The following is a 56178-nucleotide window of genomic DNA, read 5'->3' as shown; positions in this document are numbered from 1 at the left end:
CGATCGATTGCGCCGCTCAAATCGTTTCCTGCCGGATGATTAAAAAGCCCCATGCCGCCCTCATTATTTCTTGTCCGGCAGCCCTGACTAGCTGCCGCGTCCCAGTTTAAAACCGGGTTTATGGTATTCCACGTGCCCGAGATCCATCATTTTCCATCGGCCTCCCCAGGTCAGGCCGACCTGTTCGGCAACCTGTCCGTACAACTGGTAGCCGCGCATCGCCCAGGGATCTTTCTCGGAAATGACCAGCTTGCCGTCGCGCAGAAACGCGTTGTCGCTCGCGAGCCCGAATTGGTGATAACTCTGGAAGGCCGCCGCATTGGTCACGTTGGTGCCCATTTGCGCGAGCCGGTTCTGTCGTTCCGGGCTCCGATAACCTTCCAGCAGCGCCATCTCGTAACCATATTGTTCGTGCATGATCTTGTAGACCAGCAGCAAACGCGTACGGAAATCGGGATCCAGCAGGTTCCAGTCGCGGCTCGCGTCCTTCAGTGCCGGCCGCACCTGTTCGACTTCCTTCGTGGCAAAGACTTCCGGCGGCAACGGCGGGGGCGGCACGAGCTGTTCGCCCTGCAGCAGCGCGGCGATCTTCTCGTCCGGCACGCGCGCCGTGTCGTCGTACTGAAACAATTGCCGACCGCGTAACGCAATGGCCACCAATGGCGGCGTCGCAAGAATACCTGCCGACACCATAATCATCAAGCGCCGCCGAATCAGTAAATTTTGCACATCGCTTAATGCGCCGCGCGTAACGGTTGCCGATTTAACAATCTGACTTCGCGTGCGTGCGGCGCGAGCGTTCGCACGGCGCGTCAGACGGCCGTGAAACTGGGCGACGGATTCGAAAACCGCCGTGCGGATACCCGGTAAAAGCAACAGTGCCGCGACCGCGACGGCAAGGGCGAAATAGGCGACGAGTGCGACGGCAATCAACGAAATCCCCGGAAATTGGAATTGATTGTGTTTTGCAATGCTTGCTCTTAGAATCAGGCTGCTTTGAGAGGCCGGGCTATATTATCGCGGTGAATTAAACCAGGATTCAATGAGACGCTGAATGAGTGCGCCGGAAAATTCAAATTCGAAAACCCCGCCGAGCCTGCTGTCCGATACCAAACCGGCAGGTGAGGGTGGACCGCAGCAGTCGCGCATTCTCGCGAATCTGGAAGGACGTGTCACGCCGCCGGCCGAAGCGCCGCGCCGCTCGCTGAAGGGGCCGATCGCGGCCGTCGTCGCGCTCGTGGTCGCCGTCGGCGGCTGGGGGGCATGGCGCTGGCAGCAGCAATCCGGCGAGCAGGCCGTCGTGGCCGCCGCGCCCGCGCAGGCAGCGGCGAAGGCCGAGGCGGCCAGCGGCGGCGCCGTGGAGGTCGCGCAGAATGCCGCGTCGGCCGCTCCTGCCGCGCAACCGGCCACGATCGTCAATGACGATGCGGCGTCCCAGACCGTTGCGTCCGCATCGGGCGCGTCGGGCGCGGACAACAGCCGCTTGTCGCGCGCGCTCGCGAACGGTGCCGACGATGCATCGGGCGCGGCCACGGCTGGCGCCGTCGCCGCGACGGCCGCCGCCGCGGCTGCGACAGCGAAAACCGCGAAGGCCGACGCCGCGCAGAGCGGCAAGGTCGCCGCACGCAGCAAGGCCGATGCGAAGGCCGACGCGAAGGCGGAGGCCCGCAAGCACCACAAGGAACAGCAGGCGGAGCTCGCGCAGGCGAAGAAGCGTCGCGACGCGACGACCCGTACCGCGAGCGCAAAGGCCGCCGGGAAGGACGACCCGGATGCGGACCTGCTCGCCGCGCTCGTCGCACGCACGAAGCCGGCGGACAAGAAGGTCGCCGCGCAGAAGGGGCAGGTCGTGCCGACCAAGACGGCCGCCACGACGGGCGGTTCGCTCGCAGCGCGCGTGAAGGAGTGCTCGGAGCGCGGCTTCTTCGAGGATCAGCTGTGCCGGTGGCGCGTCTGCGACGGCCATTGGGGCAAGGATCCCGCCTGCCCGACCGCCGCGCAGTCGGAGACGCGGCAGTAGCGAGGCGTCACGCCGGCCTGCTCATCGCACATGCGCCGCCCAATGGGCGGCGCATTGCTTTTGGGGGCTGTCCGACGCCGGACGTCCGTGTGTGACCCCGTCACGAAAATGTCGCATACGTCGGGCATACGTTTCCTTTCATTTCCCGGCGTAGCGCCGCAATGCGCGATGCGCGGCGCGGCCGCGCCGCATGACCTTCGACACGATGGATCTGATCGTACAGACTTACGGCGCCGATACGTCCGGCATGGTGTGCGGATTCCACTTCGTCCCGGGCGGATCGGGTGCGATGCTCGATGCCGACGCGGCCGCCGCATGGCTGCGCACGTGCCGCGCGCGCGAGGCAGCTGCCTCGGACGATTTCGTCTGGCTGCACTTCAATCTCGCGCACGGCGCGAGCGAGCGCTGGATGCGCACGCACCTCGGATTGCCCGACAGCTTCTTCGAATTCCTTCACGAAGGATCGCGCTCGACGCGCATCGAGCAGGAGGACGGCGCGTTGCGCGCGATCGTGAACGACGTGATGTTCAACCTCGAACTGACGCCGTCGGAAATCGCGACGCTGTTCGTCCACGTCGAGCGGCGCATCATGGTCACCGCGCGGCTCAAGCCGCTGCGCTCGGTCGACACGCTGCGCGCCTGCGTGCGCGACGGCGAACAGTTCCGGTCGCCGGCCGAACTGCTCGTGCACCTGCTGCGCGACCAGGCCGACCTGCTGATCCAGATCATGCGGCGCACGAGCATCGACGTCGACCGCATCGAGGATCGCTTCCTGTCGCAACGCCTCACGTCGAATCGCGTCGAACTCGGCGCGATGCGCCGTACGCTGACGCGGCTGCAGCGCATGCTCGCGCCCGAGCCGGGGTCGATCTTCCGGCTGCTCGCGAAGCCGCCCGCGTGGCTGCACGCCGAAGACGTGCAGGAACTGCGCGAGTCGACCGAGGAATTCTCGCTGGTGCTCGCCGACCTGTCGGGGCTCAACGAGCGGATCAAGCTGTTGCAGGAAGAGATCGGTTCGCGGCTCGACGAGCAGAACAACCGGACGCTGTTCACGCTGACGCTGGTGACCGTGATCGCACTGCCGATCAACATCGTCGCGGGCTTCTTCGGGATGAACGTCGGCGGCGTGCCGTTCTCGGAGAACAAGCACGGGTTCTGGCTGATGGTGCTGCTGGTCGCGGGCTTTACCGCGCTCGCCGCGTGGTGGGCGTTTCGCCGGCGCGATGATCGCTAGCGGCGGCCGCAAAAAAACAGGCCCCGCATCCGGAGCCTGCCGAAGGACGTGAAAGATTGAACGCCGGCCGGCGCCGCAAACTCCGCGGCACCGGCCGGCCGGACCACGACGTTACTGAACCAGCGTCTTGCGCGGCTTGAACATGCCCTGGTAGCGCAGCGACGGACGTTCCTTCACCGTCGGCGCGATGCCGCCGAAGCTCGGCGTCTGGCGCAGCTTCATCGCGGCCGGCGAGGCGACCGAGCCGATCGACGTCGAACGCGAAGCCGGCGCGAGGTTGTTCGCGACGAGCAGCGCGGCCTCGCTCTTCAGGTTCGCGAGCAGCACCGGATCGGTCGAGCCGTTGACCTGCGTGAGCAGGCCGCTCCACGCGGCGTCGCTGTAGTTCACGACGTAGTAGTCGAGACCACTCGGATCCGCGACCACGCCCGTGCATCCGTCGATCCGCGTCTGCGTCTGCGTATCCTTCAGCGCGAGCGTCGTGTGTTTCGCGAGCCCCTGGCCGTACGCGAGCGTGATCGGCACCGTCCACTGCAGGCCCGGATACGCGTTCTTGTTCGGGAACGGCTGCTGTTTCAGCGTGACGACCGTCTGGTTCTTCGTCATGTCGCACTGCGTGTCGAGCGAGATCAGCGGCACGCCCGTCTGGCGCACGTAGCTGTCGCCGATCGGGCCGACCGGCTGGCCGCTCGCCTTCGACAGCGCGTCCCACAGGCGCTTCGGTGTGCCGTTGCCGAACGAGTAATCGACCAGGTATTGCTGCAAGCCCTTGCGCAAGGTTTGCTCGCCGAGATAGTTCTCGAGCGTCTTCAGCACGTGGCCGCCCTTGTCGTAGGTGAACGCGCTCGCGCTCAGCACGAAGTCGTTCGACGCCCAGTCATTGAAGTTCGGCGCGACCGGGAATGCGTTCGGGCCGATGTCGCGATTGATCACGCGATACTTGTTCTTCACCTGATCGAGCCAACTGAACTCGTCGGGGAAGAACTGGATCGTCGTCTTCGTCTCGAAGAACGTCGCGAACGATTCATTGAGCCAGACGTTGTCCCACCAGTCGGTCGTGACGAGGTCGCCGAACCACTGGTGCGCGACTTCGTGCGTCAGCACCTCGTTACCGTAGTGCGACATCGGCTGGCCCGGTTGCGGCAGGATGTCGTCGGCGAACTCGAGGATCGACCCCCAGTTCTCCATCCCGCCGAAGTTCAGGTCCTTCTGCTCCTTGAACGCATCGTTCGCGGCGACCGTGTCGAACTTCGTCAGCGGCAGCGGGATGCCCGTGTAGCGGTAGTAGAAGTCGAGCGCCTGCTTGGTGCGGTCCATCGCCGGCTTCGCCCAGTCGCTCATGCCCGGCGGCGTGAACACGCGCAGGTGCAGGCCGCCCTTGCCGCCCGGCAGGGGGCTCGAGAAATCGTCCTCGTAGGTGTCGAACATGCCGCCGCCGAAGAACAGCAGGTACGACGGCATCGGCGGCGTCTTCTCGAACTGCACGAGCTTGTAGCCGCCGCCGACGTTGGTCGACGGTTTCTCGGCCGCGTTCGACACGACGCGCCAGTTCTGCGGCACTTCGGCCGTCACTTCATAAGTCGGCCGGAATGCCGGCTCGTCCCAACCCGGGAACCACTGGCGCGACAGGTTGGTTTCGCCCTGCGTGAGGATCGCGCCGCTCGTCGTGCCGTCGGTGCTCTTCAGGTCGACGCGGAACACGCCTTCCGCGGCCGAGCAGCCCGGATACGGATCGTCGCCGCAACTGCCGCCCGTCTGCGTGGCCGGATCGTCGTACGACTTGAAGTTGATGATGCCCGACCACTCCATGTGGAGCGAATAGTTGCCCGGCGAGATCGTACCGGCGACGGGACGCAGCTGGTAGAAGTCGCCCTTGTCCTGCGGCGTCGCGATCAGCTGGATGTTGCCCGGCTGCAGCGTGATGCGGCCGTTCGTGAACTTGATCCGGTGACCGGCGATCACGATGTTGTTGACCGGCTTGAGCACCTTGATCTCGACGTCGGCGCGCCCGTCGAACGCGTTCAGCGCATCGTTCGGTCGGAACCACAACCGGTAGTTGACGGGTACCACGGTGTCCGGCAGTTCGACAGGCGACACGCTCTTGTCGACATTGGACGCGCTCGGCGGCGTGTTGGCGGCGGGCGACGAGCTCGAGTGCGGCGCGCCGGCAGAGCTGAGCGCGGAAGCCGAGCCGACACCGCTGTCATCGCCGCCGCACCCGGCGAGCGCGAGTGCGGCGACCAGCGGCAGGTAACGCATCTTGTGAATGTTGATCGACATGACTGAAACCTCGATTGTTGAAAGAATCGTTCAGTGCTGCGAAAACGCCGGCAAAGGAAGTCCCTCGCCGTTAATCAACAGCGACGAGAAATGCCAATGACGGATTATTCGAAAAGACGGCCGGCCGACTACGTGAAGGTAATCATGGTTTACTGCCCCCTCTGTGTTTCCGGATGTCGGTTAACTTGCCGGTTCAAAATGGCCGGGCGCGTGTTGTACTGAATTGATTTCGCGCGCACGACACGGGGCCGCTCGCCCTGCGCGGGCGTGCATTCCCTTTGAACCGACGACCCACGGGGCTGGCCGTGCAAGGCAGCAGGACGGAAGGACGGCGTGTCGCCGTTCCGTAAAATCGCCGTCATGCGGCTTGAAGGTTTGTCGGCCTGCTCGAAGGATGCGTAAATATACTTGATGGTTTTGGGTAAAGGAAACGAAAAAATTAGAAAGTGATTCGATTGAATCTTTTGCGCACCATTGAATGCTGGAAGGCATTAATTCGCTTTCCATTCGACTACTTGTTTTCGTAGTTTTAATCTATTAACGATCTCGGCGGTGCGCGGAAACTACGAATCAGGGTGGAGCGTGGCGCGCTCGGTACAATGCAGCGACGATCCGTCAAATCGATTGCCGCAAGGAGGCCAGCCCATGCCACGAGCCCTGTTCCATATCGCGCCGCTGCGCGCCATGCTGCTGCTGTTCGCCGCCGTCTTCGTGCTCGGCGGTTGCGCGGGTCTGACGCGCGAGCCGGTGAGCGTGACCGTCGCCGGGCTCGATCCGCTCGTCGGCCAGGGCCTCGAGATGCGCTTCAGCCTGAAACTGCGCGTGCAGAACCCGAATGACACGCCGATCGAATACGACGGCATTTCGGTCGCACTCGAACTGAACGGCACGCCGTTCGCGAGCGGCGTGAGCGATCGCGCGGGTGTCGTGCCGCGCTTCGGCGAGGCCGTGATCGACGTGCCCGTTTCGGTGTCGGCGTTCGCCGCCGCGCGGCAGGCGTGGAACCTGCCCGGCGCGGCGGCCAACGGCGAGTTGCCGTACGCGCTGCGCGGCCGGCTCGCGGGCGGCGTGCTCGGCAGCGTGCATTTCCGCGATGCGGGCACGTTGCGCATGCCGGCGATGCCGGGGTGGGGCGGATAAGTGATGGTAACGTCCGCCAAATGTCACGAAAAGTTGACGAATTAACAGTCATCAACAGTTTGCCTGGCGGAAGTTCGATTTTGGTGGTTACCGCGCCTACACTGGTCAACGTCCGAGGGTCGGACGTTCTTTTAGGAGAGTAACCACATGGCTGCAAAGTTCGAGATCAAAAAGGCAACGAACGGTCAGTACTTCTTCCATCTGAAGTCGGCGAATGGCGAGATCATTCTCGCGAGCGAGCGGTATGAGGAGAAGGGAGGTGCGCGCACCGGCATCGCTTCCGTACGCGAGAATGCGCCGCTGGACGAACGCTATGAGCGAAAGACCGCGCACAACGGCGAGTACATGTTCAACCTGAAGGCCGCAAACCAACGGGTGATCGGTACGAGTGAAACGTACAAGAGCGCACAAGGCCGCGACAATGGTATTGCTGCCGTCAAGCGCGACGCGCCCGCCGCAGAGACTGTCGATCTCACCTGATAGACGATCGTGCCGCGGCAAACGCCTTCGGGCGGGCGCCGCGGCCCCCGTTTTTGCGAGGCCGGACAAAGCGCGGTATGGTGTCGTCCGCGCGGTGAATTCTCGCCGCCTGTCTGAAGCCAACCGTAGCCGAGCTCGCGTGACCGATTTCCCCGTTTTCCACTGGACCGACGCCGACGGCGCCGAACATGCCGTGCGCTGGCGCTCCGAAGCCGGCGTGCAGCCGCCCAGGCGCGCCGTGCCCGCCGACGACCGCCTCACCGCCGACGCCGCGTACCGCCTCGCGTGCGAGGGCACCGCGCTCGTCTGGCAGGGCGACTTCCAGAACGCGCGCCAGCTCGTGCAGGCGATGGCGCGCCGCGTCGAACGCAAGCCGAAGAAGGCGAAGGCCGCGGTGGGCGTCGACGCATTCAACCTGCATCGCCTCGCGCAATCGCAGCGTGCCCGCACGCTCGGGATGCTGCTGATCCCGCTCGACGCCGACTACACGATCCCGCTGCGCCGCGCGCCCGACGTGCGTGCAGCGTGCGAGGAAGCATACGGCCCGGGCGGCGCGCCGTCGGTCGTGTCGCTGCGCGAGCTGCTCGGCCTCGTCGGCGCGCACGAATGGCGCAAGAAGGGCGTGCCGATTCCGGCGCTCGGCGGCGCGCCGATCCATCCGCATTACGGTGTGTTTTCGCCGGTGCGCGGCGAATACGTCGAACTCGTCGCGCGCACGCCGCTGCCCGCGACGTCGCTCGCGTTCGACATCGGCACGGGCACCGGCGTGCTCGCGGCCGTGCTCGCGTCGCGCGGTGTCGAGCGCATCGTCGCGACCGATCAGGATCCGCGCGCGCTCGCGTGCGCTCGCGAGAACGTCGCGCGGCTCGGTCATGCCGAGCGCGTCGAGGTCGTCGAAGCCGACCTGTTTCCGGCCGGCCGCGCGCCGCTCGTCGTCTGCAACCCGCCGTGGGTGCCGGCCCGTCCGAGCGCGCCGATCGAATACGCGGTCTACGATCCCGACAGCCGCATGCTGCGCGGTTTCCTCGCGGGGCTCGCCGACCATCTCGAACCGGGCGGCGAAGGCTGGCTGATCCTGTCCGATTTCGCCGAACATCTCGGCCTGCGGCCGCGCGATACGCTGCTGCAATGGATCGACGAAGCCGGGCTCGTCGTGCTCGGCCGCGAAGACATCCGCCCCGCGCACCCCAAGTCGGCCGACGCGGACGACCCGCTGCACGCGGCACGCCGCGCCGAGGTCACGTCGCTCTGGCGGCTCGGCGCGCGAGCCTGATCGCGTATTTTCGGTAAACTGTCGCCATTCCTCACGAATTCCCGCCGCCGGGCCGTGGTCGACCGACCGTGGCCCGGCGACGCTTCACGATGTCGAACAAGACCTACGAAATCCGTCCGGAGCAGTCCATCGAGCTGCTGAAGGAGCTGCACATCCTCACCCGCGACGGCAAGCTGAACCAGGACAGCCGCCGCAAGCTGAAGCAGGTCTATCACCTGTTCCAGTTCATCGAGCCGCTACTCGCGAGCGTTCAGGCCGACAAGGGTAGCGTGACGCTCGTCGATCACGGCGCCGGCAAGTCGTATCTCGGCTTCATCCTGTACGACCTGTTCTTCAAGCAGCAGCCGGGGCACGGCACACCGGCGTTCGCATCGCACGTGTACGGGATCGAGACGCGCGAGGAGCTCGTCGCGCGTTCCACCGAACTCGCCGCGAGACTCGGATTCGGCGGCATGTCGTTCCTGAACCTGTCGGTCGCCGATTCGATCACGTCGCCGAAGCTGCCCGAAACGGTCGATGTCGTCACCGCGCTGCATGCATGCGACACGGCGACCGACGATGCGATCCGCTTCGCGCTCGCGAAGCGCGCGCAGCACATCGTGCTGGTGCCGTGCTGCCAGGCGGAAGTCGCGGGCGTGCTGCGCAGGAACAAGGGCAAGTCGCTCGCGAACGCGCTGACTGAAGTGTGGCGGCATCCGCTGCATACGCGCGAATTCGGCAGCCAGATCACCAACGTGCTGCGCTGCCTGCAGCTCGAGGCGCACGGCTATCAGGTCAGCGTGACCGAGCTGGTCGGCTGGGAACATTCGATGAAGAACGAGCTGATCATCGCGCAGTACAAGAACCTGCCGCGCCGCAAGTCCGGCGAGCGGCTGAACGAGATCCTCGGCATGTTCGGGCTCGCCGAACTGAACGAGCGCTTCTTCGCGCCGGCGCCCGCCGAGGCGGCGGGCGAGGCCGTCGAGCAGGCCCCGGACTGAGGCAGGCCGACTCGCGGCCCGTTTGCCGTGCGGCGGACGGCCGGCGCGCGACGCGTCAGACGTCGTCGCCCGGCCGGCGCATCCATTCACGCCAGCCGTCGTGGCCGAGGCGGCGCAGCGTTTCCTGGTTTTTCTCGTAGATCGCGGACGCGTCCGGGAACGCGTCGACCGCGCGTGCGATGCTGTCCTCGCGCAGCAGGTGCAGGATCGGATACGGCGCGCGGTTCGTGTAGTTCTCGATGTCGTCGGCTTCGCTGCCTTCGAACCGGTACTCGGGATGGAAGCTCGCGATCTGTAGCACGCCGTCGAGCCGCAGTTGCCGCACGAGCCGGTCGGCGAAGAACAGCGCGTCGTTGTAGTCGACGAAATCAGCGAACGCGCGCGGATAGATCACGAGCGTCGTGTCGACCTGCTGCGGATCCGCCGCTTCGAGCGCACGCAACTCGGTTTCGAGGTCGGCGAGCACGTCCTCGAGCGTCGTCGCTTCGCTGATCGCATAGCGCACCTGCTCCTTCACATAGACGCTCTTTGCGAACGGGCACAGATTGAGCCCGATCACCGCGCGCGCGAGCCAGTGCCGCGTGGCGGCGAGGATGTCGTCGTGCGAATCGGGGCGGGTATCGGTCATGGCGAGGGCAGTCGGGCAAGGCGGAAGCGAGGGCCGCATTGTAGCGGGAGCGGGCACGCGGGGTTCGGGCGTGCGCCGCCTGTCACGCGCAGGCGGCTTCGATCAGTTGCGTGACCAGCGCGGGCGCGGTGCCGATCGGCGTTTCGCCGTGCCGGTAGGTCTGGCTGGCCGCGTAGATGCCCTCGACCACGAGCGCGAGCGCATCGGCCAGCGCTTTCGGCTGCCGGGCGCCTGCGCCTTCGCATAGCTCGACGAACCGCTTCATCAGCCGCTCCTTGTTCTGCGCGACGCGTTCGCGTGCCGGATGCGACGCATCGGGGAATTCGGCCGCGACGTTGACGAACGGGCAGCCGCGATAGTCCTTCTGCGTCGCGCGCTCCGCGAGATCGACGAAATACTGGATCAACTGCGCCTTCGGCTGGCCGGGATGCTTCGCGACGCTCGAATCGAGGCGCTCGAAGAAGCACGCATCCATCCGTTCGAGATACGCGAGGATCAGCTCGTCCTTCGACGAGAACTGGCGGTACAGGCTCATCTTGTTGACGCCCGCGCGCTCCACGACCGCTTCGACGCCTACCGCGCGCACCCCTTCCTTGTAAAACAGCTCCTCGGCGGCGCGCAGCAGGTGTTCCTGCGCGTCGGCCGCGGCGATCGGCTGGCGCGTGCGACGTGCCGGCGGCTTGTTGGCGGCCTCGATGCCCGACATGATGACCCTCGACTGCGTGATGAATTGCTTGACATGTTACCGACTGGTCACTACGATCGCAACACACTTGTGACCGAGCGGTAACAATGCCGGCCGGATCGACAGACAAATGCCAGGTATCGGCCCCGGTCAGCCGATGCAGCATGCGGCGGAGGTGGCCCGGTGGTGACGCGGGGCCGGCGCGCGGGTGCCGGGCCGCCAATTGGAGAGCGACGACATGAACTGGGCAGTGACACGAATCGGCGGGCGTTTCCACTATGGATGGCTCGCGGCGGCGGTGGTTTTCCTGATCCTGCTGGCCGCGGCCGGCACGCGTGCGACACCGAGCGTGCTGATGGTGCCGCTCGAGCGCGAACTCGGCTGGAGCCGCGCGGCGATTTCGCTGGCGATTTCGGTGAACATTGCGCTGTACGGCCTGACGGGCCCGTTCGCGGCCGCCGCGATGCAGCGCTTCGGGCTGCGGCCGACGATCCTGACCGCGCTGGTGACCATGAGCGCGGGCGTCGCGCTGTCGTCGATGATGACGCAGAGCTGGCAGATGGTCGTGATCTGGGGCCTGATGGTCGGCTGTTCGACCGGCGTCGTCGCGCTGACGCTGTCGGCGACCTTCGTCACGCGCTGGTTTCATGCGCGGCGCGGCCTGGTGATGGGCATCCTCACGGCGAGTACGGCCACCGGTCAGCTCGTGTTCCTGCCGATGCTCGCGGCGATCGCGCAGCGTCATGGCTGGCGGCCGGTCGTGCTGGTCGTCGCGGTGGCGGCCGCGATCGTGATTCCGCTGGTCGCGTTCCTGCTGCCCGAGCGGCCGGCCGACGTGAAGCTGCGCCCCTACGGCGAGCCGGCCGACGCGCCGGCCGCGCCCGACGCGACGAAGGAGAACCCGCTCGCGGTCGCGTTCCGCACGCTGCTGACGGCGAGCCGCTCACGCGACTTCTGGCTCTTGTTCTTCAGCTTCTTCATTTGCGGCGCGAGCACCAACGGCTATGTCGGCACGCACCTGATCGCGATGTGCAGCGACTACGGGATGACCGAAGTGCAGGGTGCATCGCTGCTCGCCGCGATGGGCGTATTCGACCTGTTCGGCACGACGCTGTCGGGCTGGCTGTCCGACCGCTACGACAACCGTGTGCTGCTGTTCTGGTACTACGGGCTGCGCGGGCTGTCGCTGATCTACCTGCCGCATGCGTTCGGCATCGATTTCTTCGGGCTGCCGCTGTTCGCGATGTTCTACGGGCTCGACTGGATCGCGACCGTGCCGCCGACGGTGCGGCTCGCCACCGACGTGTTCGGCAAGGCTGCGGCGCCGGTCGTGTTCGGCTGGATCGTCGCCGGCCACCAGCTCGGCGCGGCGTTCGCGGCGCTTGGCGCGGGGCTGCTGCGTGCGAGCCTCGGCACCTATACGATCGCGTCGATGATCTCGGGCGGGCTCTGCATCATCGGCGCGCTGATCGTGCTGCGGATCAACCGCGGCCCGTCCCGCGCGGCCGCGCAGGCCGCCTGAGCGCGGCGCTTCGGCCGGCCCATGCACGGGTGCGGCCGGTCAATGCGGGATCCGTGATTTGCATTGCGCGGGATGATCGGGCGCGTGACGCCTCGAGCGGTTATGCTTTCGGTTCGCCGGGCGTTCGCGCCCCTTCATCGATGTCAGCGAGGAACCGCATGTCCGTCAAACCTGCTCCCACCACTGTTTCGATTCACGACCTGATCGCCGGCCGCTGGAGCCCGCGCGCGTACTCGGACGAGCCGATCAGCGCCGCCGATCTGCACGCGGTGCTCGAAGCCGCTCGCTGGGCGCCGTCCGCGTACAACGCCCAACCGTGGCGCTTCATCGTGTTCGATCGCACGCAGGACGAAGCGGCGTTCAAGCGCGCATTCGCGACGCTGGTGCCGTTCAACCAGGGCTGGAACGCGCCGGCGCCGGTGCTCATCGCCGTGACCGCGCACACGCTCACGCCGAAGGGCGAGCCGGCGCCGACCGCGCTGTACGACGCGGGCGCGGCCGCGATGTCGCTGGTGCTGCAGGCGCACGCGCTGGGTCTTGCTGCACACCAGATGAGCGGCTTCGACGCGAAGGCGTTCCGCGACGCATTCGAGATTCCGGCCGACGTCGCGATTCCGGCGATCATCTCGCTCGGCCACTACGGCAACGTAGACAAACTCGATCCGGTGCTGCGCGATCGCGAAAAGGCGCCGCGCACGCGTCATGCGATCGGCGAAGTCGTCTATGCGGGCGCCTGGAAGAAGGGTTTCGACGCCGCAGCCTGATCCGCAATCGGGCAGGCGCTCGCCGAGCACGCTGTCCGCGGCAGTTGCGCGCGCAGCACGCGGGCGGCGTGGTGGCGCTGGATGACCCGTCCGCGCCCGTCGCCGGTGCGCCGCGGGTGCGCCTGATCGCGACCCCGGGCCGGTTGCGCCGGCATCGGTGGGCGATCCGGTTGTGATCCGGCGGGCTTCATGATAAAAAGCCCGTCCTTTCCGTTTTCGCGCCGGCCCTGCTGCGGCACCTTCCCATGACTTACTGCGCGATCGATTTCGGCACGTCCAATTCCGCCGTGGCGCTGCCCGACGGCGATGGCATGCGCCTCGCGCCCGTCGAGGGCGACCACCTGACGCTGCCCACCGCGATCTTCTTCAACAACGACGAGCAGACGGTCGAGTACGGCCGCGCGGCGCTGGCCTCCTATATCGACGGTTTCGACGGCCGCCTGATGCGCTCGATGAAGAGCATCCTCGGCTCGCCGCTCGCGGAAACCACGACCGATCTCGGCGACGGCAGCGCGATGGCGTACACGGAGATCATCGCGCGTTTCCTGACGCACCTGAAGCGCAAGGCCGAAGCGCGCGCCGGCGCGCCGATCGGGCGCGCGGTGCTCGGCCGGCCGGTGTTCTTCGTCGACGACGATGCGCGCGCCGACCGCCTCGCGCAGGACCAGCTCGAAGCGGCCGCGCAGTCGGTCGGTTTCACGGACGTGCATTTCCAGTACGAGCCGATCGCGGCCGCGTTCGACTACGAGTCGCGCCAGCAGGCCGAGCGGCTCGTGCTGGTCGCCGACATCGGCGGCGGCACGTCCGACTTCTCGCTGGTGCGCGTCGGGCCGGACCGGATGGCGCGCCTCGAGCGCAAGGACGACGTGCTTGCTCACCACGGCGTGCACGTCGCGGGCACCGATTACGACCGCCGCGTCGAGCTGGCGGCGATCCTGCCCGCGTTCGGCTACCGCGCGCTCGATCCCGAGGGGCGCGAGCTGCCGAACCGGATCTACTTCGACCTGGCGACCTGGCACCTGATCAACACCGTCTACACTCCGAAGCGGCTGGGCGAGCTGAAGCTGATGAAGCATCTGTACCAGGACGTACGGCAGTACGACCGGCTCACGCGCGTGGTCGAGCAACGGCTCGGGCATGCGCTGATGGCGCGCGCGGAAGAAGCGAAGATCGGCGTGGCGGCGGGCGGGGAGACGATGATCGACCTGAACGACGTGGAAGAGGATCTGCAGATCGCGTTCGACGCCGAACGCCTCGTCGATGCGAGCGTCGACGACACCGCGCGCATCGTCGACGCCGCGCGCGAAACGGTACGGCTTGCGGGCATCGCGCCGCGCGATGTCGGCGCGCTGTATTTCACCGGCGGCTCGACCGGGCTCGCGTTCCTGTCGGGTGCGCTCGCCGGCGCATTCCCGGACGCGCAGCCGGTATTCGGCGATCGCCTCGCGAGCGTCGCGACCGGGCTCGGCATTCACGCGCAGCGGCTGTTCGGCTGAGCGAAGGTCATGCGGGTCGGCGGTGGCCGCGAGGCGGCCCGCGCCGGAAAACAAAAAGCCCCGCCGAAGCGGGGCTTTTTTACACGAAATATCGCGCCGAACTTAGACCGGACGGATGTTCGCAGCTTGCAGACCCTTCGGGCCCGTCTTCACTTCGAATTCAACCTTCTGGTTTTCTTGCAGCGTCTTGAAGCCTTCGACGCGGATTTCCGAGAAGTGCGCGAACAGATCGTCGCCGCCGCCTTCCGGGGTGATGAAGCCGAAGCCCTTTGCGTCATTGAACCACTTGACGGTACCGGTTGCCATGTTACTTGTTCCTAAAAAGATAAAACGGGGCCGAGGCCCATGGGTGCGGAAAATCAAGGAAGGGGGTAATAGGACCAACCGGAGTACCGTTGATGGGCGAACTACGAAAGAACCAATTCACTCGCCGCTTGAAATCCTGCAACGTTGTTTATACGGCTATTCGGTCGCGCGGTCAACCGTATTTCCATGGACTCAGGGTTATTGCGGGGTTCAGGTTTACAAACCTTGCAAACGATGCGAATTTTTTGTAGGGGCCGAACGATTTTGGCGCCAACTTGCAGGTGCAACCGTTAAACTACGCGCCGCGCGGAAGGGTTGCCCCGATCGGGTGATCCTTCCCCCCAAAATTGCATGCGCGGTGCTATCCGAGCCGATCCCGGACAGCAGGCCGACCATGCTTTTTGAGACATAGGAGAGGATGTGAAGAGTTCTATTCAACGGAACATCGGCCCGTTTGCACTGATGCTGACGGGGCTGGGTTCGATTATCGGCTCGGGCTGGCTGTTCGGCGCCTGGAAGGCTGCGAAGATTGCCGGCCCGGCAGCGATTTGCGCATGGATCATCGGCGCGGTCGTGATTCTCGCGATTGCACTGACGTATGCCGAACTGGGCGCGATGTTCCCCGAGTCGGGCGGCATGGTGCGCTACGCGCGCTACTCGCACGGTTCGCTGGTGGGCTTCATCAGCGCGTGGGCGAACTGGATCGCGATCGTATCGGTGATTCCGATCGAAGCGGAAGCATCGATCCAGTACATGAGCACGTGGCCGTATCCGTGGGCGCACGCGTTGTTCGTGAACGGCGAGCTGACGACACCCGGCCTGCTGCTATCTGCCGTACTGGTCGTCATCTACTTCATGCTGAACTACTGGGGCGTCAAGGCGTTCGCGCGTGCGAACACCGCGATCACGATCTTCAAGTTCCTGATCCCCGGCCTCACGATCCTTGGCCTGATGCTGTCGAGCTTCCACCCGGAAAACCTCGGCACCGCGTCGAATGCGAGCTTCGCGCCGTATGGCTGGTCGGCCGTGCTGACCGCGGTCGCGACGAGCGGCATCGTGTTCGCGTTCAACGGCTTCCAGAGCCCGGTGAACCTGGCCGGTGAAGCGCGCAATCCGTCGCGCAGCGTGCCGTTTGCGGTGATCTCCTCGATCCTGATCGCACTCGTGATCTACGTGCTGCTGCAGATGGCGTACATCGGCTCGGTGAATCCGGCCGACGTCGCAAAGGGCTGGTCGCACTTCAACTTCTCGTCGCCGTTCGCGGAACTCGCGATCGCGCTGAACCTGAACTGGCTCGCGATCCTGCTATATGTCGACGCGTTCATCAGCCCGAGCGGCACCGGTACGACCTACATGGCGACGACCACCCGCATGATCTACGCGATGGAGCGCAACAACACGATGCCGAAGATGTTCGGCAACGTGCATCCGATCTACGGTGTGCCGCGCCAGGCGATGTGGTTCAACCTGCTCGTGTCGTTCATCTTCCTGTTCTTCTTCCGCGGTTGGAGCTCGCTCGCGGCGGTGATCTCGGTCGCGACGGTGATCTCGTACCTGACCGGCCCGATCAGCCTGATGGCGCTGCGCCGCGCGGCGACCGACATCGAGCGTCCGCTGTCGATCCCGCTGATGAAGCTGATTGCACCGTTCGCGTTCGTCTGCGCGTCGCTGATCCTGTACTGGGCGAAGTGGCCGCTGACGGGCGAAATCATCCTGCTGATGATCGTCGCGCTGCCGGTGTATTTCTACTTCCAGGCGAAGTCGGGCTGGACGGGCTGGGGCGCCGACCTGAAGGCCGCGTGGTGGCTGGTCGCGTACCTGCCGACGATGGCCGTGCTGTCGCTGATCGGCAGCAAGGAGTTCGGCGGTCACGGCGTGCTGCCGTACGGCTGGGACATGCTGATCGTCGCGGCCATCTCGCTGGTGTTCTACTTCTGGGGCGTGAATACGGGCTACCGGACGCAGTATCTCGACGAGCGCGAGTCGCACGACGAGATCCTCGAAGGGGTCGGTGCCTGACGCGTGACTCGCCACCGGAATCGGCGGTGGCGGAAAGCGTAAAAAAAGCCCGTCCGAGCGCTGCTCGGACGGGCTTTTTGTTTGCGGCCGCCGGCCGTGTCACCGGATTCAGGCGGCTGCGCTCGCGAACACGTAGTTCGTCATCGCGAGCACGCGTTGATACGTGCCGAGCGACTGGATGCCGAGCTGATAGTCGTCGTCGGCCGCGCCGAGCGCGGTGAACACCGGCAGCAGGTGTTCGTCGGTCGGATGCATCAGCGCCGCGTGCGGCGCCTGCCGGCGATAGTCGAGCAGCGCATCGACATCGCGCGCGGCGAGCTTCGCCTCGAACCAGTCGGTGAATTCCGCGACGCGCGGGTCTGCATCCTCGGGCGCCGCGCTGAAATCGGCCGCGCGCAGGTTGTGCGTGATCTGGCCCGAGCCGATCACCATCACGCCTTCGTCGCGCAGCGGCCGCAGCGCGCGGCCGAGCGCGAAGTGATGGGCTGCGTCCGCGCGGGGCTGGATCGACAACTGCGCGACGGGCACGTCAGCCTCCGGGAACATCAGCAGCATCGGCACCCACGCGCCGTGGTCGAGGCCGTGCTCGGTCGTCGCGGTCGCGATGCCGGCCGCGTTCAGCAGCGCGGCCGCCCGTTCGGCGACCTCGGGCGCGCCGGGTGCCGGGTACCGGATTTCGTACAGCGCGCGCGGGAAGCCGTAGAAGTCGTGGATCGTTTCAGGATGCGCGGCCACGCTCGCGACCGGCTGTTGCGTGCCCCAGTGCGCGGACAACATCAGCACCGCGCGCGGGCGAGGCAATTCGGCGCCGAGGTGCGTGAACGCACCGGACGGCAGTGTCGGGTCGATCGGCAGGGTAGGGGCGCCGTGGGACAGGTAAAGCGAGGGCAAGCGGTTCATGGTGGGGAGCCTGCAAAAGGGATTTGCCTGTGACTATAGACGCACACCAATTATTGATAAATCGGCTGAGTGGAATTTGATTGAATCGTGCGAGTTGATAATTCGGCCGGCTTCGGGCGTTCGGCGGCAGGCGAGGGCTCGAGGTTGCCGAATCGAGCGGGAAGACGGCCGAATCAGCGAAGATGCGTGAAGAACGACGCCGGAGCGCCGTGTCGAGCGGCTTACCCTGCCGGCCTGATGCCGGCCCACGGCACCGTCATCGGTGCACTGAGTGCGAACAGGTCGAGCACGCGGGTGACGGTCTGGTCGACGAGTTCCTCGATCGTCTTCGGCATCGCGTAGAACGCGGGTAGCGGCGGAAACACGATGCCGCCCATTTCGGTCACGGCGGTCATGTTGCGCAGATGCGCGAGGTTGAACGGCGTTTCGCGCACCATCAGCACGAGACGGCGGCGTTCCTTCAGCGTGACGTCGGCCGCACGCGTGATCAGGTTGTCCGACAGGCCGTGCGCGACGCTCGCGAGCGTCTTCATCGAGCAGGGCGCGATCACCATGCCATCGGTCGCGAACGAACCGGATGCGATCGTCGCGCCGACATCGCGCACCGAATGCACGACATCCGCCCGGCTTTCGACCTCGGCCTTGGGCAGCTTCAGTTCATGCTGGATATTGAGCCAGCCGGCGTTCGAAACCAGCAGATGCGTTTCGACGCCGCCGGCGGCGCGCAGCAATTCGAGCAGCCGCACGCCATAGACTGCACCGGTGGCGCCGGTGATCGCGACGATCAGCCGGCGTGGCGGCGCACTGGGAGATGCCATCGGGAAGGGGGCGTTACGCGGCGGCGAACAGTTGCTGCAGTTCGCCGGACTGGTACATCTCCATCATGATGTCCGACCCGCCGATGAATTCGCCCTTCACGTACAGCTGCGGGATGGTCGGCCAGTTCGAGAATTCCTTGATGCCCTGGCGGATTTCGTCGTCCTCCAGCACGTTGACCGTCTTGAACTGGTCGACGCCGCAGGCCTTCAGCACCTGCACGGCGCGGCCCGAGAAGCCGCACATCGGGAATTGCGCGTTGCCCTTCATGAAGAGCACGACCTGGTTTTCGTCGACGATTTGCTTGATACGTTGTTGGGTGTCCATGACTGACCTTGCGTTTGCGGGGCGTTAGAACGAAATGATAGCGGATTTCAACCGGGCGGGCCGGCCATCAGCCGGGCAGGCGGCCACCCGTCGTGCGTTCGATCGCGGCCAGATCGGCGAGCGACTGGACCGAAATGAAGCCGCGTGACACGAGCAAGGCGCGCACGGCTTCGGCCTGGTCGTAGCCGTGCTCGATCCATAGCGTGCCGCCGGGTCTCAGGTAGGCGCCGGCGCCCGCGACGATCGTGCGGATCGCGCTGAGACCGTCGGCATCGTCGGTGAGCGCGCCGCGCGGCTCGAACCGCAGGTCGCCCTGCGCGAGGTGCGGATCGTGCTGCGCGATGTACGGCGGGTTGCTGACGATCGTGTCGAACGCGAGTGCCGGATCGAGCGCGGCGTACCAGTCGCTCTGCAGCCAGTGCAGCGGGCCGCCGGGGCGGCGCGCGTCGAGCAGCTTGTTCGCGTTGCGTTGCGCGACTGCGAGCGCGGCCGGCGAACGGTCGAGCGCCCACACGCGCGCATCGGGCCGTTCGGCGGCGATCGACACGGCGATCGCGCCACTGCCGGTGCCCAGGTCGAGCACCGTCGGATGCGGTCGTCCGTCGATCGCGTCGAGCGCGGCTTCGACGAGCAGTTCGGTTTCGGGGCGCGGGATCAGCACGTCGGGCGTCACGTCGAACGGCCGGCCGAAGAACTCGCGCATCCCGACGAGCTGCGCGACCGGCTCGCCGGCTACGCGGCGCGCTTCGAGCGCGCGATAGCGTTCGACCGCGGCAGCGTCGAGCGGCACGTCGCCGCGCGTGATCAGTTGCGTGCGGGTCCAGCCGAGCGCGTGCGCGAGCAGCACGCGCGCATCGACCGCGTCGAGCGGCGACGCGCGCAGCAGATCGTCGGCGGTGGTGTCGGGCATCGCGATCTCAGTCGGCGTCGCCGAGCGACGCGAGCAGTTCGGCCTGGTGCTCGCTGACGAGCGCGCTGATCAGTTCGTCGAGATCGCCGTCCATCAGCGCCTCGAGCCGGTACAGCGTCAGGTTGATCCGGTGGTCGGTCATCCGGCCCTGCGGGAAGTTGTACGTGCGGATCCGCTCCGAGCGGTCGCCGGAGCCGATCAGGCTCTTGCGCGTCGCGGCTTCCTTCGCGTGCTGCTCGTGATACTGCTTGTCCTTGATGCGCGCGGCAAGCACCTTCAGCGCGCGATCCTTGTTCTTGTGCTGCGAACGGTCGTCCTGGCATTCGACGACGATTCCGGTCGGGATGTGCGTGACGCGCACCGCCGAATCGGTCTTGTTGATGTGCTGGCCGCCCGCGCCGGATGCGCGGAACGTGTCGATCCGCAGGTCGGCCGGATTGATCTCGACTTCGCCGATCTCGTCGGCTTCCGGCATCACCGCGACCGTGCACGCGGACGTATGGATGCGCCCCTGTGTCTCGGTCGCCGGCACGCGCTGCACGCGATGGCCGCCCGACTCGAACTTCAGGCGCGAATACGCGCCCTGGCCCGCGATCCGCACGATCACTTCCTTGTAGCCGCCGAGATCCGACGCGCTCTCCGACATCATCTCGACCTGCCAGCGCTGGCGTTCCGCGAAGCGCAGGTACATGCGCAGCAGGTCGCCCGCGAACAGCGCCGATTCGTCGCCGCCCGTGCCCGCGCGGATTTCGAGGAAGATGTTGCGGTCGTCGTTCGGATCCTTCGGCAGCAGCATTTTCTGCAGCTCGACCTCGAGGCGGGCCATGCTCTCTCGCGCGCTGCGGATCTCGTCTTCGGCGAAGTCGCGCATCGACGGATCGGCGAGCAGCTCCTGCGCGGCGGTTTCGTCGTTGCGCGACTGGCGCCACAGCGCGTACTGCTCGACGACCGGGCCGAGTTCCGCATGTTCGCGCGTCAGCTTGCGGTACTGGTCGAGATCGGCCGTGACGTTTTCGCGGCTCAGCAGGTCGTTCAGTTCGGCCAGCCGTGTGGACAGCTGGTCGAGCTTGCGTTGCATGCTCGTCTTCATGGTGTGGAGCGGCGCTCCCGGGGCAAGGGTATTCGGAAAGGATAGGCCGGCGGCAGGACAACGACCGGCCGGCGGCAGAGCAACCGGCCGGCGCTAGTGGCCAGACTGGTCGTTCGAGCGCGGCGCGTGCTGGTAGAAGCCGCGCATCAGGTCGATCAGCGAATCGCGGTCGGCGCCGTTCACGCGGTTGAGCGCGCTCGTCGGGCCGTGGATCAGCTTGTTGGTGAGCGCCTGCGACAGCGCTTCGAGGACTGCCGCCGGATCGTCGCCGCGCGCGAGCAGCTTTTGCGCCTTCTCGACTTCCGCGCGGCGCAGCGCGTCGGCCTGCGTATGCATGTGACGAATCACCGGCACGACGCTACGCGTGTCGAGCCACTGCATGAAATTCTGCACACGCGTCTCGATGATCGTCTCGGCTTGCGCAACCGCGGCCTGGCGCGATGCGTTGCCTTCGCGCACGATCGCGCCGAGATCGTCGACGGTGTAGAGGAACACGTCCTTCAGCTTGCCGACTTCCGGCTCGATGTCGCGCGGCACCGCGAGGTCGACCATGAAGATCGGCCGATGGCGGCGTGCCTTCACCGCGCGTTCGACCGCGCCGAGGCCGATGATCGGCAGCGTCGACGCGGTGCACGACACGATGATGTCGAATTCGTGCATGCGGGCGGGCAGATCCGACAGCGGCATCGCGCGGCCGTTGAAGCGTTCGGCGAGCCGCTGGCCGCGTTCGGCCGTGCGGTTCGCGACGACGAGCTCGCGCGGGCTCTGCGCGGCGAAGTGCGTCGCGCACAGCTCGATCATCTCGCCGGCGCCGATGAACAGCACGCGCTGATCCGATACCTTTTCGAAGATGCGCTGCGCGAGGCGGACGGCCGCGGCGGCCATCGACACCGATTGCGCGCCGATCTCGGTCGTGCCGCGCACTTCCTTCGCGACGGCGAACGTCCGCTGGAACAGCTGGTTCAGGTAGGTGCCGAGTGCGCCGGCTTCGGTCGCGGTGCGCACCGCGTCCTTCATCTGGCCCAGAATCTGCGTTTCGCCGAGCACCATCGAGTCGAGGCCCGACGCGACGCGGAATGCGTGCCGGACGGCTTCCGACTGTGGCAGCGCGTAGACGTGCGGTGCGAGCTCGTCGACCGGAATCCGGTGGTACTCCGACAGCCAGCGAATCGCCCCCTCGCGTGCGGCGCGATCATCGGTCGCGCAATAGAGTTCGGTGCGGTTGCAGGTGGAGAGGATCGCCGCTTCGGGTGAATTGGGCGCCTGGGGGCCGAGGAACACGTTCTTGAACGTGACGAGAGCCGGCTTGATTTGCTCGAGCGGAAACGCCACGCGTTCGCGCAGGGCGACAGGCGCAGTGTGGTGATTGATTCCGATCGTGAGGAGTTGCATATCGAGGGCTATCGTTTAGCGCCATATTATAGCGTTTCGGTGATTTCCTCACTCGCGGCATACCGGGCATCAGCGTGGCGCGGCCTCGAATTTGGGGGCTCGATCGGCACGCGGTCGAGCTGATAGCCGTAGCCGTAGAGCGGCAGAAGCCGGTAGCCATGCTCCGGAAGCAACTGCAGCTTGCTGCGCAGCCGGGACGCGTGCGTGTCGAGCGTGCGCGACTTCATGTCGCGGCGGCGGGCCCACACGGTCTCGAGGATATGGGCGCGCGACACGGGCCGGGACAGGTTCGCGAACAGCAGTTGCGCGAAGCGGAACTCCTTCGGCGTCAGCGAGACGACCACGTCGCCGAAGCGCACGAGGCCGTGGGTCGCATCGAATGCGTATTCTCCATACATTTCGCGGGAGCGATTCGGCGGCCGCCGGACGCCAGCGCGCCGGCTCAGCGCATTCACCCGTGCGAGCAGCTCGGGCCCGCTCACCGGGCGCACGAGGCAGTCGTCGGCGCCCGCGTGCAGGCATGACACGACTTCGCTTTCGCGCGGCAGCTGCATCACGGCGATGGCCGGCAGGCCGGGCAGGATCGCTTGCGCACGCGGAATGACCTCCTCGGCCGGCTGATCGCCGGCCCAATTGCAGGTGATCAGCATGTCGCAGGTGTCGGTAGCGAGCCACTCGAAGAACGCGGTGCTGGACGGAAACGTGTGGCACACGTGACCGCCGGCGAAGAGGAGGCGGTTCAGGAGCGCAGCATGACGTGCTTCCGGATCGATCAGGGCAATTCGCATGAGGATTTCTTCAATACGGCTGCCGGAGCGCGCTTGCCATAACGTCGGGTCGGCCCCTACACTCGAATGTTCGCGGCGCCCGGCTGGTCTCGGGTTCGATGGATGAATCGATGCTAGTCGCTGGCAACGTTCACGCCTATGGGACGAATCTGAATTTATAGAAGGCGTCGAATGAACTGGTTTGGAATCCTTGTCCTGGGAGCGGCCGTCGGGCTGTTCGGCCGGTGGCTGCATCCGATGCGGCGCACGGGCCGGCCGGCATGGTGGATCGCGGTGCTGGTCGGCATCGCAGGCGCCGCCGCCGCGCGCATGGCCGGCAATCTCTCTGGACTGTTTTACGATGGCGAAACGCTCGAATGGCCGGTCTGCACCGGTGTCGCGTTCCTCGCCGTAGCCGTGACGGTCGCGGTGTCTGCCCGTCGCTGAAAGCTCTCAGGTGAAATCATGAATGCCCGTCTCCCCGAAGTCTCGTCGGTGCCGGCCCGCCTCGCGCTGCTGCGCGGTGCGATGGTCCGCGAGGACCTGGCCGCCTATCTCGTGCCGTCCGCCGATCCTCACCTGTCCGAGTACCTGCCCGAACGCTGGCAGGCGCGCCGCTGGCTGTCCGGTTTCACGGGCTCGGTCGGCACGCTGGTCGTGACTGCGGATTTCGCGGGCTTGTGGGTCGACAGCCGTTACTGGGTGCAGGCCGAGGCGGAACTCGCCGGCACGGGCGTCCAGCTGATGAAGATGACGGGCGGCCAGCAAAGCGCGCCGCATGTCGACTGGCTCGCTCAGAACGTGCCGGCCGGGGCGACGGTCGGTGTCGACGGTGCCGTGCTCGGCGTCGCGGCGGCACGCGCGCTGACGGCCGCGCTGAACGCGCGCGGCATCGCGCTGCGCACCGATCTCGACCTGCTCGACGCGATCTGGCCGGAGCGCCCGGGGCTGCCGGGCGACGCGGTGTTCGAGCACGTGGCGCCGCAGGCCGACACGACGCGCGCAAGCAAGCTCGCCGAAGTGCGCCGCGCGATGCACGCGCAGGGCGCGCAATGGCATTTCGTGTCGACGCTCGACGATCTCGCGTGGCTGTTCAACCTGCGCGGCGCCGACGTCAACTTCAACCCCGTGTTCGTCGCGCACGCGATGATCGGCGCCGATCGCGCGACGCTGTTCGTCGCCGAAGGCAAGGTGTCGCCGGCGCTGGCCGCGTCGCTCGCGCGGGACGGCGTCGAGGTTCGCGCGTATGACGCCGCGCGCGCGGCGCTCGCGGCGCTGCCCGACGGCGCGACGCTGCTGATCGACCCGCGCCGCGTGACGTTCGGCACGCTCGAGGCCGTGCCGGCCGGCGTGAAGCTGGTCGAGGCCGTGAACCCGTCGACGTTCGCGAAGTCGCGCAAGACGTCCGCCGAGATCGAGCACGTGCGCGTGACGATGGAGCACGACGGCGCCGCGCTCGCCGAATTCTTCGCGTGGTTCGAGCAGGCGGTGAGCCGCGAGACGATCACCGAGCTGACGATCGACGAGCAGCTCACTGCCGCGCGCGCACGGCGCCCCGGCTACGTGTCGCCGAGCTTCGCGACGATCGCCGGCTTCAACGCGAACGGTGCGATGCCGCACTATCGCGCGACGCCCGAGTCGCACGCGACGATCGCGGGCGACGGCCTGCTGCTCGTCGATTCGGGCGGCCAGTACGTGACCGGCACGACCGACATCACGCGCGTCGTGCCGGTCGGCACCGTCAGCGATCTGCAGCGCCGCGATTTCACGATCGTGCTGAAGTCGATGATGGCGCTGTCGCGTGCGCGCTTCCCGCGCGGCATCCGCTCGCCGATGCTCGACGCGATCGCGCGCGCGCCGATGTGGGCGGCCGGGCTCGACTACGGCCACGGCACCGGCCACGGCGTCGGGTACTTCCTGAACGTGCACGAGGGCCCGCAGGTCATCTCGCACTACGCGCCGGCCGAGCCGTACACCGCGATGGAAGAGGGGATGATCACGTCGATCGAGCCGGGCGTGTATCGGCCCGGCAAATGGGGCATCCGGATCGAGAACCTGGTCGTGAACCGCGCGGGCGGGCAGACCGAGTTCGGCGACTTCCTCGCGTTCGAGACGCTGACGCTCTGTCCGATCGACACGCGCTGCGTGCTGGTCGAGATGCTGCATGAAGAGGAGCGCGCGTGGCTGAACACGTATCACGCGACCGTGCGTGAGCGCGTCGGCCGGCACGTGAGCGGCGATGCGAAGGCGTGGCTCGACGCGCGCACGCAGCCGATCTGACGCTAGGCGCAACGAGCGACAACGGCCGCGCGACGGCCGGACCATGATCGAGAGGGCAACCGATGGCAGACACCGCAGTGATCGTGATCGACATGCAGCGCGGGCTGGTGCAGCGGGCGCGGCCCGCGTACCGGCTCGACGACGTCGTGTCGGGCATCAACCGGCTGACGGCGGCGGCGCGCGCGGCGAACGCGCCCGTGTGCTTCGTGCAGCACGACGGCGACGCGGACGACGATATCGTTCCCGGCACGCCCGGCTGGGAAATGCACGAGGAACTGATCGTCGGTCGTGCCGACTGGCGCATCCGCAAGCAGATGAGCGATTCGTTCCACGACACGCCGCTCGCCGCGCAGCTCGACGGCCACGGCATCCGCTCGGTGCTGATCTGCGGCTATGCGACCGAGTTCTGTGTCGATTCGGCTGCACGCCGCGCGGCACTGCTCGGCTATCGGACGACCGTCGTGTCCGACCTGCACACGACGAACGAGCGCACGCACCTGTCGGCCGCACAGATCGTCGCGCATCACCACTTCGTGTGGGAAAACAATACGCTGTCGGGCAATTCGGTGACGCCGCGTCCGCTTGCCGACGTGCTCGCCGCGGAGTTCGCATGACGATCAAGGCGGTGGTGTTCGATTTCGGCGGCGTGCTGATCGACTGGAGCCCCGAGTATCTGTACCGGCAACTGATTCCGGACGAAGCCGAGCGCCGGTGGTTCCTCACGCATGTGTGCGCGATGGAGTGGGTGATCCGCCAGGACGGCGGGCAGACGATCGACGAAGGGACGAGCGAGCTCGTCGCGAAGTTTCCGGCGCACGAGGCGCTGATCCGCGCGTTCTACGCGCGCTGGCACGAGATGATCGGCGGCGTGCTCGACGAAGGCGCCGCGCTCGTCGACCGGCTCGACGCGCAGGGAATGCCGCTCTTCGGGCTGACCAACTGGTCCGCGCAGACGTTTCCGTATGCGTGGGACAACTTCCCGGTGCTGCGGCGCTTCAAGGACATCGTCGTGTCGGGCCGCGTGAAACTCGTGAAACCCGATCCGGCGATCTACCGCGAAATGCATGCGCGGATCGATCCGTTCCTGCCGGGCATCGCGCCGCACGAACTCGTGTTCATCGACGACAATGCGAAGAACGCGGCGGCCGCGACGGCGCTCGGCTGGCACGGCATTCATCACACGAGCGCGGCCGCGACCGAGGCGCGTTTGCGCGAGCTGGGCGCGCTCGCGTAGTCTTCCGGCAGACGACGGCAGACGAATGCAAAAAAGCGGGCCACGAGCCCGCTTTTTCGTTTTGCGGAGCCGGCAGCGGCCGCTTTCTGCATCCGGCTCCGCGTGGCCGGGTGCACGGGCCGCTCCGTTTAGCGGCTGATCGGCTTGTAGCGCAGACGCTTCGGCTTCGCGGCTTCCTCGCCGAGACGCGCACGCTTGTCGGCTTCGTATTCCTGGTAGTTGCCGTCGAAGAACGTGACCTGCGAATCGCCTTCGAACGCAAGGATGTGCGTCGCGATCCGGTCGAGGAACCAGCGATCGTGCGAGATCACCATCACGGAGCCCGCGAATTCGAGCAGCGCGTCTTCCAGCGCGCGCAGCGTTTCGACGTCGAGGTCGTTCGACGGTTCGTCGAGCAGCAGCACGTTGCCGCCGGAGATCAGCGTCTTCGCCAGGTGCAGGCGGCCGCGTTCGCCGCCGGACAGGTTGCCGACGATCTTCTGCTGGTCGCCACCCTTGAAGTTGAAGCGGCCGATGTACGCCCGCGACGGCGTTTCGTACTTGCCGACCGTCAGCACGTCGGCGCCGCCCGAGATTTCTTCGAACACCGTCTTCGAGCCGTCGAGCGCGTCGCGGCTCTGGTCGACGTACGCGAGCTTCACGGTCGGGCCAAGCACGACTTCGCCCGAATCCGGTTGTTCCTTGCCGGTCAGCATCTTGAACAGCGTCGACTTGCCGGCGCCGTTCGGGCCGATGATGCCGACGATCGCGCCGGCCGGAATCTTGAAGTTCAGGTTGTCGATCAGCAGGCGGTCGCCGAACGACTTGCTGACGTTCTTGAACTCGATCACTTCATTGCCGAGGCGGTCGCCGACCGGAATGAAGATTTCCTGCGTTTCGTTGCGCTTCTGGTATTCCTGGCTGTTCAGCTCCTCGAAGCGCGCGATACGCGCCTTCGATTTCGCCTGGCGACCCTTCGGGTTCTGGCGCACCCACTCCAGTTCCTTCTTGATCGCCTTCTGGCGCGCCGATTCCGACGCTTCTTCCTGCTTCAGGCGCTCTTCCTTCTGGTCGAGCCAGCTGCTGTAGTTGCCCTTCCACGGAATGCCGTGGCCGCGGTCGAGTTCGAGAATCCACTCGGCCGCGTTGTCGAGGAAGTAGCGATCGTGGGTGACGGCGACGACCGTGCCCGGGAAACGCACCAGGAACTGCTCGAGCCAGTCGACCGATTCGGCGTCGAGGTGGTTGGTCGGTTCGTCGAGCAGCAGCATGTCCGGCTTCTCGAGCAGCAGCTTGCACAGCGCGACGCGGCGCTTTTCGCCGCCCGACAGGTGCTCGATCTTCGCGTCCCACGCCGGCAGGCGCAGCGCGTCGGCGGCCACTTCGAGCTGCTGCTCGGGGCTGCCGCCGTCGCTCGACGCGAGGATCGCTTCGTACTTCGCCTGCTCGGCCGCGAGTGCGTCGAAGTCGGCGTCCGGTTCCGCATACGCGGCGTAGATTTCCTCGAGCTTCTTGTTCGCCTGGAACAGGTCGCCAAGGCCTTCCTCGACGGCTTCGCGCACCGTCTTCGTCGGGTCGAGCTGCGGTTCCTGCGGCAGGTAGCCGATGTTCAGGTTCGGCATCGGCGTCGCTTCGCCTTCGATGTCCTTGTCGACGCCCGCCATGATGCGGATCAGCGTCGACTTGCCCGAGCCGTTCAGGCCGAGCACGCCGATCTTCGCGCCGGGAAAGAACGACAGCGAGATGTCCTTCAGGATCTGGCGCTTGGGCGGCACGATCTTGCCGACCCGGTTCATCGTGAAAACGTATTGGGCCATTCGGGTGTGAAAGTCAGAAAAGGTTAAGACGGCCGCGCAGCTCGCGGGCGTGCGTGGCGTCGGGAAATTCGGTACGGAGCGTGCCGCGCGGGGCGCGGCGGTGTCGCCGCGGGTTGGCGGCGCGAGCGCGTATTGTACTTCGCCGCCGGCTGCCGCTGGCACCGCGCAGGCCATCCGGCCGACCCGCGTTCACAGCCACGCGGCGACGCCGCCGTGCCCCGAGCAGGTGCCGCGCCGATGGCGGCTGAAACTGTACGTGCCGTCGCGACAGCGCGCGCTCGCGCCCTCGGGCACGCGGCCCGATTTCGAGTGGGCCGGCGCATGGACGGTGTCGCCGTCGCGATTGCGGTACGTGTCGTGCCGGTCGAGGTCGGCTTCGTTAGCGTAGCCGGGCGACGCGCGATACGCGTGCGCCGCGGGCGGCAGGGCGGCACACGCGACGAACAGCGCGGCCGACAGGGTCGCGATGCGCGTCATGCGGCGGAGCAGGGCAGGCATGGTCGCTCTCCGGATGTCGTTGTCGGGTGCGGGCCGCATGTTAGCCGATCGGCCGAAGATCGTTGCCGCAGCCTTGAGGGGCAGCGACGCTACGCCGCGCCGGTCATCGATGCCGCGCCGTCGGCCTGTGCGGCCTCGAGAATCCATCGGCGGAACGCGGCGACTTTCGTGCGTTCCGCATGATGCGGCGGATAGACGAGGTAGTACGCGAAATCGTCGAGCCAGGCGACGTCGGCAAGCTGCACGAGCCGGCCGCTCGCGAGCTCGTCGCGCACCATCGCCGCCGGCAGCAGGCCGGCGCCCTGGCCGGCGAGGATCGCCTGCAGCAACAGGCCGGAATCGTCGAACGCGGGGCCGCGCGGCGGGCCGAAATCAGCGATTCGCTGCGCGTCGAACCAGATGTGCCAGCCCTTGCGCTCGGCGTCGTGCAGATGCGGCCATCCGGCCAGGTCGGCGGGTGTGGCCGGAAGGCCCAGCCGCGCGACGAGTGGCGGCGCCGCCAGCGCGACGATCTCCACGGTGAGCAACCGTTCGCTGCATAGCCCGATGTAGCGGCCGAGACCGTGGCGGATCGCGACGTCGACGCCGTCGCGCGAGAAATCGGCGAGCGCGTGGCTCGTGACGATCTGCAGGTCGACGTCCGGGCACGCGTCGCGGAACTGCGCGAGGCGCGGCACGAGCCACGCGGACGCAAAAAAGGGTGTGACGCTCACCGTCAGCACGCCGCTGTCGGCGGCCCCCGACACACGCTGCGACGCGTCGGCGATCTGCCTGAACGCGTTGCGCACGGGCGGCAGGTAGTCGCGGCCCGCGGCGGTCAGCAGGATGCCGCGATTCACGCGCTCGAACAGCTGTACGCCGAGATGCGTCTCGAGCGTGCGGATCATCTGGCTCACCGCCCCCGGCGTGACCGACAACTCCTCGGCCGCCGATTTCACCGACAGGTGGCGGGCGGCCGCCTCGAACGCACGCAACGCGTTGAGCGGTGGAAGGCGTGAACGGATCATTGAGTTTTTCTAAAGCGAAAGACCGATGAAATATCGTTTGAGGCGACGAGCGTGCACGAGTACCGTTGTTGCATTGGATCGTATCCGTGGTGAGCGGGTTTTGCGCTGTCGATGCGATCAACATAGTTCAACTATATCCATGAGGCAATCCGGATGCCGTGCGGCGTCCGGCGGAACCTGAAAGGAGGATCGTCATGGGCAGCCTGCGCGCATCGCGCGTCTTCTACGGCTGGTATGTGGTGGCGGCCGCGTTCGCCGTCACGTTCGTCGGCTTCGGCAGTGCGTACACGTTCAGCGCGTTCGTCGAATCGCTGCAGCGTGATTTCGCGGCATCGCGCGGGCAGATCTCGCTCGTGTTCTCGCTGGCCGGCTTCCTGTATTTCGGCTTCGGCATCGTCAGCGGCCCGCTTGCCGATCGCTTCGGCTCGCGGCGGCTCGCCGTCGCCGGCATGTTGCTGACGGCAGCGGGTCTCGCGGCGGCCGGTGCCGCGCATACGCTGCTGCAGGTCTATGTCGCGTACGGGCTCGGTGTCGGCCTCGGCGTCGGCTGCGCGTACGTGCCGGCCGTCGGCGCCGTGCAACGCTGGTTCGTGCGGCGGCGCGGCTTCGCGTCGGGGCTCGCGGTCGCGGGGATCGGCGTCGGCACGCTCGTGATGCCGCCGCTCGCATCCGCGCTGATCGCGCACGTCGGCTGGCGCGGCGCGTACGTCACCCTCGCGGCGATCGCGGTAGTGGTGGGCGCGGGCATGTCGCTGCTGATCGAGAACGATCCGCGCGGGCGCGGATTGCTGCCCGACGGCGATGCGGCGCGTGCGCAATCGCGCGACGGGCAGCCCGGTGCCACTTCATCGGTGCCCGCCGGCGCGACCGTGCGCGAAGCCGTCACGTCGCGACCGTTCGCGAGCCTGTATGCGGCATGCCTCGTCTGCTCGTTCGGCGTGTTCGTGCCGTTCGTGCATCTCGTGCCGTACGCGCTCGATCACGGCGTCGCGCAGTCGACGGCCGTGCTGCTGCTCGGCGCGATCGGCGTCGGCAGCACGGCAGGGCGCTTCTTCCTCGGCGGCGTCGCCGACCGCTTCGGCCGCCGCGCGTCGCTGCTCGCGATGTTCGCAGGCATGGCGGCCGCGCTCTTGGCGTGGGCCGGTGCCGGAAGCGTCGCGACGCTGGCCGCGTTCGCACTCGTGTTCGGCGTGTTCTACGGCGGCTGGGTCGCCGTGCTGCCGGCCGTCGTGATGGACTACTTCGGCGGCCGCAACGTGAGCGCGATCATCGGCATGCTGTACACGAGCGTCGCGTTCGGCACGCTGATCGGGCCTGCCGCCGCCGGTTTCATCTACGACGCGGGCGGCGGCTATCTCGTGCCGATCCTGGCCAGCGCGGCCGCGAATGCGATCGCGTTTGCGATCGTTGCCGCCACGGGGCGCGCGCCGGTGGCGGCGTGCGCGGCGGGCCGCTAGACGCGTGTCGCCGGGCGCGCGGCCAGACGCTGCTCGGCTAGGCGCCACCCTCGATTTCCGCTACGGTGTCCGGGACGTCGATCACCAACGGGCGGAGGCGCATCGTGACATTCGACGAAGTTCGGCAGGTCGTGCTGGCATGGCGGGGTGTCGAGGAAGGCAAGTCGTACGGCACGCCCGCACTCAGGGTGAAGGGCAAGATGCTCGCGCGCCTGCGCGAGGACGGCGACACGCTCGTCGTGCGGGGCGTCGGCCCCGACGAGCGCGCGTGGCTGATCGAATCGGAGCCCGACGTGTATTACGTGACCGATCACTATGCGGGCTGGCCGATCGTGCTGGTGCGCTTGTCGGCCGCGCATCCTGACGCCGTGAAAAACCTGCTTCTGCGAGAATGGCGCGCGATCGTGCCGGCCAAATGGCGGGACGCAGGGCCGGGCGGCGCGACCTGAGCATCCGGCGCAGCGCCTGCGCGGCACGCAAACCACCTTGACGGAATGCGTCCGTTGCGATGTCGGGCGGCATGTCTCACCGCGCGTTTCCCGATCCGGCGGCTCATGAGCGGACGCCGAACCGGACCAAGCGTTGCATCGGTTCGCATCGATGCAACAAGTGGTTCCATCGAAATTCTTCAATTGGTTCTTAGTCAAGAACCGTTTGATGCTTACACTCCTTCGCTTCGAAGGCGGCTGACCAACAGCCGACGGAAAGGGCGCACGCGATGCGCCGGCGCCCCGTGTGCCGCATCGCACCCGCAGCTTCGCAGACCGCGGCGCGCACCGACCGGAACAGGCTCGATCATGCTCCCTGCCCGCGTGCCGCGCATGCGCGGCGGGCTGCCGGATCAACAACGACAAATCCCGCGCCGCCTTCATGCGATACCCGGTCATATCGGAACCGTTTTTTGGAGAGAGACACATGAGTGGAAGCAAGACAGGCCTCGGCACGGGTCTGAAGCAGCGTCACGTGACGATGATGTCGATTGCCGGCGTCATCGGCGCCGGCTTGTTCGTTGGCTCCGGCCACGCGATCGCGGAAGCCGGCCCGGCTTCGATCCTCGCGTATGCGATCGCGGGCGTCCTGGTCGTGCTGGTGATGCGCATGCTCGGCGAGATGGCCGTCGCGCATCCGGACAGCGGTTCGTTCTCGACCTATGCCGATCGCGCGATCGGCCACTGGGCCGGTTTCACCATCGGCTGGCTGTACTGGTGGTTCTGGGTGCTCGTGATCCCGATCGAGGCGACGGCCGCCGCGACCATTCTCAATGCATGGTTCCCCGGCGTCGCGACCTGGATCTTCGCGCTCGGCATCACGTTGCTGCTGACGATCACCAACCTCTTCTCGGTCAAGAACTACGGCGAATTCGAATTCTGGTTCGCGCTGATCAAGGTCATCGCGATCGTCGTGTTCCTATGCATCGGCGGCGCGGCGATCGTCGGTATCGTGCCCGCGCCGGCCGTATCGGGCGTGTCGAACCTCTTCGCGCACCAGGGCTTCATGCCGAACGGCGCCGGCGCGGTGCTCGCGGCGATGCTGACGACGATGTTCTCGTTTCTCGGCACCGAGATCGTGACGATCGCGGCCGCCGAGTCGGACAACCCGCAACGCCAGATCGTGCGTGCGACGAACTCCGTCATCTGGCGTATCACGCTGTTCTATCTCGGCTCGATCCTCGTCGTCGCGGCCATCGTGCCGTGGAACGATCCGCTGCTGCCGAAGCACGGCTCGTATCAGCGCGCGATGGAACTGATCGGGGTTCCGAACGCGAAGGCGATCATCGACGTGATCGTGCTCGTGTCCGTCGCGAGCTGCCTGAATTCCGCGCTCTACACCGCATCGCGGATGCTGTTCTCGCTGTCCAAGCGCAAGGACGCGCCCGCGTTCCTGCATAGCACCGATTCGACCGGCACGCCGCGTGCGGCCGTGCTCGCATCGACCGCATTCGGTTTCCTGACCGTGATCGCGAACTACCTGATGCCGGAGCAGGTATTCGGCTTCCTGCTGGCGACGTCGGGCGCGATCGCGCTGCTCGTGTATCTCGTGATCGCGATTTCGCAGCTGCGGATGCGCAAGACGCTCGAATCGAGCGGCGCCGACCTGACGCTGCGGATGTGGCTGTTCCCGTGGCTCACGTGGGCGGTGATCGTGTTCATCTGCGGCACGCTGACCGTGATGTTCGTCAGCGAGGAACACCGGATGGAAGTGGGGGCGACGGCCGTGCTCGCGCTGCTCGTGTTGTTTGCTTCGTGGTTGAACAAGCGCGGTCGTGATGCGCGAGCAGGTGCTGGGCGGCGGGTGTCGGCGACGTGATGACGTGACGATCCGAAGGCGGGCAGCGGTGCTCGTCTTTGGCCGACGGGCAAGTCCGTGGATGAAAAATGGGCCGATTGGCATTTGCCAATCGGCCCATTTGCTTTTCGTTCCGGATGCGCATCAGGCGATGCCGAGCGTATCGCACGGCATCGGCATTGCACGTATCAGACGTTGAACAGGAAGTTCATCACATCGCCGTCGTGCACGACGTATTCCTTCCCTTCCGCGCGCATCTTGCCGGCTTCCTTCGCACCCTGTTCGCCCTTGTACGCGACGAAATCGTCGAATGCGATCGTCTGTGCGCGAATGAAGCCGCGCTCGAAATCGGTGTGGATCACGCCGGCCGCTTGCGGTGCCGTGTCGCCAATATGGATCGTCCACGCGCGCACTTCCTTCACGCCCGCGGTGAAGTAGGTCTGCAGGCCGAGCAGCTTGAAGCCCGCGCGGATCACGCGGTCGAGGCCCGGCTCTTCCATGCCCATGTCGGCGAGGAACGCTTCCTTGTCCGCATCGTCGAGATCGGCGATTTCCGCTTCGATCGCTGCGCACACCGCGACGACCGGCGAGTTCTCGCTTTCCGCGTACTTGCGCACTGCGTCGAGATGAGGGTTGTTCTCGAAGCCGTCGTCCTTCACGTTCGCGACGTACATCGCCGGCTTCGCCGTGATCAGGCAGAACGGCTTGAGCAGCGCCTGCTCGTCGTCCGACAGATCCAGGCCGCGCACGGCCTTGCCCTGGTCGAGATGCGCGCGAACCTTTTCGAGCACCGCAGCGAGCTTCACCGCTTCCTTGTCGTTGCCCGACTTCGCGGCCTTCGAGTAGCGGGTGAGCGCCTTCTCGACGGTGCCGAGGTCGGCGAGCGCGAGTTCGGTGTTGATCACTTCGATGTCGTCGATCGGGCTGACCTTGCCCGCGACGTGGATGACGTTGTCGTCCTCGAAGCAGCGCACGACGTGCGTGATCGCATCGGTTTCGCGGATGTTCGCGAGGAACTGGTTGCCGAGGCCTTCACCCTTGCTCGCGCCCGCGACGAGGCCTGCGATGTCGACGAATTCGACGACGGCCGGCACGATGCGCTCCGGGTTGATGATCTCGGCGAGCGCCTTCAGGCGCGCGTCCGGCACCTCGACGATGCCGACGTTCGGTTCGATCGTGCAGAACGGGTAGTTCTCGGCGGCGATGCCGGCCTTGGTCAGTGCATTGAACAGGGTGGACTTGCCGACGTTGGGCAAGCCGACGATGCCGCATTTGAGACTCATGGAATCCTTCGGACGGGTAAGGCGGCGCGGCCGGACAGGGCACGGCGGCGCGGGAAAATAGGGACGGCCGGCGCGTGGGGCGCGGCGGGCCGACGTTCAAAGGCGCTATTGTACCGTGCCGACGCCCCGGTTTCCGGCCTTCCCCCGAATGCCCGATGCGGCGGGCCGTCGCGCTGCCGGGCCGGCCCGCGATTATGCTGATTTCCCGCAAAGTCCGGCCGCGTAAGGGATTGGCCCCGCGGCTATAATGCCCGCCATGACTGCCCACCACACCTTCGACGTCGCCGTGGTCGGCGGCGGGCTCGTCGGCAAGACGGCCGCGCTCGCGCTGACCCAGTCCGGCTACAAGACCGCCTTGCTCGCCCAGCCGGCCACGCCGCGCCCGGCCGATCTCGCGTTCGACACGCGCATCTACGCGCTGTCGTCCAGCTCGCAGGCCTTGCTGGAGCGGCTGCGAGTCTGGCAGGCGCTCGACCATGGCCGGCTCGCGCCGGTCTACGACATGCGCGTGTACGGCGATGCGCACGCGGAACTGCATTTCTCCGCGTACCAGGCCTCCGTGCCGCAACTGGCCTGGATCGCCGAATCGTCGCTGATCGAGACGTCGCTCGATGCCGCGCTGCGGTTCCAGCCGAACCTCACGTGGTTCGATGCGCGCGCGCAGGGCTTCGACGTGCACGACGACGCGGCCGTGCTCACGCTGTCGTCGGGGCAGGTGCTGGAAGCCGATCTCGTCGTCGGCGCCGACGGCGCGCATTCGTGGGTGCGCTCGCAAATGGGGGCCAAGGTCGAACGGCGCGACTACCGGCAAACCGGCGTCGTCGCGAACTTCAAGGCATCGCTGCCGCACCGCGAGACGGCCTGCCAGTGGTTTCACGAAGGCGAGATCATCGCGTTGCTGCCGCTGCCGGACGGTCACGTATCGCTCGTGTGGTCCGCGCACACCGCGCACGCGGACGAATTGCTCGCACTCGATCCGGCGCAGCTCGCGGCCGAAGTCGAGCGCGTGTCGCACGGTCAGGTCGGGGCACTCGAATGCGTGACGCCCGCGGCCGGCTTCCCGCTCGCGCTGCAGACCGTCGACAAGCTGATCGCCCCGCGTGTCGCACTCGTCGGCGATGCCGCGCATCTGATCCACCCGCTCGCGGGGCAAGGGATGAACCTCGGGCTGCGCGACGTCGCGGCGCTCGCCGATGCGATCGCGAACAAGGAGAGCTTCCGCAACCTCGGCGATACGGTGCTGCTGCGCCGCTACGAGCGTTCGCGCCGCGAGGACATCCGCGCGTTGATGGTCGCGACCGACGGGCTGCAGCGGCTGTTCGCGGTGCCTGGCTCCTTTGCGAAGGCGGTGCGCAACGCGGGCATGGCGTTCGTCGGTGCGCAACCGCTCGTGAAGCGCTGGCTCGTGTCGGCCGCGCTCGGCTGATCGAACCTTCGCGCCTTCGGCCTGTCGGACAGGGTTCCGTTACGGCGTACACTGTGACGTGCACTCCGATTGAGCTGAAGGAACTACAGGATGAAAAAAACGATCCGCATCGCATCGCTGGCGATGGCCGTCACGATGGCGACGCTCGGCTGCACCGCGCAGGCCGACCAGACCACCGACAAGCTGAAAGCCACGCTGCAAGCGCGTCTCGGCAACGACGCGCCGATCAAGAGCGTGTCGAAATCTCCGGTCGCGGGCCTGTACGAAGTGAACCTCGGTACGCAGATCATCTATAGCGATGCAGCCGGCGACTACGTGCTGCTCGGCGATCTCGTCGACACCAAGACGCACAAGAACCTGACCGACGCGCGCCTTTCCGACCTCAACAAGATCGATTTCGCGAGCCTGCCGCTCGCGAACGCGATCAAGGTCGTCAAGGGCAACGGCGCACGCAAGATCGCTGTGTTCTCCGATCCGAACTGCCCGTACTGCAAGCGCCTCGAGACGACGTTGCAGTCGATCGACAACGTGACCGTCTACACGTTCCTGTATCCGGTACTGTCGCCCGATTCGACCGCGAAGTCGAAGGCGATCTGGTGCGCGACCGACCGCGCGAAAACCTGGCAGAGCTGGATGCTCGACCATCGCGTGCCGACCGGCGCCGGCACCTGCGATACGACCGCGCTCGACAAGAACCTCGCGCTCGGCCGCGGGATGAACGTCACCGGCACGCCGACGATCTTCCTGCCCGACGGCCGCCGCCTGCCGGGCGCGGTGTCGGCCGACCAGCTGAACCAGGCGCTCGCGTCGAGCAAGTAAACTGACCGACACCCCGGGCTGCATGGCCCGGCCAGCGAGGGGCGCCCGCGATATCAGCCGGCGCCTCTCTTCGTTTCCGCTGCCGTATTCCGTCCGATTTTCGTCCGATTCCCACGATGACCCAGCCGATCCGTTATTCGATTACCCCGAAAGATCTTGCCGCGCACCTGTTCGAAGTGTCGGTGACGGTTGCCGATCCCGATCCCGAAGGCCAGCGCTTCTCGCTGCCGGTGTGGATTCCCGGCAGCTACCTCGTGCGCGAGTTCGCGCGCAACATCGTGACGCTCGCCGCGTTCAACGACGCGGGCCGCAAGGTGCGGATCGCGAAAACCGACAAGAACACGTGGCAGGCCGCGCCGGTGAACGGCGCGCTGACGCTGCGCTACGACGTGTACGCGTGGGACCTGTCGGTCCGCTCCGCGTATCTCGACGAATCGGGCGGCTTCTTCAATGCCACGGCCGTGTTCCTGAGCGTCGCCGGCCACGAGGCTGCGCCGTGCGAGATCGACATCGCGAAACCGGCGGGCCCGGCATTCCGCACGTGGCGCGTCGGTACGTCGCTGCCCGAGGCACGCGGCACCCGGCGCTATGGGTTCGGCGGGTACCGCGCATCGAACTACGACGAACTCACCGACCATCCGGTGACGATCGGCGAATTCGCGCTGGCGACGTTCGACGCGCACGGCGTGCCGCACGACGTCGTGATCGCCGGGCGCGTGACGCAGCTCGACATGGAGCGGCTGCGCGCCGACCTGAAGCGCGTGTGCGAGGCGCAGATTGCGCTGTTCGAGCCGAAGTCGAAGAAGGCGCCGATGGACCGCTACGTGTTCATGACGCTCGCGGTCAGCGACGGCTACGGCGGCCTCGAGCACCGTGCGTCGACCGCGCTGATCTGCAACCGCACCGATCTGCCGGTGAAGGGCCGGCCCGACACGACGGAAGGCTATCGCACGTACCTCGGCCTGTGCAGCCACGAGTATTTCCATACGTGGAACGTGAAGCGCATCAAGCCCGCCGCGTTCGTGCCGTATGACCTCGCGCGCGAAAATTACACGTCGCTGTTGTGGCTGTTCGAGGGCTTCACTTCGTATTACGACGATCTGATGCTCGTGCGCAGCGGGCTGATGTCGCAGGACGAATATTTCGCGGCGCTCGGGCGTACCATCGGCGGCGTGCTGCGCGGCACGGGGCGGCTGAAGCAGAGCGTCGCGGAAAGCTCGTTCGACGCGTGGATCAAGTACTACCGCCAGGACGAGAACGCGACCAATGCGATCGTCAGCTACTACACGAAGGGTTCGCTCGTCGCGCTCGCGTTCGATCTCGCGATCCGCGCGCAGACGCGCAATCGCAAGTCGCTCGACGACGTGATGCGCTTGCTGTGGCAACGCTACGGACGCGAGTTCTATCGTGGCAAGCAGGCTGGCGTCGAGGAAAACGAGGTCGAGACGCTGATCGAGGAAGCGACGGGCGTCGCGCTCGGCAGGCTGTTCTCCGACGCCGTGCACGGCACGCGCGACCTGCCGCTCGCCGAATTGCTCGCGCCGTTCGGCGTGACGCTCGCGCCGGAAGTCGCGCCGGGCGCGGCCGCGAAGTCGACGATCGGCGCGCGCCTGCGCGGCGGCGCGGACTGCACGCTGGCGGCGGTATACGAAGGCGGTGGCGCGCATCGCGCGGGGCTGTCGGCCGGCGACACGCTGATCGCGCTCGACGGGCTGCGCGTCACCGGCACGAACCTCGACACGCTGCTCGCGCGCTACCGCCCGGGCGACAAGGTCGAGGTGCACGCATTCCGCCGTGACGAGCTGCGGACCGCAAAACTGAAGCTCGACGGGCCGGAAGTCGCGCGCTACCGGCTCACGGCCGCCGCAAAGCCGGCTGCCGCGCACAAGGCCCGGGAAGCCTGGCTGAAGGGCTGAGCATGCACGAGCGGGTTTCAGGGCGCGATCAACGATTGTTCTGCTGTTGCAACAATCCGTCGCCTTGAACCCGCTTTTTCGCGACCATGCGGCCACGCACAATGGCGTCACTCGCGCTACCGAAGCGCAACCAAACCGGAGCCTGACATGACGACCATTCTGCAAATCAATTCCGCGGCGCGCTCGCAAGGTGCGCAATCCACGCTGCTGGCCAACGAACTGACGGCAAAGCTGCAACAATCGAACCCCGGCGCGAAGGTCGTGGTTCGCGACCTGCTGGCCGACGCGCTGCCGCACCTCGATGAATCGGTGCTTGGCGCATTCTTCACGCCGGCCGACCAGCGCAGCGCGGAACAGAATGCGATCGTCGCGAAGAGCGATGCACTGATCGCTGAACTGCAGGCCGCCGACATCATCGTGATCGGTGCACCGATGTACAACTTCGGTGTTTCGTCGCAACTGAAGACGTATTTCGACTGGATCGCCCGTGCAGGCGTCACGTTCCGCTACACCGAGAACGGTCCGGAAGGCCTGATCAAGGGCAAGAAGGTTCACGTGGTGACGGCGCGCGGCGGCAAGTACCTCGGCACGCCGAACGACAGCCAGACGCCGTTCCTGCGCACGTTCCTCGGCTTCATCGGCTTGACCGACGTGAGCTTCATCCACGCGGAAGGCCTGAACCTCGGGCCGGATGCACAGAGCGCCGCGCTCGCCGGCGCCCGCGAAGCGATCGCTGCCGCGTAAGGCTGATGCGGGTGCGTTGCACCCGCTGCGTCGCCAGATGAAAAAAACGCCGCGTCCCGAAAGGGGCGCGGCGTTTTCACGTGATGCGGACGAAAGCTGGAAGTTGAACGCGGAACGGTTACGCGAGCGTTTCGGCCACCTCCGGCAGGCGCCAGTCGATCGGCTCGCGACCCGCTTCGACCAGATAGTCGTTCGCGAGCGCGAAGTGGCGGCAACCGAGGAAGCCGCGGTGTGCGGACAGCGGCGACGGATGCGGCGCCTCGAGCACGCAGTGCGCGCTCGCATCGAATAGCGCGCGCTTCGCCTGCGCATGCGCGCCCCACAGCATGAACACGAGGCCGCGATGGCGGCTGGCGAGTTCGCGGATCAGCGTGTCCGTGCATTGTTCCCAGCCGCGCCTCGCGTGGCTCGCGGCCGCGCCGCGCTCGACCGTCAGAACGGTGTTGAGCAGCAGCACGCCCTGGCGCGCCCAGGTATCGAGGCAGCCGTGACGCGGCGTGTCGTGGCCGAAATTCGCGGCGATTTCCTTGAAGATGTTGCGCAGCGACGGCGGCGTGCGCACGGCCGGCGGCACCGAGAACGCCAGGCCATGCGCCTGCGGCGTACCGCGGTCGTCGCCGTGGTACGGGTCCTGACCGAGGATCACGATCTTCACGTCGTCCGGGCTCGTCAGGCGCAACGCCCGAAACACGTCGGTCGGGTAGACCGTCTTGCCGGCCGCGCGTTCGTCGTCGACGAAGCGGCACAGCGGTGCATACGCATCGCTGTCGATGAAGGGTTTCAGCACGTCGCGCCAGACGGCTGGCAGCGCGTCGAACTGCGCGGCGAGGTGTGGGACGTGCGCGGCGGCAGCGGGCTGCGGCGCGGCGGAGGCCGGGGCGGCTGCCGCGGTCTTCTTTGCGGGCCTGCGCCCAGCCGCGGCCGGCGCGGGCGCCGAGGCGGAAACATCGTCCAGCGCCGTTTCCGGCACGGGATCGTCGAACAGCGACGCCTGTTGCGGCGTGCGGAGAGTCTTGCGGGTTGCCATGCGTGATGCGGGTTTATTGCGCGCGCAGCCGGTAGCCGCGCTGCGCCTTGCTGATGTTTTCGGGGGCGAGGCCCGGCAGCGCTTGCTGCAGTTCGGCGGCGAGTGTCGCGAGCGCAGCTTCCGGGCCGTCGATCAGTTCGAGTTCGATTTCGCTGATCGGTTCGCGGCGCGTATCGTTTTCCGCCTGGACGACGATCTCGCCGATGTCCACTGCGGCCTCGACGGTTGCGCCGCCGATTGCGATGCGCCACAGCGTACGCGAAAAATCCGTCCGGAACAGCGCGTGCAGCGCCGGCGCAGCGTCGCGCAGCGCGGTGGCCGCGTTCGGCACGTCGCACGCGGAGACGAGCGCATCGATTTCGAGCGCATCGCCGGCGACGGGCAACTCCCATTCATGGCGGCGATGCAGGCCGGCTTCCGCGCTGCCGACCGTCTTGAACGTCTGCAGCCAGCCGTGCGGCGTGCGGCGCACGCGCACCGCGCTTTTCGAACGGGCCAGCGCGAGATCGGGCGTGTCGTAGTAGACGTTCGCGAGCGCGATGACCTCGCCGGCTTCACCGGTCAGCGTCTCGAAAAAGCGCCGCGCGGCATCGGCCTGGCCGGCCGGCAGCGCAAGCTTGATTTCCTTTTCGATCGCCATCAGAAGAACATCCGCGCGAGTTCCTCGCCCGGCTGCTCGGCGCGCATGAACGCCTCGCCGACGAGGAACGCGTTCACGTTCGCCGCGCGCATCGTGTCGACGTCGGTGCGCGACAGGATGCCCGACTCGGTCACGACCATGCGGTCCGGCGGAATCATGTCGAGCATGTCGAGCGTGGTCTGGATCGACGTCTCGAACGTGCGCAGGTTGCGGTTGTTGATGCCGAGCAGCGGTGTCTTCAGCGTCAGCGCCTGTTCCATCTCGTCGCGGTCGTGAACTTCGACCAGCACCGCAAGGCCGAGCGAGTGCGCATACGCCTCGAGGTCCTGCATCAGCGGCGTGTCGAGCGCGGCCGCGATCAGCAGGATCGCGTCGGCGCCCATCGCGCGCGCTTCGAGAATCTGGTACGCATCGACGATGAAGTCCTTGCGCAGCACCGGCAGCGTGCAGGCCGCGCGCGCTTCCTCGAGATAGCGGACACTGCCCTGGAAGAATTGCTCGTCGGTCAGCACCGACAGGCACGCGGCGCCGTGCGCCGCATACGAGCGTGCGATGTCGGCCGGCACGAAATGCTCGCGCAGCACGCCCTTCGACGGGCTCGCCTTCTTGATTTCGGCGATCACCGCCGCGTTGCCGGCCGCCTGCTTCGCACGCAGCGCGCCGACGAAGTCGCGCAGGTCGCGCGCGGATGCGTCCAGCTTCAGTGCCTCGAGCGGCGTGCTGCGCATGGCCGCCGCGACTTCGTCGCGCTTGACGGCGATGATTCGGTCGAGAATGTCGCTCATGTGGGTTCCTGCTTGATTCGTAAAGGGAGTCAGCGCTTGAACTGCTGCGTGAAACGCACGAGTTCGTCGACCTTCGCGCGCGCCTTGCCGCTCGCGACCGCTTCGCGGGCGAGCTGGATGCCGTCCGCGATCGATTCGGCGATATTGGCCGCATAGAGCGCGGTGCCCGCGTTCAGCGTGACGATCTCGCGTGCGACGCCCGGCTTGTTGTCCAGCGCGCCGAGCAGCATCGTGCGCGATTCTTCGGCATTTTCCACCTTCAGCGTGCGGTTCGACACCATCTGCAGGCCGAAGTCCTCCGGATGGATCTCGTATTCGTGCACCTCGCCGTCGCGCAATTCGCCGACGAGCGTCGCGGCGCCGAGCGACACTTCGTCCATCCCGTCCTTGCCGTATACGACGAGCACGTGCTGCGCGCCGAGGCGCTGCATCACGCGCACCTGGATGCCGACGAGGTCGGGATGGAACACGCCCATCAGCTGGTTCGGCGCGCCGGCCGGATTGGTCAGCGGGCCGAGGATGTTGAAGATCGTCCGCACGCCGAGCTCACGGCGCACGGCCGCGATGTTCTTCATCGCCGGATGATGGTTCGGCGCGAACATGAAGCCCATGCCGGTTTCGGCGATCGACGCGGCAACCTGGTCGGGCTGCAGATCGATGTTCACGCCGAGCGCCTCGAGCACGTCGGCGCTGCCGGACTTGCTCGACACGCCGCGGTTGCCGTGCTTCGCGACCTTCGCGCCGGCCGCGGCCGTGATGAACATCGACGCGGTCGAGATGTTGAACGTGTGCGAGCCGTCGCCGCCCGTGCCGACGATGTCGACGAAGTTCGAGTTGTCCTGCACTACGACGTGGTTCGCGAATTCGCGCATCACGGTCGCGGCGGCGGCGATCTCGCCGATCGTCTCCTTCTTCACGCGCAGCCCGGTGATGATCGCGGCCGCCATCACGGGAGACATGTCGCCGCGCATGATGAGCCGCATCAGGTGCAGCATCTCGTCGTGGAAGATCTCGCGGTGTTCGATCGTGCGTTGCAGCGCTTCCTGCGGGGTAATCGTCATCGTGCGTCTCCCGTCAGGCCGCCGGCGCGGCTGCCCGGGCCGGCGCGCGATTCTGCTTCAGGAAATTCTCGAGCAGCGCGTGGCCGTGCTCGGAGAGGATCGATTCCGGGTGGAACTGCACGCCTTCGATCGGCAGCGTCTTGTGACGCACGCCCATGATCTCGCCGTCGTCGGTCCACGCGGACACCTCGAGGCAGTCGGGCAGCGATTCGCGTTCGATCGCGAGCGAATGGTAGCGGGTGACGTCGAAATGCTTCGGCAGGTCGGCGAACACGCCGCGGCAGTCGGTTTCGATCCGGCTCACCTTGCCGTGCATGATGGTCTTCGCGCGCACGACGCGGCCGCCGAATGCTTCGCCGATCGCCTGATGGCCGAGGCAGACGCCGAGGATCGGTTTCTTGCCCGCGAATTCGCGCAGCACGTCCAGCGTAATGCCCGCGTGCTGCGGGTTGCTCGGGCCGGGCGACAGGCAGATCGCGTCGGGGTTCAGGCGCGCGATCTCGTCGAGCGTGATTTCGTCGTTGCGGTACGTGCGCACGTCCTCGCCCAGTTCGCCGAAGTACTGGACCAGGTTGTAGGTGAACGAGTCGTAGTTGTCGATCATGAGCAGCATGGTCAGTCTCCGGTCAGAAGTCGCTATCGAGGCCGTCCTGGACCTGTTCGGCCGCACGCAGCACCGCGCGCGCCTTGTTCTCGGTCTCTTGCCATTCGGATTCGGGCACCGAGTCCGCGACGACGCCGGCCGCCGCTTGCACGTACAGGTTGCCGTTGTGGATCAGGCCCGTGCGGATCGCGATCGCGAGATCCATCTCGCCCGAGAACGACAGGTAGCCGACGGCGCCGCCGTACAGCCCGCGCTTGATCGGTTCGAGCTCGTCGATCAGTTCCATCGCGCGCACCTTCGGCGCGCCGGACAGCGTGCCGGCCGGGAACGTCGCGCGCAGCACGTCGTAGTTCGTCATGCCGGGCTTCAGCTTGCCTTCGACCGAGCTGACGATGTGCTGCACGTGCGAGTACTTCTCGATCACCATCTTGTCGGTCACCTGCACCGAGCCGATCTCCGCGATGCGGCCGACGTCGTTGCGCGCGAGGTCGATCAGCATCACGTGCTCGGCGATTTCCTTCGGATCGTTCAGCAGTTCGGTCGCGAGTTCCGCGTCGCGCTCGGGCGTGTTGCCGCGCGGACGCGTGCCGGCCAGCGGACGGATCGTGACGATCTGGTCATCGCCGCGCTTTTCCTGGCGCACGAGGATTTCCGGCGATGCGCCGACCACGTGGAAATCGCCGAAGTTGTAGTAATACATGTACGGCGACGGATTCAGCGAACGCAGCGCGCGATACAGCGACAGCGGATTGTCGCGGTACGGCTTCGTCAGCCGCTGGCCGACCTGGATCTGCATCAGTTCGCCGGCCGCGATGTATTCCTTCGCCTGGCGCACGGCGGCCAGATAGTCTTCCTTCTTGAACTCGCGGAACGTCTCGGTGCGCACGCTCGCCGACGTCACGGGCGGCTGCACGGTCGTGCGCAGGCGCTGCTTCAGTTCGCGCAGGCGTTGCTTTGCCTTCGTATAGGCCTCTGGCTGGGCCGGGTCCGCATAGATGATCAGGTAGAGCTTGCCGGCGAGATTGTCGATCACCGCGACTTCCTCGGTGAGCAGCAGCTGGATGTCGGGCAGGCCGAGATCGTCGCGCGGCGCGGTGTTCGCGAGCTTCTTCTCGATGTAGCGCACCGCGTCGTAGCCGAAATAACCGGCGAGGCCGCCGCAGAAGCGCGGCAGGCCCGGGCGCTGCGCGACCTTGAAGCGCGCCTGGAACGACTCGATGAATTCGAACGGGTCACCGTTGTGCGTCTCGACGACCTGGCCGTCGCGCACCACCTCGGACACGCCGTTGCGGGTGCGCACCAGCGTGCGTGCGGGCAGGCCGATGAACGAATAGCGGCCGAAGCGTTCGCCGCCGACCACCGACTCGAGCAGGAAGGAGTTGGCGCCCGCGCGTTCAGGCTGGGCCAGCTTCAGGTAGAGGGACAGCGGCGTTTCGAGGTCGGCGAGCGCTTCCGCGATCAGCGGGATGCGGTTGTAGCCTTCGTTCGCCAGCGATTGGAATTCGAGTTCGGTCATGTTCCGGTCCTGTTCGGGACGAGCGGCGGAGTGCGCCAGGGATCACTTGACGCTGCGCGGGCTGCCGTCGGCGAAAGGGCGGTCGATCGAGAAGTGCCTGTTGCCGGCCGGCACTCCGGGCGTGAACGTCGCGAGCCTGCGGCCGCTCCTGAACGCAAGCGTTCGGACACGGTAGAACTCGAGGTGGTGCGACGATCGGCGCGCGGATGCGCAGCGAGATAAAAAACGGCGCTGAAGACGTGCCTCAGCGTACCTCATCGAAGAGGTTAGCGCGACCAGCGACGCCAGGGCCAGGCTCCCCGGTCGATGCTGCTCAGACTCCGTTTTTTATTCAGAAACATGCGGATGGAAGAAATAATCAGATGGTTGGCCGGCCGGCGTTGTGCGCGGTAATCGCGCGGGCCGCGACCAGCAACGAATCGACTATACCATCCGAATTTATCGTTTGTATAGCTTTGCCGTGGTTGTAGCCGTACGGCACCGTCAGCGTCGCCATTCCCGCCGCGCGGCCCGCCAGCGCGTCGTTTTCCGAGTCGCCGATCGCGACCGCCGCGTCCGGCGCGACGCCGAGCGCGTCGCAGGCCGTCAGCATCGGCAGCGGATCGGGCTTCTTGCGCGCGACGCTGTCGCCGCCGAGCACGGTGCCGAAGCGATCGATCAGCCCGTATTGCTCAAGCAGCTCTACGGCGAAACGGTGCGGCTTGTTCGTCACGCACGCGAGCCGGATGCCGGCCGCGCGCAGCGCGTCGAGGCCGGTTGCGACGTCCGGATAGAGGCGCGTGTGGCGGCCGTTGATCTTCGCGTATTCGGTCTGATAGATCGCGAGCGCGTCGTCGAAGCGCGCGTGCGCCTCGTCGGGCGCGAAGCGCGGCTTCAGCACGCTGTGGATCAGGTGCTCGGAGCCCTTGCCGACGTAGCCGATCACCTCGTCGCGCGACGTGGCCGGCGCGCCGAGCTGCGCGAGCATCCCGTTCAGCCCGGCCGTGAAATCGTCGGCCGTGTCGACCATCGTGCCGTCGAGGTCGATCAGCGCCGCGTCGATGCGCGGCGTCGCGAAACGGATCGTGCCGTCGGCTGCGGTCGGTGCCTGACGGGTCTGCGAGGAATCGGCCACGACGTCAGCTCCGCTCGACGGTGGCGAGCGCGGCGCGCATCTCGTCGATCACCTTGCGGTAGTCGGGCTTGCCGAAGATTGCCGAACCCGCGACGAAGGTATCCGCGCCGGCTGCCGCGATTTCCGCGATGTTGTCGGCCTTCACGCCGCCGTCCACCTCGAGCAGGATCTCGCGGCCGGTGCGCTCGGTGTATGCGTCGATGCGCGCGCGTGCTTCGCGCAGCTTGTTCAGCGTTTCCGGAATGAACGACTGGCCGCCGAAACCCGGGTTCACCGACATCAGCAGCACGAAGTCGAGGCGGTCCATCACGTGGTCGAGATAGTTCAGCGGCGTCGCCGGGTTGAACACGAGGCCGGCCTTGCAGCCGTGATCGCGGATCAGCGACAGCGTACGATCGATGTGGTCCGAACCTTCCGGGTGGAAGCTGATCAGGTTCGCGCCGGCTTTCGCGAAATCGGGCACGATCCGGTCGACCGGGCGCACCATCAGATGCACGTCGATCGGCACCTGCACGTGCGGGCGGATCGCCTCGCAGACGAGCGGGCCGATAGTGAGGTTCGGCACATAATGGTTGTCCATCACGTCGAAGTGAATCCAGTCGGCGCCGGCGGCGACCACGTTGCGGACTTCTTCGCCGAGCCGTGCGAAGTCGGCCGACAGGATGCTGGGAGCGATGCGGAATTGAGTCATGACAGGGGAGCGGGGACGCTGCGGCGCAAAACCGCCATTCTACCGTCCGGCGACCCGGTGCGCGGCGACGGGCCGTGCGGTTGCGGCCCGATTCCGAATAGAATGCCGAACCAGTGCGGCGCGCCCGCGGCCCTGCCGCTCCAGTTGGCGCGGGCGGTTACCTACAGCGGAAACATCATGAGTCAGTATCAGTTCACCGTTTCGGTGAAAACCAGCTACTTGCCGGAACAATCCGACCCCGATCGACGTCAATACGCATTCGCGTACACGCTGACCATCCGCAATACCGGGCAGGTCGCGGCGCAGCTGATCGCGCGTCACTGGATCATCACGGACAGCGAAAACCACGTGCAGGAAGTGAAGGGGCTCGGCGTCGTCGGGCACCAGCCGCTGCTGCAGCCGGGCGAACAGTTCGAATACACGAGCTGGGCCGTGATCGCGACGCCGGTCGGCACGATGCGCGGTGCGTACTTCTGCGTGGCGGAGGACGGCGAGCGGTTCGACGCGCCGGTCGACGAGTTCGCGCTGCACATGCCGCGCACGCTGCATTGAGCGTGCGGGGCCGGTCAGCGCGGCTGGCGGTCGTTGCCGCGGGCGTGCTTCTTCCTGCCCGACGACGTCCACACGACGATGAAGATCAGCAGGGCAAGCGCTACGAAAGCCTCGAGCGCGAAGATGAGCATCGGATATTGGTCGAGAAAATCTGACATGGCGGTTTCCATCAAGAACGAACATTGTATGTGGTTTGGGCCCCGGGCGGCCGGCTGGGTTGTGGCGGCCGCGACGGCAGCGCTGCTTGCCGCATGCGGCGGCGCGCCGACGCGGACGTCGGCGCTCAAGCCGCCGACCGGCGCGGCGATCGTGCCAGGGCAGGTTGCCGCGAAGCGGCTCACGCCGGTCGCGTGGCAGCAGGTGCCGGGGTGGCAGGACGATTCGCTGATCGGCGCGACGGCCGCGCTGCGGCAGAACTGCGTGCGGCTCGCGCGCCAGCCCGCATGGCAGCGCGCCTGCGCGGCCGCCGACCGCCTCGACGAGCTCGACGTCGGCAGCGCACGTGCATTCTTCGAAACGTATTTCACGCCGTTTCAGCTGGCGAATACCGACGGCACGCTCGACGGGCTCGTGACCGGCTATTACGAGCCGCTGCTGCACGGCTCCCGCGTGCGTCGCGGCCCTTACCAGTACGCGCTGTACCGCTGGCCGGCTGGCTATCGCGCCGGTGCCGCGCTGCCCGCTCGCGCGCAGCTCGAGCGAGCCGGCATCCTCAACGGCAACGAACTCGTGTGGGTCGATGATCCGATCGAGGCGTTCTTCCTGCAGGTGCAGGGTTCGGGGCGCGTGCTGCTCGACGACGGCTCGGTGATGCGGGTCGGCTTTGGCGGCACCAATAACCAGCCGTATCGCTCGATCGGCAAGTGGCTGCTCGATCGCGGCGAGCTGACGCCCGCGCAGGCGACGATGCAGGGCATCAAGGCTTGGGCGAAGGCAAACCCGACTCGCGTGGATGCGTTGCTCGATACGAATCCGCGATTCGTGTTCTTCCGCGACATGCCGACGAAGGAAGATGCGCCGCACGGCGGCGCGGACGGCCCGATCGGCGCACTCGGCGTGCCGCTCACGGCGGAGCGTTCGATCGCGGTCGATCCGTCGTCGATCCCGCTCGGCACACCGGTGTTCCTGCAGACCACGCGTCCGCTGACGAATACGCCGATGAACCGGCTCGTGTTCGCGCAGGACACGGGTTCCGCGATCAAGGGCGGCGTGCGGGCGGACTATTTCTGGGGGCTGGGCGACGACGCCGGCGACCAGGCCGGACGGATGAAGCAGATCGGCCGGATGTGGCTGCTGTTCCCGAATTCGTGATGCGCGGTGGTGCCGGCGTATACGTGTAGCCTGGCATCAAAGCGAAACAGCCCGATCGGTGTTGGCCGGTCGGGCTGTTTTTTTGCCTCGCGATTGCTGTTGCGCGCGGCGGTCGGGGGGCGGGGGGCTGGGGGTATCAGCCCTTGCGCTTGTCGATCACGCGGCGTGCCTTGCCGACCGAACGCTCGATCCCGTTCACGGGCAGCACATTGATCACGGCCGTCACGCCAATCAGCGACTTGATGTCGTGCGCGAGCGCTTGTTTCGCCGCATGGATCGCCGCCGTGTCGGGGGCAGTTTCGGGGCACGGCTCGACATTGAGCGTCAGCACGTCGAGCGGACCTTCCTTCGTCAGCACGATCTGATAGTGCGGTGCAAGCGCACGCTGTTTCAGCAGCTGCTCCTCGATCTGCGTCGGGAAGACGTTGACGCCCCGCACGATCATCATGTCGTCCGAGCGCCCGGTGATCTTTTCCATCCGGCGCATCGTGCGGGCGGTGCCGGGCAGCAGACGCGTGAGGTCGCGCGTCCGGTAGCGGATGATCGGCAGCGCTTCCTTCGTCAGCGACGTGAAGACCAGTTCGCCAAGTTCGCCGTCCGGCAATACCTCGCCGGTGTCGGGGTCGATAATTTCCGGATAGAAGTGATCTTCCCAGATGGTCGGGCCGTCCTTGGTCTCGACGCATTCCGATGCGACGCCGGGACCCATCACTTCGGACAGCCCATAGATGTCGACCGCGTCGATGCCCATCCGATGCTCGATGGCCACGCGCATGTCGTTGGTCCAGGGCTCCGCGCCGAAGATGCCGATGCGCAGCGAGCTTTGTGCGGGGTCGAGGCCCTGGCGCTCGATCTCGTCGGCGATCGACAGCATATAGCTCGGCGTCACCATGATGATGTCGGGCCGGAAATCCTGGATCAGCTGCACCTGCTTTTCGGTCTGGCCGCCGCCGAACGGAATCACGGTCAGTCCCGCGCGTTCGGCGCCGTAGTGTGCGCCGAGCCCGCCGGTGAACAGCCCGTATCCATAACTGACATGAACCTTGTCGCCACGCCGCGCACCGGCCGCGCGGATCGAGCGCGCGACGAGATTGGCCCAAGTGTCGATGTCGCGCGCCGTATAGCCGACGACGGTCGGCTTGCCGGTCGTGCCCGACGACGCGTGAATGCGCGAGATCTGGTCCTGCGGCACCGCGAACATCCCGAACGGGTAGCTGTCGCGCAGGTCGCTCTTGGTCGTGAACGGGAAGCGCGACAGATCCGCGAGCGTCTTCAGGTCGTCGGGATGCACGCCCGCTTCGTCGAATTTGCGGCGATAGACGGGAGAGTGGTCATACGCATGCCGGAGCGACCACTTCAGGCGTTCAAGCTGCAGTGCGGTAAGCTCGTCGCGTGAGGCGGTCTCGATCGGCTCGAGCGGTAGCGGGGTAGTCATGCCTGTCTCCAGTGATTGTTATGAGCGAGCGGTGGACGTCAACGCTCTTCCGGCAGCACCGTGCCCTTGATCTGGGCCGATTTGCCCCGAAACATCGCGACCGTTTCGCCTGTCTGGTTCGTGACGCGGATGTCATAGATGCCGTGCCGGCCGCTGCGCGTCTGCTCGATCGCTTCGGCCGTCAGCAGGTCGTTACCGTATACGGGACGCAGGTATTCGATCGAGCAGCCGGCCGCAACGGTATTCAGGTTGTACGAGTTGCATGCGAACGCGAAGGTCGAATCGGCGAGCGTGAAGATGATGCCGCCGTGACAGGTCTGATGTCCGTTCAGGAATTCCGGCCGTACGCGCATCTGCAGGCGTGCGTAGCCGGCCCGCACTTCGGCGATTTCCATGCCGAACGCGCGGCTGCAGGCGTCTGCGTCGTACATGGCCCGTGCCGTCGCACGGGCGAGCGCATCGGGGGGGAGCGTGTCGTTGGAGGTGGTCATGTCAACGCCCCTCGAAGCGCGGCGCACGCTTCTCGATGAACGCCTTCACGCCTTCCGCGTAGTCGTATGACTGGCCGAGCTTACGCTGCAGGTCGCGTTCGAGGTCGAGCTGCTGATCGAGCGTATTCGTGACGCTGTCGCGCATCGACTGCTTGATCGACGCGATTGCGAGCGTCGGTTGCTGCGCGAGCTGATTGGCGAGCTGACGCGCCAGCGCGGCGAGCGCATCGTCGTCGACCGCGCGCCAGATCAAGCCCCATTGTTCGGCCTGTTCGGCGCCGAGCTTGTCGCCGGTCAGGGCCAGCCCCAGCGCGCGTGCCATGCCGACGCGTTGCGGCAGGAACCACGTACCGCCCGAATCGGGCACGAGCCCGATCTTGACGAAGGCCTGGATAAAGCTGCTCGAGCGTGCCGCGAACACGATGTCGCAGGCGAGTGCGAGATTCGCGCCGGCGCCCGCCGCCGTCCCGTTGACGGCGGCGATCACCGGAATCGGCATGCGTTGCAGGCGGCGGATCAGCGGATTGAAATGCTCGTCGATCAGCGTGCCGAGGTCGGTGGACGCGCCCGGCGTGAAGTCGAGATCGGCCAGGTCCTGGCCTGCGCAAAAGCCGCGCCCCGCACCCGTCAGGATCAGCGCACGTGCGCCGGCCGTCTCGACTTCATCGAGCGCAGACTGCAGTTCGCGGTGCATCGCCCGCGTGAAGCTGTTCAGCTTGTCCGGGCGGTTGAGGGTGATCGTGGCCACGCGGGCAGTCTGATCGATATCCAGCTGAATCGCCTGATATGACATGCAGTGTCTCCTTCATGACTTCGTTATAGGCGCGCGTCGCGTCGGTTACATGCGCTCGATGGCGATCGCGATGCCCTGGCCGACGCCGATGCACATCGTACAGAGTGCAAAGCGGCCGCCCGTACGCTCGAGTTGGTGAAGCGCCGTGGTCACGAGCCGAGCGCCCGATGCGCCGAGCGGGTGACCGAGCGCGATCGCACCGCCGTTCGGGTTCACGCGCGGATCGTCGTCGGCGACACCGAGCATGCGCAACACCGCGAGACCTTGCGAGGCGAACGCTTCGTTCAGCTCGATCACGTCGAACTGGTCGATCGTCATCCCGAGCTGGCGCAACAGTTTCTGCGTGGCCGGCGCCGGGCCGATCCCCATCACGCGCGGTTCGACGCCTGCGGTCGCCATACCGACGACGCGTGCGCGGCGGCGCAGCCCATACTGATCGGCGGCTTCCGCGTTGGCGAGCAGCAGTGCGCATGCGCCGTCGTTGACGCCCGACGCGTTGCCGGCCGTCACCGAGCCGTCCGGGCGCACGACACCCTTCAGCTTCGCGAGCGCCTCGAGCGACGTTTCTCGCGGATGCTCGTCACGCGATACGACGAGCGGGTCGCCTTTCTTCTGCGGAATCGTCACCGGGACGATTTCCTCGGCGAGCGTGCCGTCCTGCTGCGCACGCGCGGCCTTCTGCTGGCTGCGCAGCGCGAACAGGTCCTGATCGGCACGGCTGATGCCGTAGTCGACCGCGACGTTCTCGGCCGTGTCCGGCATCGAATCGACGCCGTATTGCTGTTTCATCAGCGGATTGATGAAGCGCCAGCCGATCGTCGTGTCGAAAATGGCGGTCTGGCGTGCGAATGCGCTGGTGGCCTTGCCCATCACGAACGGCGCGCGCGTCATGCTTTCGACGCCGCCCGCGATCATCAAGCGTGCCTCGCCCGCCTTGATCGCGCGCGCGGCGGTGCCGACGGCGTCCATGCCCGAACCGCACAGCCGGTTCAGCGTCGTACCCGGCACGGCGGTGGGCAGGCCCGCGAGCAGTGCGGACATGCGCGCGACGTTGCGGTTGTCTTCGCCGGCCTGGTTTGCGCAGCCGTAGATCACGTCGTCGATGGCCGACCAGTCGACATTGCGGTTGCGTTCGATCAGCGCCGTGAGCGGCACCGCACCGAGATCGTCGGCACGAACGTCTTTCAGGGAGCCGCCGTAGCGGCCGATGGGGGTGCGAATCGCGTCGCAGATGTAGGCGTCGGTCATGGGGGTGTCGATGTGCAACGAACCTGCCGGTTGGCAGATTCGTTCATGGTAGTGAACGTGACGGCGTTTGCACGTCGGCCATTCGGGTTATGCCGTTTGGCCGGCTTCCGCAGGTACAGCCTTCGGCGCAACATGGACGCGGCTTTGCACCACTCGGAACCGGTTGGCGACGAACGCCGGATCGGCGAGCGCCGCGTTGGCGGCCGGGTTCGCGCCGGTGCCGTGGAAGTCGGAGAATGCAGCCGACTGGTTGACGAATACGCCGCCCGTCAGGTTGATCGACAGCGCGACGCCGCCACGCACCGCTGCATCGTGCGCAGCGTCGAGGACCTTGTCGTCGGTGCTGTAGACGGAGAGCGTCAGCGCACCATGTTCCGCGGCGATTTTGCCGGCGAGATCGAGCGATTGCGCGGTCGAGTCGGTCGCGATCACGAACGAGATCGGGCCGAACCACTCCTGCGTGAATTTCGCTTGGTCGGCCACGTCGAGTTGCAGCACGAGCGGCGTGCGCACCCGAGCGTCGGCGAATGTCGGATGCTGGAGCGTCTGGCTGTCAGCGAGCACACGACCGAGCTTGCGGGCGTCGTCGATACGCGCGACCACGCCGTCGTTCTGGATCGCGCCGATCAGTTCGACCGAGCGAGCCGGGTCGCCGGTCAGTTTCTGCACGGAGACGGCGATCGCCTGGGCGACTTCGTCGAAGCTTGCATGGCCGTCTGCCGTCCGGATGCCGTCGCGCGGCACGTAAATGTTCTGCGGTGCCGTGCACATCTGGCCGGAGTACAGCGCTAACGAGAATGCGATGTTCTTGGCCGCGGCCTTCAGGTCGTCGGTCGAGTCGATCACGATCTGGTTGACACCGGCCTTCTCGGTATACACCTGTGCTTGATGGGCATGGTGTTCGAGCCACGTGCCGTTTTGCGTGCTGCCCGTGAAGTCGATCAGCTTGATTTCAGGACGCAGCGCGAGGTCCTGCACGAGGGCGCCGTCGTTCGGCTCGGTCGCGAGGAGCGTGACGACGTTCGGATCGAAGCCGGCTTCGCGCAGCACGTCGCGGGCGATGCGGACCGTGATCGCGAGCGGCAGGATCGCGCCCGGATGAGGTTTGACGATCACCGTGTTGCCGGTCGCCAGGTCGGCGAACAGGCCGGGGTAGCCGTTCCAGGTCGGGAACGTGCAGCAGCCGAGCACGAGGCCGGTGCCGCGCGGGACGATCGTATAGCGCTTGTGCATCGCGAGCGGCGGGTTCTTGCCTTGCGGCTTCTCCCAGTGTGCATCGGCCGGGATGCGGCGCAACTCGTCCCAGGCGTAGGCGACCGCTTCGAGCGCACGATCCTGCGCGTGCGGGCCCCCGGCCTGGAATGCCATCATGAACGCCTGGCCCGTCGTGTGCATCACGCTGTAGGCAATTTCGAAGCTCGCGCGATTCAGACGTGCGAGGATTTCGAGACTGACGCCGATCCAGGCGCTCGGGCCGGCTTCGCGCCATGCGCGCTGGGCCGCGGCGGCGGCGGCAATCAGTTCGTCGGGTGTCGATTTCGGATAGCGGATGCCCAGCGCGATCCCGTACGGCGACTGCTCCGCGCCGACGGTTCCGCCGGACGCCGGCTGGTCGAGCACGAACGTGTTGCCGAGGTGTGCCTTGAACGCCGCTTCGCCGTCGGCGTTGGCGCTTTCCCCGTACACTTTGGGGCTCGGCATTTCCGCGAACGGGCTCCAGTACCCGCGGCTCTCGATGGCGGCGAGGGCGTGTTTCAGCGTGTCTTCGTGCTTCGTGAACAGTGCATGGGTCATGGCGGCAGCCTGATGGACATAGGGAAGGGTTGGATCGATTAATTAACCGACCGGTTGGTCGGAGAATGGTAGCATCAAACTATTCGCATGTGCGAGGCGTTTCTCATTTCATTGATCGAGGAGAAATAGATGTCTTACGAGAACATCCTGGTGGAGACCCGGGGGCGAGTCGGGCTGATCACACTGAACCGTCCGAAGGCGCTGAATGCGCTGAACGATGCGCTGATGGATGAGTTGGGCGCTGCGCTGAAGGCGTTCGACGCAGACGACGCGGTCGGCGCGATCGTCGTGACGGGAAGCGAGAAGGCTTTCGCGGCCGGGGCCGACATCGGCATGATGGCGACCTATTCCTATATGGACGTTTATCGCGGCGACTACATCACCCGTAACTGGGAGACCGTCCGCGAGATCCGCAAGCCGATCATTGCTGCCGTGGCGGGCTTTGCGCTTGGCGGTGGTTGCGAGCTCGCGATGATGTGCGACATCATCTTCGCGGCGGATACGGCCAAGTTCGGCCAGCCCGAAATCAAGCTGGGCGTGATGCCGGGCGCAGGCGGCACGCAGCGTCTGCCGCGCGCGGTGTCCAAGGCGAAGGCAATGGACATGTGCCTGACGGCGCGCTTCATGGACGCGGCCGAGGCGGAACGGGCGGGGCTCGTGTCGCGCGTGCTGCCGGCCGACAAACTGCTCGATGAAGCGATTGCCGCTGCGACGACGATTGCCGAGTTCTCACTGCCGGCGGTCATGATGGTCAAGGAGTCGGTGAATCGCGCGTACGAGACGACACTGGCCGAGGGTGTCCATTTCGAGCGTCGACTGTTTCATTCGCTGTTCGCGACCGAAGATCAGAAGGAAGGGATGGCGGCATTCGTCGAGAAGCGGAAGCCGGTATTCAAGAACCGCTGATTTGGCGGTGGCTGGGTGGCGCCTGGCGAGCGGCGGGTGTCGGTCGTCGGTAAGATCGCCCGGGGCAGTGAGCCCGAAGCCCCCGTGCGCGTTAGCGCACGGGGGCTTTTTCAAAATATTTTCACAAAGGGGTTGCGGAGACCGGGGCGGGTGCTTAGAATCACGCCTCTTTCGCGCTAACGGAAACGCGGCGCGGGGGAAGAAGGGAAGCGGTGCGATGGAGGGTCAGTTGTAGAGCCCCGGCGCACACGAAGTTGAACCCAGTCGTCGCAACGAAGCAGTTCAAAAAGTTGTTGACTGACTGAAAAAGACGGTTCATAATCTCGCTTCTCTGCTGCTGAAAACGCAGCGCTGCTGGGAAACTTCAGGTTTCTCGCAGAAATGCTCTTTAAAAATTAACAGCCGATAAGTGTGGGCGCTTGATGGAAGCGAGCT

54 protein-coding genes are annotated in these 56178 nt (G+C 66.4%); 24 read left to right on the top strand and 30 right to left on the bottom strand.

The window, feature by feature from the left end; all coding sequences use genetic code 11:
- Window positions 1-87: 87 nt before the first annotated feature.
- Window positions 88-933, bottom strand: a complete 846-nt coding sequence (locus DIE08_RS29425) for a M15 family metallopeptidase (RefSeq protein ID WP_059607874.1) — start codon at window positions 931-933, stop codon at window positions 88-90.
- A gap of 121 nt (window positions 934-1054) precedes the next feature.
- Here DIE08_RS29425 and DIE08_RS29420 point away from each other — a divergent pair, with 121 nt between their 5' ends.
- Together DIE08_RS29420 and DIE08_RS29415 are read left to right on the top strand one after the other, a co-directional pair.
- Window positions 1055-2020 (top strand): phage tail protein, encoded by a 966-nt coding sequence (locus tag DIE08_RS29420; protein WP_124905081.1) that lies wholly within the window; start codon window positions 1055-1057, stop codon window positions 2018-2020.
- 205 nt (window positions 2021-2225) lie between these two features.
- Window positions 2226-3254: a transporter gene (locus DIE08_RS29415; protein ID WP_124905101.1), complete on the top strand. Its 1029-nt coding sequence runs from the start codon at window positions 2226-2228 to the stop codon at window positions 3252-3254.
- Between the two features lie 111 nt (window positions 3255-3365).
- Here the strand turns inward: DIE08_RS29415 and DIE08_RS29410 are convergent, their stop codons facing one another.
- On the bottom strand, window positions 3366-5534 hold the full coding sequence (locus DIE08_RS29410; RefSeq protein ID WP_124629103.1) for a M1 family metallopeptidase: 2169 nt from the start codon (window positions 5532-5534) through the stop codon (window positions 3366-3368).
- A 645-nt stretch (window positions 5535-6179) separates the two neighbouring features.
- Here DIE08_RS29410 and DIE08_RS29400 point away from each other — a divergent pair.
- The 4 genes from DIE08_RS29400 (at window position 6180) to DIE08_RS29385 (ending at window position 9407) form a co-directional block, all read left to right on the top strand.
- On the top strand, window positions 6180-6674 hold the full coding sequence (locus DIE08_RS29400; protein ID WP_124629101.1) for an LEA type 2 family protein: 495 nt from the start codon (window positions 6180-6182) through the stop codon (window positions 6672-6674).
- Between the two features lie 147 nt (window positions 6675-6821).
- Complete coding sequence (locus tag DIE08_RS29395; RefSeq protein ID WP_124905077.1) at window positions 6822-7154, top strand: YegP family protein; 333 nt, start codon at window positions 6822-6824, stop codon at window positions 7152-7154.
- A 139-nt stretch (window positions 7155-7293) separates the two neighbouring features.
- Window positions 7294-8427 carry a class I SAM-dependent methyltransferase gene (locus DIE08_RS29390; protein WP_124905075.1) on the top strand — a complete coding sequence of 378 codons (1134 nt, stop codon included), beginning with the start codon at window positions 7294-7296 and terminating at the stop codon, window positions 8425-8427.
- A gap of 89 nt (window positions 8428-8516) precedes the next feature.
- Window positions 8517-9407 (top strand): SAM-dependent methyltransferase, encoded by an 891-nt coding sequence (locus DIE08_RS29385; RefSeq protein ID WP_124905073.1) that lies wholly within the window; start codon window positions 8517-8519, stop codon window positions 9405-9407.
- 55 nt (window positions 9408-9462) lie between these two features.
- Here the strand turns inward: DIE08_RS29385 and DIE08_RS29380 are convergent, their stop codons facing one another.
- Together DIE08_RS29380 and DIE08_RS29375 are read right to left on the bottom strand one after the other, a co-directional pair.
- Window positions 9463-10035, bottom strand: coding sequence for a DUF1415 domain-containing protein (locus DIE08_RS29380; RefSeq protein WP_124905071.1), 573 nt, complete (start codon window positions 10033-10035; stop codon window positions 9463-9465).
- A gap of 82 nt (window positions 10036-10117) precedes the next feature.
- Complete coding sequence (locus tag DIE08_RS29375; protein ID WP_124905069.1) at window positions 10118-10741, bottom strand: TetR/AcrR family transcriptional regulator; 624 nt, start codon at window positions 10739-10741, stop codon at window positions 10118-10120.
- Window positions 10742-10958: 217 nt separating this feature from the next.
- Between DIE08_RS29375 and DIE08_RS29365 the strand changes: the two genes are divergently transcribed.
- The 3 genes from DIE08_RS29365 to DIE08_RS29355 all read left to right on the top strand — a co-directional run bounded on the left by DIE08_RS29365 (window position 10959) and on the right by DIE08_RS29355 (window position 14502).
- The gene (locus tag DIE08_RS29365) at window positions 10959-12242 is read left to right on the top strand and encodes an MFS transporter (protein ID WP_059607883.1); all 1284 of its coding nucleotides are present in this window, start codon (window positions 10959-10961) and stop codon (window positions 12240-12242) included.
- A 158-nt stretch (window positions 12243-12400) separates the two neighbouring features.
- Window positions 12401-13006 (top strand): nitroreductase family protein, encoded by a 606-nt coding sequence (locus tag DIE08_RS29360; RefSeq protein ID WP_124629097.1) that lies wholly within the window; start codon window positions 12401-12403, stop codon window positions 13004-13006.
- A 245-nt stretch (window positions 13007-13251) separates the two neighbouring features.
- Window positions 13252-14502, top strand: coding sequence for an Hsp70 family protein (locus DIE08_RS29355; protein WP_124905067.1), 1251 nt, complete (start codon window positions 13252-13254; stop codon window positions 14500-14502).
- Window positions 14503-14604: 102 nt separating this feature from the next.
- Here DIE08_RS29355 and DIE08_RS29350 read toward each other — a convergent pair whose 3' ends face one another.
- Complete coding sequence (locus DIE08_RS29350; RefSeq protein ID WP_006477070.1) at window positions 14605-14808, bottom strand: cold-shock protein; 204 nt, start codon at window positions 14806-14808, stop codon at window positions 14605-14607.
- A gap of 420 nt (window positions 14809-15228) precedes the next feature.
- Between DIE08_RS29350 and DIE08_RS29340 the strand changes: the two genes are divergently transcribed.
- Window positions 15229-16827: an APC family permease gene (locus tag DIE08_RS29340; RefSeq protein WP_124629094.1), complete on the top strand. Its 1599-nt coding sequence runs from the start codon at window positions 15229-15231 to the stop codon at window positions 16825-16827.
- Window positions 16828-16935: 108 nt separating this feature from the next.
- On the opposite strand, the gene DIE08_RS29335 is transcribed toward DIE08_RS29340, so the two are convergent.
- The 7 genes from DIE08_RS29335 to DIE08_RS29305 form a co-directional block, all read right to left on the bottom strand.
- Window positions 16936-17727, bottom strand: coding sequence for a class III extradiol ring-cleavage dioxygenase (locus tag DIE08_RS29335; protein ID WP_059607887.1), 792 nt, complete (start codon window positions 17725-17727; stop codon window positions 16936-16938).
- 221 nt (window positions 17728-17948) lie between these two features.
- A complete protein-coding gene (locus DIE08_RS29330) occupies window positions 17949-18545 on the bottom strand; it encodes a UbiX family flavin prenyltransferase (RefSeq protein ID WP_124905065.1) in 597 nt (198 codons plus the stop codon).
- 13 nt (window positions 18546-18558) lie between these two features.
- Window positions 18559-18870 (bottom strand): Grx4 family monothiol glutaredoxin, encoded by a 312-nt coding sequence (gene grxD, locus DIE08_RS29325; protein WP_011883132.1) that lies wholly within the window; start codon window positions 18868-18870, stop codon window positions 18559-18561.
- 67 nt (window positions 18871-18937) lie between these two features.
- Window positions 18938-19780, bottom strand: a complete 843-nt coding sequence (gene prmC / locus DIE08_RS29320) for a peptide chain release factor N(5)-glutamine methyltransferase (protein ID WP_059607889.1) — start codon at window positions 19778-19780, stop codon at window positions 18938-18940.
- A 7-nt stretch (window positions 19781-19787) separates the two neighbouring features.
- The gene (gene prfA, locus DIE08_RS29315) at window positions 19788-20870 is read right to left on the bottom strand and encodes a peptide chain release factor 1 (RefSeq protein ID WP_124629087.1); all 1083 of its coding nucleotides are present in this window, start codon (window positions 20868-20870) and stop codon (window positions 19788-19790) included.
- Between the two features lie 93 nt (window positions 20871-20963).
- The gene (gene hemA / locus DIE08_RS29310) at window positions 20964-22262 is read right to left on the bottom strand and encodes a glutamyl-tRNA reductase (RefSeq protein WP_059607891.1); all 1299 of its coding nucleotides are present in this window, start codon (window positions 22260-22262) and stop codon (window positions 20964-20966) included.
- Between the two features lie 26 nt (window positions 22263-22288).
- Window positions 22289-23050, bottom strand: coding sequence for a response regulator transcription factor (locus DIE08_RS29305; protein WP_059607892.1), 762 nt, complete (start codon window positions 23048-23050; stop codon window positions 22289-22291).
- A gap of 171 nt (window positions 23051-23221) precedes the next feature.
- Between DIE08_RS29305 and DIE08_RS29300 the strand changes: the two genes are divergently transcribed.
- From DIE08_RS29300 to DIE08_RS29285, 4 genes are all read left to right on the top strand, one after another.
- Complete coding sequence (locus DIE08_RS29300; RefSeq protein ID WP_059449757.1) at window positions 23222-23476, top strand: hypothetical protein; 255 nt, start codon at window positions 23222-23224, stop codon at window positions 23474-23476.
- A gap of 18 nt (window positions 23477-23494) precedes the next feature.
- Window positions 23495-25309, top strand: coding sequence for an aminopeptidase P family protein (locus tag DIE08_RS29295; protein ID WP_124905063.1), 1815 nt, complete (start codon window positions 23495-23497; stop codon window positions 25307-25309).
- A 62-nt stretch (window positions 25310-25371) separates the two neighbouring features.
- Window positions 25372-25923, top strand: coding sequence for a cysteine hydrolase family protein (locus tag DIE08_RS29290; RefSeq protein WP_124629083.1), 552 nt, complete (start codon window positions 25372-25374; stop codon window positions 25921-25923).
- Complete coding sequence (locus tag DIE08_RS29285) at window positions 25920-26543, top strand: HAD family hydrolase (RefSeq protein ID WP_059682193.1); 624 nt, start codon at window positions 25920-25922, stop codon at window positions 26541-26543. Before DIE08_RS29290 ends, DIE08_RS29285 begins: the two co-directional genes overlap by 4 nt.
- A gap of 128 nt (window positions 26544-26671) precedes the next feature.
- Here DIE08_RS29285 and ettA read toward each other — a convergent pair whose 3' ends face one another.
- The 3 genes from ettA to gcvA all read right to left on the bottom strand — a co-directional run bounded on the left by ettA (window position 26672) and on the right by gcvA (window position 29844).
- A complete protein-coding gene (ettA, locus tag DIE08_RS29280) occupies window positions 26672-28339 on the bottom strand; it encodes an energy-dependent translational throttle protein EttA (protein WP_124905061.1) in 1668 nt (555 codons plus the stop codon).
- 189 nt (window positions 28340-28528) lie between these two features.
- Window positions 28529-28837 carry a DUF3761 domain-containing protein gene (locus DIE08_RS29275; protein WP_059532727.1) on the bottom strand — a complete coding sequence of 103 codons (309 nt, stop codon included), beginning with the start codon at window positions 28835-28837 and terminating at the stop codon, window positions 28529-28531.
- Between the two features lie 89 nt (window positions 28838-28926).
- On the bottom strand, window positions 28927-29844 hold the full coding sequence (gene gcvA / locus DIE08_RS29270; protein WP_124629076.1) for a transcriptional regulator GcvA: 918 nt from the start codon (window positions 29842-29844) through the stop codon (window positions 28927-28929).
- 194 nt (window positions 29845-30038) lie between these two features.
- Here gcvA and DIE08_RS29265 point away from each other — a divergent pair, with 194 nt between their 5' ends.
- From DIE08_RS29265 to gabP, 3 genes are all read left to right on the top strand, one after another.
- Window positions 30039-31301: an MFS transporter gene (locus DIE08_RS29265; RefSeq protein ID WP_124629074.1), complete on the top strand. Its 1263-nt coding sequence runs from the start codon at window positions 30039-30041 to the stop codon at window positions 31299-31301.
- 104 nt (window positions 31302-31405) lie between these two features.
- A complete protein-coding gene (locus DIE08_RS29260) occupies window positions 31406-31750 on the top strand; it encodes an MmcQ/YjbR family DNA-binding protein (RefSeq protein ID WP_059600634.1) in 345 nt (114 codons plus the stop codon).
- Window positions 31751-32216: 466 nt separating this feature from the next.
- Window positions 32217-33608, top strand: a complete 1392-nt coding sequence (gene gabP / locus DIE08_RS29255) for a GABA permease (RefSeq protein ID WP_059600629.1) — start codon at window positions 32217-32219, stop codon at window positions 33606-33608.
- A gap of 167 nt (window positions 33609-33775) precedes the next feature.
- On the opposite strand, the gene ychF is transcribed toward gabP, so the two are convergent.
- Complete coding sequence (gene ychF / locus DIE08_RS29250) at window positions 33776-34870, bottom strand: redox-regulated ATPase YchF (RefSeq protein WP_059608048.1); 1095 nt, start codon at window positions 34868-34870, stop codon at window positions 33776-33778.
- Between the two features lie 247 nt (window positions 34871-35117).
- Here ychF and DIE08_RS29245 point away from each other — a divergent pair, with 247 nt between their 5' ends.
- The 4 genes from DIE08_RS29245 to DIE08_RS29230 all read left to right on the top strand — a co-directional run bounded on the left by DIE08_RS29245 (window position 35118) and on the right by DIE08_RS29230 (window position 39775).
- The gene (locus tag DIE08_RS29245; RefSeq protein WP_059608049.1) at window positions 35118-36296 is read left to right on the top strand and encodes a UbiH/UbiF family hydroxylase; all 1179 of its coding nucleotides are present in this window, start codon (window positions 35118-35120) and stop codon (window positions 36294-36296) included.
- Between the two features lie 90 nt (window positions 36297-36386).
- Window positions 36387-37115 (top strand): DsbC family protein, encoded by a 729-nt coding sequence (locus tag DIE08_RS29240; RefSeq protein WP_124629072.1) that lies wholly within the window; start codon window positions 36387-36389, stop codon window positions 37113-37115.
- Between the two features lie 116 nt (window positions 37116-37231).
- Window positions 37232-39031, top strand: a complete 1800-nt coding sequence (locus DIE08_RS29235; RefSeq protein WP_124905059.1) for a M61 family metallopeptidase — start codon at window positions 37232-37234, stop codon at window positions 39029-39031.
- A gap of 147 nt (window positions 39032-39178) precedes the next feature.
- The gene (locus DIE08_RS29230; RefSeq protein ID WP_059449745.1) at window positions 39179-39775 is read left to right on the top strand and encodes an FMN-dependent NADH-azoreductase; all 597 of its coding nucleotides are present in this window, start codon (window positions 39179-39181) and stop codon (window positions 39773-39775) included.
- Between the two features lie 118 nt (window positions 39776-39893).
- Here the strand turns inward: DIE08_RS29230 and DIE08_RS29225 are convergent, their stop codons facing one another.
- From DIE08_RS29225 to rpe, 8 genes are all read right to left on the bottom strand, one after another.
- Entirely contained in the window at window positions 39894-40802 is a 909-nt protein-coding gene (locus tag DIE08_RS29225) for a uracil-DNA glycosylase (RefSeq protein ID WP_124905057.1), read from the bottom strand.
- Between the two features lie 13 nt (window positions 40803-40815).
- Window positions 40816-41442, bottom strand: a complete 627-nt coding sequence (locus DIE08_RS29220; RefSeq protein ID WP_124905055.1) for a CYTH domain-containing protein — start codon at window positions 41440-41442, stop codon at window positions 40816-40818.
- Window positions 41442-42227 (bottom strand): indole-3-glycerol phosphate synthase TrpC, encoded by a 786-nt coding sequence (trpC, locus tag DIE08_RS29215; protein ID WP_059608055.1) that lies wholly within the window; start codon window positions 42225-42227, stop codon window positions 41442-41444. The genes DIE08_RS29220 and trpC overlap by 1 nt, the downstream gene beginning before the upstream one ends.
- 29 nt (window positions 42228-42256) lie before the next feature.
- Window positions 42257-43288 (bottom strand): anthranilate phosphoribosyltransferase, encoded by a 1032-nt coding sequence (gene trpD, locus DIE08_RS29210; protein ID WP_059608056.1) that lies wholly within the window; start codon window positions 43286-43288, stop codon window positions 42257-42259.
- A gap of 13 nt (window positions 43289-43301) precedes the next feature.
- On the bottom strand, window positions 43302-43901 hold the full coding sequence (locus tag DIE08_RS29205; RefSeq protein WP_124905053.1) for an aminodeoxychorismate/anthranilate synthase component II: 600 nt from the start codon (window positions 43899-43901) through the stop codon (window positions 43302-43304).
- 13 nt (window positions 43902-43914) lie between these two features.
- Window positions 43915-45408 carry an anthranilate synthase component I gene (gene trpE, locus DIE08_RS29200; protein ID WP_124629065.1) on the bottom strand — a complete coding sequence of 498 codons (1494 nt, stop codon included), beginning with the start codon at window positions 45406-45408 and terminating at the stop codon, window positions 43915-43917.
- A gap of 358 nt (window positions 45409-45766) precedes the next feature.
- Window positions 45767-46522, bottom strand: a complete 756-nt coding sequence (locus DIE08_RS29195) for a phosphoglycolate phosphatase (RefSeq protein WP_124905051.1) — start codon at window positions 46520-46522, stop codon at window positions 45767-45769.
- A 4-nt stretch (window positions 46523-46526) separates the two neighbouring features.
- A complete protein-coding gene (gene rpe, locus DIE08_RS29190; protein ID WP_006482066.1) occupies window positions 46527-47213 on the bottom strand; it encodes a ribulose-phosphate 3-epimerase in 687 nt (228 codons plus the stop codon).
- Between the two features lie 177 nt (window positions 47214-47390).
- On the opposite strand from rpe, the gene apaG reads away from it, so the two are divergent.
- Complete coding sequence (gene apaG, locus DIE08_RS29185) at window positions 47391-47765, top strand: Co2+/Mg2+ efflux protein ApaG (RefSeq protein WP_057924835.1); 375 nt, start codon at window positions 47391-47393, stop codon at window positions 47763-47765.
- A 14-nt stretch (window positions 47766-47779) separates the two neighbouring features.
- Here the strand turns inward: apaG and DIE08_RS36360 are convergent, their stop codons facing one another.
- Entirely contained in the window at window positions 47780-47923 is a 144-nt protein-coding gene (locus DIE08_RS36360) for a hypothetical protein (RefSeq protein WP_006758475.1), read from the bottom strand.
- A 28-nt stretch (window positions 47924-47951) separates the two neighbouring features.
- Here DIE08_RS36360 and DIE08_RS29180 point away from each other — a divergent pair, with 28 nt between their 5' ends.
- Window positions 47952-49076, top strand: coding sequence for a murein transglycosylase A (locus DIE08_RS29180; protein ID WP_226118160.1), 1125 nt, complete (start codon window positions 47952-47954; stop codon window positions 49074-49076).
- A 136-nt stretch (window positions 49077-49212) separates the two neighbouring features.
- On the opposite strand, the gene paaK is transcribed toward DIE08_RS29180, so the two are convergent.
- The 5 genes from paaK to paaN form a co-directional block, all read right to left on the bottom strand.
- On the bottom strand, window positions 49213-50511 hold the full coding sequence (gene paaK / locus DIE08_RS29175; protein ID WP_124629059.1) for a phenylacetate--CoA ligase PaaK: 1299 nt from the start codon (window positions 50509-50511) through the stop codon (window positions 49213-49215).
- A gap of 38 nt (window positions 50512-50549) precedes the next feature.
- Window positions 50550-51002 carry a hydroxyphenylacetyl-CoA thioesterase PaaI gene (gene paaI, locus DIE08_RS29170; RefSeq protein ID WP_124905049.1) on the bottom strand — a complete coding sequence of 151 codons (453 nt, stop codon included), beginning with the start codon at window positions 51000-51002 and terminating at the stop codon, window positions 50550-50552.
- A gap of 1 nt (window position 51003) precedes the next feature.
- Window positions 51004-51795, bottom strand: coding sequence for a 2-(1,2-epoxy-1,2-dihydrophenyl)acetyl-CoA isomerase PaaG (paaG, locus tag DIE08_RS29165; protein ID WP_124629057.1), 792 nt, complete (start codon window positions 51793-51795; stop codon window positions 51004-51006).
- Between the two features lie 45 nt (window positions 51796-51840).
- On the bottom strand, window positions 51841-53043 hold the full coding sequence (pcaF, locus tag DIE08_RS29160) for a 3-oxoadipyl-CoA thiolase (protein WP_124905047.1): 1203 nt from the start codon (window positions 53041-53043) through the stop codon (window positions 51841-51843).
- A gap of 87 nt (window positions 53044-53130) precedes the next feature.
- The gene (paaN, locus tag DIE08_RS29155; protein ID WP_124905045.1) at window positions 53131-54837 is read right to left on the bottom strand and encodes a phenylacetic acid degradation protein PaaN; all 1707 of its coding nucleotides are present in this window, start codon (window positions 54835-54837) and stop codon (window positions 53131-53133) included.
- Between the two features lie 129 nt (window positions 54838-54966).
- Between paaN and DIE08_RS29150 the strand changes: the two genes are divergently transcribed.
- The gene (locus DIE08_RS29150) at window positions 54967-55743 is read left to right on the top strand and encodes an enoyl-CoA hydratase (RefSeq protein WP_124905043.1); all 777 of its coding nucleotides are present in this window, start codon (window positions 54967-54969) and stop codon (window positions 55741-55743) included.
- Window positions 55744-56178 lie beyond the last annotated feature (435 nt).

Origin of the sequence: Burkholderia sp. Bp9004, from assembly GCF_003858025.1 — a bacterium.
Lineage (GTDB): Bacteria > Pseudomonadota > Gammaproteobacteria > Burkholderiales > Burkholderiaceae > Burkholderia > Burkholderia diffusa.
This window is presented reverse-complemented; position numbering and strand designations above follow the sequence as displayed.

Bases quoted from the DNA above. Each gene is read 5' to 3' on its own strand.
- DIE08_RS29300 (WP_059449757.1), top strand. From the start codon at position 23,222: ATGAACTGGTTTGGAATCCTTGTCCTGGGAGCGGCCGTCGGGCTGTTC.
- DIE08_RS29150 (WP_124905043.1), top strand. From the start codon at position 54,967: ATGTCTTACGAGAACATCCTGGTGGAGACCCGGGGGCGAGTCGGGCTG.
- DIE08_RS29380 (WP_124905071.1), bottom strand. From the start codon at position 10,035: ATGACCGATACCCGCCCCGATTCGCACGACGACATCCTCGCCGCCACG.
- DIE08_RS29230 (WP_059449745.1), top strand. From the start codon at position 39,179: ATGACGACCATTCTGCAAATCAATTCCGCGGCGCGCTCGCAAGGTGCG.
- DIE08_RS36360 (WP_006758475.1), bottom strand. From the start codon at position 47,923: ATGTCAGATTTTCTCGACCAATATCCGATGCTCATCTTCGCGCTCGAG.
- DIE08_RS29275 (WP_059532727.1), bottom strand. From the start codon at position 28,837: ATGCCTGCCCTGCTCCGCCGCATGACGCGCATCGCGACCCTGTCGGCC.
- DIE08_RS29265 (WP_124629074.1), top strand. From the start codon at position 30,039: ATGGGCAGCCTGCGCGCATCGCGCGTCTTCTACGGCTGGTATGTGGTG.
- apaG (WP_057924835.1), top strand. From the start codon at position 47,391: ATGAGTCAGTATCAGTTCACCGTTTCGGTGAAAACCAGCTACTTGCCG.
- DIE08_RS29245 (WP_059608049.1), top strand. From the start codon at position 35,118: ATGCCCGCCATGACTGCCCACCACACCTTCGACGTCGCCGTGGTCGGC.
- DIE08_RS29235 (WP_124905059.1), top strand. From the start codon at position 37,232: ATGACCCAGCCGATCCGTTATTCGATTACCCCGAAAGATCTTGCCGCG.
- DIE08_RS29220 (WP_124905055.1), bottom strand. From the start codon at position 41,442: ATGGCGATCGAAAAGGAAATCAAGCTTGCGCTGCCGGCCGGCCAGGCC.
- DIE08_RS29365 (WP_059607883.1), top strand. From the start codon at position 10,959: ATGAACTGGGCAGTGACACGAATCGGCGGGCGTTTCCACTATGGATGG.
- paaG (WP_124629057.1), bottom strand. From the start codon at position 51,795: ATGTCATATCAGGCGATTCAGCTGGATATCGATCAGACTGCCCGCGTG.
- trpD (WP_059608056.1), bottom strand. From the start codon at position 43,288: ATGACGATTACCCCGCAGGAAGCGCTGCAACGCACGATCGAACACCGC.
- DIE08_RS29335 (WP_059607887.1), bottom strand. From the start codon at position 17,727: ATGAACCGCTTGCCCTCGCTTTACCTGTCCCACGGCGCCCCTACCCTG.
- DIE08_RS29285 (WP_059682193.1), top strand. From the start codon at position 25,920: ATGACGATCAAGGCGGTGGTGTTCGATTTCGGCGGCGTGCTGATCGAC.
- paaK (WP_124629059.1), bottom strand. From the start codon at position 50,511: ATGACTACCCCGCTACCGCTCGAGCCGATCGAGACCGCCTCACGCGAC.
- DIE08_RS29375 (WP_124905069.1), bottom strand. From the start codon at position 10,741: ATGTCGGGCATCGAGGCCGCCAACAAGCCGCCGGCACGTCGCACGCGC.
- gcvA (WP_124629076.1), bottom strand. From the start codon at position 29,844: ATGATCCGTTCACGCCTTCCACCGCTCAACGCGTTGCGTGCGTTCGAG.
- paaN (WP_124905045.1), bottom strand. From the start codon at position 54,837: ATGACCCATGCACTGTTCACGAAGCACGAAGACACGCTGAAACACGCC.
- DIE08_RS29400 (WP_124629101.1), top strand. From the start codon at position 6,180: ATGCCACGAGCCCTGTTCCATATCGCGCCGCTGCGCGCCATGCTGCTG.
- DIE08_RS29410 (WP_124629103.1), bottom strand. From the start codon at position 5,534: ATGTCGATCAACATTCACAAGATGCGTTACCTGCCGCTGGTCGCCGCA.
- DIE08_RS29225 (WP_124905057.1), bottom strand. From the start codon at position 40,802: ATGGCAACCCGCAAGACTCTCCGCACGCCGCAACAGGCGTCGCTGTTC.
- DIE08_RS29360 (WP_124629097.1), top strand. From the start codon at position 12,401: ATGTCCGTCAAACCTGCTCCCACCACTGTTTCGATTCACGACCTGATC.
- gabP (WP_059600629.1), top strand. From the start codon at position 32,217: ATGAGTGGAAGCAAGACAGGCCTCGGCACGGGTCTGAAGCAGCGTCAC.
- DIE08_RS29355 (WP_124905067.1), top strand. From the start codon at position 13,252: ATGACTTACTGCGCGATCGATTTCGGCACGTCCAATTCCGCCGTGGCG.
- trpE (WP_124629065.1), bottom strand. From the start codon at position 45,408: ATGACCGAACTCGAATTCCAATCGCTGGCGAACGAAGGCTACAACCGC.
- DIE08_RS29350 (WP_006477070.1), bottom strand. From the start codon at position 14,808: ATGGCAACCGGTACCGTCAAGTGGTTCAATGACGCAAAGGGCTTCGGC.
- DIE08_RS29180 (WP_226118160.1), top strand. From the start codon at position 47,952: ATGTGGTTTGGGCCCCGGGCGGCCGGCTGGGTTGTGGCGGCCGCGACG.
- DIE08_RS29330 (WP_124905065.1), bottom strand. From the start codon at position 18,545: ATGGCATCTCCCAGTGCGCCGCCACGCCGGCTGATCGTCGCGATCACC.
- DIE08_RS29240 (WP_124629072.1), top strand. From the start codon at position 36,387: ATGAAAAAAACGATCCGCATCGCATCGCTGGCGATGGCCGTCACGATG.
- DIE08_RS29385 (WP_124905073.1), top strand. From the start codon at position 8,517: ATGTCGAACAAGACCTACGAAATCCGTCCGGAGCAGTCCATCGAGCTG.
- trpC (WP_059608055.1), bottom strand. From the start codon at position 42,227: ATGAGCGACATTCTCGACCGAATCATCGCCGTCAAGCGCGACGAAGTC.
- prfA (WP_124629087.1), bottom strand. From the start codon at position 20,870: ATGAAGACGAGCATGCAACGCAAGCTCGACCAGCTGTCCACACGGCTG.
- DIE08_RS29420 (WP_124905081.1), top strand. From the start codon at position 1,055: ATGAGTGCGCCGGAAAATTCAAATTCGAAAACCCCGCCGAGCCTGCTG.
- pcaF (WP_124905047.1), bottom strand. From the start codon at position 53,043: ATGACCGACGCCTACATCTGCGACGCGATTCGCACCCCCATCGGCCGC.
- ettA (WP_124905061.1), bottom strand. From the start codon at position 28,339: ATGGCCCAATACGTTTTCACGATGAACCGGGTCGGCAAGATCGTGCCG.
- DIE08_RS29305 (WP_059607892.1), bottom strand. From the start codon at position 23,050: ATGCGAATTGCCCTGATCGATCCGGAAGCACGTCATGCTGCGCTCCTG.
- hemA (WP_059607891.1), bottom strand. From the start codon at position 22,262: ATGCAACTCCTCACGATCGGAATCAATCACCACACTGCGCCTGTCGCC.
- ychF (WP_059608048.1), bottom strand. From the start codon at position 34,870: ATGAGTCTCAAATGCGGCATCGTCGGCTTGCCCAACGTCGGCAAGTCC.
- rpe (WP_006482066.1), bottom strand. From the start codon at position 47,213: ATGACTCAATTCCGCATCGCTCCCAGCATCCTGTCGGCCGACTTCGCA.
- DIE08_RS29295 (WP_124905063.1), top strand. From the start codon at position 23,495: ATGAATGCCCGTCTCCCCGAAGTCTCGTCGGTGCCGGCCCGCCTCGCG.
- DIE08_RS29290 (WP_124629083.1), top strand. From the start codon at position 25,372: ATGGCAGACACCGCAGTGATCGTGATCGACATGCAGCGCGGGCTGGTG.
- DIE08_RS29205 (WP_124905053.1), bottom strand. From the start codon at position 43,901: ATGCTGCTCATGATCGACAACTACGACTCGTTCACCTACAACCTGGTC.
- grxD (WP_011883132.1), bottom strand. From the start codon at position 18,870: ATGGACACCCAACAACGTATCAAGCAAATCGTCGACGAAAACCAGGTC.
- DIE08_RS29415 (WP_124905101.1), top strand. From the start codon at position 2,226: ATGGATCTGATCGTACAGACTTACGGCGCCGATACGTCCGGCATGGTG.
- paaI (WP_124905049.1), bottom strand. From the start codon at position 51,002: ATGACCACCTCCAACGACACGCTCCCCCCCGATGCGCTCGCCCGTGCG.
- prmC (WP_059607889.1), bottom strand. From the start codon at position 19,780: ATGCCCGACACCACCGCCGACGATCTGCTGCGCGCGTCGCCGCTCGAC.
- DIE08_RS29395 (WP_124905077.1), top strand. From the start codon at position 6,822: ATGGCTGCAAAGTTCGAGATCAAAAAGGCAACGAACGGTCAGTACTTC.